The sequence below is a fragment of the Corallococcus sp. AB011P genome, assembly GCF_003611605.1.
Lineage (GTDB): Bacteria > Myxococcota > Myxococcia > Myxococcales > Myxococcaceae > Corallococcus > Corallococcus coralloides.
Genome location: NZ_RAVX01000007.1, coordinates 1 through 56,722, shown reverse-complemented (window position 1 = coordinate 56,722; position 56,722 = coordinate 1). Strand labels below are relative to the sequence as shown.

Here is a 56,722-nt window from a genome sequence, read left to right as displayed (position 1 = left end):
GTGCTCCACGGCCTGGGGAGCCGGGGCGTTGGCCGCTCCCTCTGCCTCACCCTCCACCGCCACGGGGGGAACCAGGGCCAGCAGGGCTGCCTCGGCCTCCTGCCAGGACTGCTTCCTTGGAGCGTTGGACGGCGGCTCGGGGCGGTGTGCGTCCTGCGACATGACGGCGTCCGTCTTCCATCACCGGGCCACCCGGGAGCAAGGGGGTGGTGCCTCCGTCCGGAGGACGAGGGAGCGGCCGCCGATGACAGGCCACCTCCCCCTCGCGTGCGCACCCTTCCCGGGCACACCCCTGATTTCTCTTTCGCGACGAGCGAGGACACCCGATGCCGATGGAACGAGCGCAGCGGTTCGTGGACGCACTGTTGAAACTGGAGGAGCACGGCGACATCGAGCCGATGGTCGCCCTCTTCGCCGACGATGCGCAGGTGAGCAACGTCGCTTCACCCAACGTCTTCTCCGGCCTCGACGGCGCCCGCCGCTTCTGGACCGAATACAAGGGCACCCTTGGCCAGGTGAAGTCCACCTTCCGCAACATGATCGAATCCGGTGACCGCGTGGCCCTCGAATGGGAGACGCAGGGCACCGGGCGCAACGGGGCCGCCATCGCCTACGAGGGCGTCTCCATCATCGAGTGGGACGGAGACCGGGTGCGCCGCTTCTTCGCCTACTTCGACCCGCACGCCCTGGGCCAGGAGCTCGCGCACGGCACCGCGCCCCGCTCGCAGGTGCCCTCGACGACACCGGCCTGACACAGACGCGACTTCTGGCGGTCCCTGGGGTTCTTATGGCTGTGGCCATACAGGGACATGCCGACAGCTCAAGGTTCACCCGGACCCTGTGTGCACTTCCGTGCACCCAAACCGCGAGCCGGAGTAGCCTGGGAAGGCATGGCCCCCCCTTTTTTCGACGGGCCGCGTCGTCCCCCGGGAACCCCATGATGACTCGCGTCATTTCTCCCCTCCTGGCCGTCATGCTCCTGGCGGCCTCCCCCGCAGGCGCGGCCCTCGCGCCGGACGCCCCCGTGATGGTCGCCGCGGCGAAGCGCAAACCCGCGAAGCGCCAGCCCCCGCCGGCACCGCCTCCCCCGCAGCAAGCCGCGCCCGCGGCGCCGGTGACGCCGGACGTCACGCCGCCCGTGTCCGCCACGCCGGAGTCTGGTTCGACGGGCTCCGCCGCGCCGCAGGACTCCGGCACCACGCCGTCCTCCGAGCCCAGCCTGGACTTCGACCTGCTCACCCCGGAGGCGGAGGCGTCCGCGGGCCTCTTGGACCCGGACCTCCAGAAGGACCTGGAGACGCGCCGCACCATGCTCAAGCTGCACCAGGGCCTGGGCCTGGCCATGGCGGGAGGCCTCACCGCGGCCACCGTGCTGGGGCAGCTCCAGTTCAACGAGTCGTTCCGGGGCGGCGGGGATGATCGCACGCTGCTTGCCTGGCACCGGGGCGTCGTCATCGGCACGTCGGTGCTGTTCGCCACCGTGGGCACGCTGGGCCTGCTGGCTCCGGATCCGGTGGAGCGTCCGTTCCAGTGGGACACGGTGACGTTCCACAAGATCTTCATGAGCCTGGCGACCGCCGGGATGATTGCCCAGGCGGTGCTGGGCATCCTGGCCACCCACAGCTACGGCGAGATCACGGAGCCGAAGTACGCCACCGCGCACCAGGTGGTGGGTTATGCCACGTTGGGCTGCGTCGCCGCGGGCATCGTCACGCTCACTTTCTGACCCGACCCCCCTGTCGTGAATGTCTCCGTGCGCCGGCCGTTGTGCGGAGACAAGACGTATCCCCCTCTGGAGGACGCCGTGATTGCTCGACGACTCGTTCTTTCCGCTGCCCTGCTGCTCGCGCTGCCCGCCGCCGCGCAGAACGCGAAGATGTACTCGGTGAAGAAGGACGCCAGCTCTCTCACCTACAAGCTCATCCACAAGATGCACACCGTGTCCGGCAAGGCGCCGCCCAGTGAGGGCAAGGCCGTGCTGAAGCCGGACGGCACCATCCAGGTGGCAGTGCGCGCGCAGGTGAAGGACTTCGACTCGCAGAACTCCAACCGCGACACGCACATGCTGGAGGTGACGGAGGCCGCCAAGTACCCGCTGGTGGAGGTGAAGGCCGTGGGCACCGGCGTGAAGCCGCCCGCCACCTTCCCGGGCAGCGTGCCGGTGACCCTCAAGGGCAAGCTGACCTTCCACGGCGTGACGAAGGACGTCGAAATCCCCATGACGGTGAAGTTCGACTCCGAGAAGCAGGTGACGGCGGACGGGTCCTTCAAGATCAGCCTGGAGGGCTACAACATCGAACGGCCCACGCTGCTGCTCGTGAAGGTGGAAGACGAGCTGGTGCTGGAGCCGCACCTCGTCTTCACGGAGGGCACGTGAGCTCGTCGCGTCGGGACTTCTTCAAGAAGCTGCTGGGAACGGGCGTGGTGGTCGCGGGCATTCCGCCCGCGTGCGCGCCCAACATCGACCCCGCGCCGGTGCTGGACGTGCCCATGCCCGGCGAGGACGGCCTCGTGTCGCTGGTGGTGCAGCGCTACCCGGACCTGTCCCGCGAGGGCGGCGCGGTGACGCTGCGCTTCCCGAAGGAGTCCGGGCAGGAGAACCTGCTGGTGATGCACCCCACGGCGGGCACCTACGCGGTGCTGTCCGCCACGTGCACCCACGTGGGCTGCCCCATGGGCTTCGACGGGAAGGAGGCCGTGTGCCCCTGCCACCTGTCGAAGTTCGCGCTCGACGGCACGGTGACGCAGGCGCCCGCGACGGTGCCGCTCACTCAGTACGTGTGCACGTACAACGCGGGCACGCAGGTGCTGAGCATCAACATCTTGGACGGTGATCCCAACTTCCCCGCAGTGGTGGGCGGCAAGTTGGCGCTGACCTTCGAGGAGTTCCCGGACCTCCAGAACACAGGGGGCATGGTGAGCGGCCGGCCCAGGGGCTACGGCAAGCGCATCTTCGTCTTCAAGCTGGAGGACGGGACCTACTCCGCCGTGGACTCCGTCTGCACGCACCAGGGCTGCACCGTGGACTTCGAGGCGAGCATCGACGAGCTGCTCTGCCCGTGCCACGCGTCCACGTTCAGCAAGACGGGCGTGGTCGACCCCGGGGGCGCGGCGACGGTGAACCTGAAGACGTTCACCGCGACGGCGGACGCGTCCGGCGTGGTCGTCAGCTTCGCCTGAAGCACGTGTCGCGGGACGGGAGGCCATGCTCGCCTCCCGTCCTCACGGGTCAGCCTTCAGCGCAGCCGGCTCCAGAACGAGCGCCGGGACGAGATGCGCTCCAGCGCCTCCTGCAGCTCCTCGTCCTGGTCCGCGCGGCTGGCGATGTCCCCCAGCGCGATGATGCCCACGAGCCGGTCGTCGGGCTCCACCACGGGGATGCGGCGCACCTGGCGGCGGCCCATCAGCTCGATGACGCCGTGCAGGTCCTCCTCCGGCAGCACCGCCTCCAGCTCCTCCGTCATCACGTCCGCGGCGCGCAGGCCGTCCACGGCGCGCTGACCGGTGAAGGCGCGCAGCGCCAGGTCGCGGTCCGTGACCAGCCCCAGGAGCTGCCCCTCCGCGTCCACGATGGGCACCACGCCGCAGTCCTCGTCCCGCATCAACTGCGCCACCTCGCGCAGGGAGCTGTCGCGGCGGGCGGTGCGCACCTGGCGGGTCATGATGTCGCGCGCGGTGAGCGGCTCGCGCCTCCAGCGGCGGCGTGAAGGGTCGGACGCGGTGGACGTGTCGCGGGAGGCGCGGAGCCTCGGATCCAGGGGGAAGGTCTCCTCCCGCCTTGGGGCCAGCCGTTCGCGCAGGTTCGGGTCCTCGCGCGGCGCCGGTGACGCGCGGCGCGGGCGGTCGCGCAACAGGGGCTCCTCCCCGCCGTAGCCGCTGCGGTCCCACTCGCGGTAGTCGGCGCGCTCGGGGGGCATCTCCTGGACGGTGTCCTCGCCCTGGGTGCGCCGGGGGCCCGCGCCGTTGGCGTAGCGCACGTCCCGGTCGTCGCGGCCGTAGGGGCCGGTGGTGCCGCCGTCGCGCTCGCCCTCGCGGTCCTTGCGCCACATCCCGGTGTCGTCCACGTCCGTGCGCACGCGGCCCAGGCGCCACGCGGCGGCGCGGTGGAAGCGCCCCTGGCGGTCGGCGGGCAACTCGTCGCGCCCGGGGCTCCAGCCGCTCACGTCGGACTCCGAGCGCTCGCGCGAGCCCGGCGGCGCCACGTCCGGTGAGCGGTGCGTGGCCATGGCGTCGGTGGGAGGCGTGGAGATGTCCGCGCGCCCCAGGTCATGCCTGCCGTTTCCGTTGCTGTAGTCCTTGGTGCCCATGTGCGTCGCAAGCCTCCTCGACTTGCGAACATGGGAAGCGGGCCCGGACGCGCAAAGCTCCAGCCGGCCAGGTGCGGCGCCGCTCGCCCGTCCGCCCTGGCGCGAAATGCAGCCCGAGCGGGACATCAGACGACGGTGAGCGCGTCTCCCAGGTGCACCAGCCCCCGGAAGTCCTCCAGGTCCGCGCCCGCGTCCGGCGCGGCGATGGCCAGCGCGCCCCGGGGCAGCCCTTCGGCCAGCCTCGCCAGGACCGAGCGGTGGGCCGTCGCGCGCGCGTCCTCCACGCCCGCCAGGTGCTCCAGCGCGCTGACGGCGTCCGTGTCCGCGGCGTTGCTCGCGTGCGGCTTCAGCGCGGCGGCCGGGGCCAGGCCGTCATCCCGCGCCCAGCTGCGGTTGAGCACGTAGCCCGCGAAGGGCAGCCCCTTGGCCTGGAGCGCCTCCTGGAAGAAGGTGGCCTCGCGCAGCGCGGCGGCCTCCGGCGACGTGACGAGCAGGAACGCCGCGTCCTTCGACGACAGGTGCTCACGCAGCCGGTCCGAGTGCATGCGGATGCCGGCGAACAGGCCTCCGAAGGCGGCGACGAAGGTGCGCATCTCCTGCGCGAAGCCGCCGCCGAAGATGCCGTCCAGCACCTTGCCCACCAGCGCCTGCGCGCCCTGCCACAGCCGGCCCGTGCGGCCTGAGTCCGGACCGAAGAGGGAGATGATCCGCTCGTCCAGGAAGCGCGACAGCCGGCCCGGGGCGTCCAGGAAGTCCAGCGCGTGGCGGCTGGGCGGGGTGTCCAGGACGATGAGGTCGTAGTGGCCCTCCGCGATGAAGCCGTCCAGTGCCTCCGCGGCGGCGTACTCCTGCACGCCCGCGACCAGCTCCGACAGGAAGCGGTACAGGCGGTGCTCCAGGATGGTGCGCGCGGCGCTCTCCGTGGCGGACATCCGGCGCACCATGCGCTCGAAGACGATGCGCGGCTCCAGCATCCACACGTCCAGCCGGCCCTCGCCGCGTTTTCCGTCCGCGTACAGGCGCTCCGGAGGCACGGAGGTGGGCTCCGCGCCGTTCTCCTTCAACCCCATGGCCTCCGCCAGCCGCCGTGCCGGGTCGATGGTGAGCACCAGCACCTTGCGCCCCGAGCGCGCCGCGGCCACGCCCAGCGCCGCCGCCGTCGTCGTCTTGCCCACGCCGCCCGCGCCGCACAGCACGAGGATCCGCTTGTCGCGCAGCATGCCGTCCAGGTTCATGGCGTGGCCTCCCGGCCGCCGCGGGACGCGGCTCCTTCGAGTGAGGACTCCAGGAGCTCCGCCAGCCGCTCCACCAGCGCCGCGCCCGTCAACGCCAGCTCCGGCAGGCCCCAGTGGGGCACGCTCACGCCCGCCGCCAGCCGCTGCCGGGCCAGCCGCGCGCGCTCCAGCCGCTCCAGCGCCCGCTGCCCCCGGTGCGGCCCGTGCGTCTCCAGCAGCCGCTCCAGCGCCGCGCGCGACTCCGGCGTGAAGGGGTCCTCCGGCATGCGGTTGAGCACCGCGGCGGACAGGGGCAGGCCCACCTCCTTCAGCTCGCCCACCAGCGCCAGCGTCTCGCTCACCGGCAGGGGCTCCGGCAGCGTGGTGAGCACCACGCCCGTGCGCACGGGGTCCTGGAGCAGGTCCAGCCCTTCACGCACCGCGCGTCCCACGGGCCCGCCCGGCATCAGCGACAGGATGCTCCGCGGCAGCGTGGCCAGCGCCAGCGCGTGGCCCGTGGCGGGCAGGTCCACCACCGTGAGCGGGTGCACCCTGCGGCCGTCCGGGTGCGTGAGACGCAGGAGCGCCAGGAGCTGGAACATCAGCCCCATCTCCTTGAGCGCGGGGCCCGCCTCCAGGAAGCGCCGCAGCGCCCGGGAGCGCAGCGCGGCCTCCGCCAGCCACTTCACGGGCAGCGTCTCCTCCAGGAACAGCCGGTGCCCCTCCTGCGCGGACAGGCGCACGAAGGACAGGTTCGGCCCCACCGGCACCACGCGCGGCCCGGCCTCCTTCGCGCCCACCAGCCCCGCGAGCGTGGACGGGCCGCCCTCGTCCGGGGACAGCTCCGCCAGCAGCACCGGCCGGCCCGCGCGCGCCGCCGCCACCGCCAGCGTCGCGGAGAGCGTCGTCTTGCCCACGCCGCCCTTGCCCGACACGAGCACGGCGCGTCTGCTCCACAAGGACTCCAGCACCACGCTCCCATCCTCCGCGCCAGCGGCGCGACCCTTCACGGTGAGCAAGGAAGCGCGTCCCGACAACCGGCCGGGGATGCGCCCAGGGGCGGCCGTTCGTCTGGCCGTCCGCTCCACGAGCATAGCGGCTTTCCGCCCACGCCCCGCCGGGGCCCTGCTTCGCGCTGACCCGCCCGTGACACAACGGCCACATTCCATCGCCATGACGCGACGTGCGAGGAATGACCCGGCCCGGAAGGACACGTGGCGTACGCGTGCGCGTGACCCGGAGGGTTGGACGGGCGGATTCCCTCGGAAAGAAGGGGTCACGGACTGGTGACGGGCCCTGGGTTTTGGGTACCCTGCTGCCCTCTGCGTGGGAGAGGGCATGGCGGTGCTGCGGGAGTGGGTCTTCGGGACACAGCGTGTCTCGCTGGAGGCCTCCGACATCCTCTGGACCAAGGTCCGGGGAGCGTTTTCAGAGACGGATGTGCGGGAGCTGGTGGACGTGTTCCACGAGCTGGGGGCGGGCCCGGACAAGCCCCTGTACCTCGTCGTGGACCTGAGCAGCTCCGAGGGACTGTCGGTCGCGCCGCGCAAGTACCTGGCCAAACACGTGCGCCCCGCGTGGTTCCGCGCGGTCTGCTTCTTCGGCGCCAAGCGCACGCATCGCGAGGTGCTGCGCGCGCTCGTGGCGGTCGTCAACTTCGTCGGCGACACGAAGGTGGAGGCGGAGTTCGTGGACTCGGAGGCCCAGGCCCGCGCGTGGCTGGAGTCCCACCGGCGCCGTCAGGCACCGGCGCCGCGCTGAAGGCGCGCTCGGGCGTCCTTCAGTGGACGGCCCAGCGCTCGGCGATCTCCTCGCACGCGAGCACCACGTCGCCCAGCCGGCGGATGTGCGCGCGCGGCGCGACGAACAGCGAGCCCGCGAACACGTCCACCACGGTCATCAGCCGGTGGTCCGCCGGGCCCAGCCGGCACAGGTGCTGCTCCGCGAAGCGCTGCAAGAGCGTGCCGATGTACTGGCCGCTGCGCTCGTCCAGCGGGTGCGTCTTGGAGAAGTAGAGCTTCATCAACCCCACGCGCGGGTTGCCGTGTTTGTCCAGCCGCTGCACCACCACCTCCGGGCGCACGCTGATGGTGACGCCGGCCATCTCCAGCACGGGCGGCTCCGCGCCCACCGCGCTGATGATGGCGTCGTCCAAATCCAACCAGGGCACCAGGTCCGCGAAGCGCTCCAGCGCTTCCGAGCACAGTTGCATGCGCTGCGCCTCGAACTCCGTCTGCGGCACCGCGCAGGCGAACCGGCGCTGGGACTCCCGCAGCACGTTCAGGTCCAGGCCCCGGCAGAGGAAGTCCGTGATGGCATGGGACGCCTCCGGATAGCGCAGGTACTGGGCATCCGGCGGGTGCTTCTGGTCGTGGATGATGCGCTTGCGGCGGGCGGGCGTGGCGACCAGGTACTCGCCCAGCTTGTTCACCGAGACTCGCGGCAGTTCACGGGTTTCCGTCATGGTGTTTCCCCCTCTGAATGGCTGTCGGAATGGGTACACAGTACAGAGGGGGTCTGACATCCAATGGACAGCCGGAGCTTGTACGGAAGGGCAGGGGCGCTTCCCTGGACCGGAGGGCTCAGGCGTAGGGTTCTTTCCAGTAGCCGGGGGGAGGACCGCATGGAGCAACAGATTCGCGAGTGGACGTGTGGCGCGCACCGGATCCGCATGACGGCGCCAGACGTGTTGCACACGAAGTACACGGGCGTCGTGGGGCTGCAGGACGCGAAGTGGGCGCTGCGCGTCTACGAGGAGATGGCGGCGCAGGGGCCGTTCTACCTGGTGGCGGAGGTGCCGGGCTCGGAGCTGCCGGCCGAGTCGCGCAAGTACCTGGCCAACAACGTGCGCGCGGAGTGGATGCGCTCGGTGGTGTACGTGGGGTCCGACCTGTCACAGCGCGTGGTGGGCAAGGCCATGTCCGTGGCCATGCTGCTCACCGGCCACGCGGCCAGCTTCGACACGGTCTTCGTGGACACGATGGCGCAGGCGGATGCGTGGGTGGACGCGCACCGGTTGGATCACGCCCCGCGCCGAGTGGGCTGACAGGCCCCAGGGCCGCGGGCATCCGGACGTGACGAAGGGCCAGGACGGGGCGCAAAGCCCGGTTCCTGGCCCTCGGTGTTTCCGGGCGCGCCCTGGGAAACCTGTCCGACTGTCGGACAGGTTTGGACAGGGCCGGGAGCGACGGAGCGCTTCAGCGCTCGCGGTCGGGCATGCGGTCCGGGTGGCCGTAGCGGTACACGTCGGACACCGGGTTGGTGCCCGCGTCGCTGCGAGGACCGTCGCCGTCCGGCATGTCGTCGAGCGATGCCCCCGGGGCGCGCTCGCGAGGGTCATACGGACGCAGGCCGCTGGCGTCGTGGAGGCGCAAGTCGCGGTTGTCGTCGTCGTCGTCCTCGGCGCGCGGGTGGATGCCCTTCTCGTCGGCCTCGGTCAGCTCGCGGCGGGGCTCGCGCTCGTCGTCTTCCTCTTCGGTGTCGGGGCGCTGGGGCCTCTCCTCCTCGCGAGGCGTGGAGGGTGTGGAGCCCTGGCCTTCGCGCTGGGGTTCGCTGTCTTGTCGCGGAGTTGTCGGACGCCCGTAGAAATCCTCGGCGGGCTGCGTGGGTGCGGGACGCTTGTCGTTGCTGGCCATGAAGGATTCCCTCCGTCGGAGGAGGTTCGTCATCGTCCCCTGTGTCCGGCAACCCGCTCCGGAAGCGCCCGCCCGGGCCTGGAGGGCAGGCAGCCAGGCATCAGGGCCCTCCTGTGCGCGGTGTCAGGGCGACACGAGGAGGATGCCCCCGGCGAGCGCGGGTGCCTCGTCATCGCCGATGGCACGCACGTGGCCGTAGCCAAGCTGTCCGGAGGTGTTGAAGCCCCAGCACAGCGCACGGCCAGAGGAGAGCACGGCGCACGTGTGCTGGCCGCCCGCGGTGACGGAAGTGACGGGGGCGCCGCCCACGTCGATGACGGCGGTGCCGGGCGCGGACAGGGAGCGTGTGTTGGCGTACCCCAGCCGGCCCCGGGCGCCGTTGCCCCAGCACTGGAGTTGGCCGGATTCGAGCAGGGCGCAGGTGTGCTGTGCGCCAGCGGCGACCTGGACGGCGCGAAGGCCCGAGCCCAGGGCCACGGGAGTGAGGGGCGTGGCGTAGTCGGGGTTGCCATTGCCCACCTGGCCGTAGGCATTGGCGCCCCAGCAGCGCAGGGCGCCGGTGTCCAGCAGGGCGCAGGTGTGCTGGGTGCCCAGGGCCAGCTGCACGGCGGTGCCGCCCACGTCCACGTCACCCGCTGACGACGGCAACTCGGTGTCACCGACATCGTCGTCACGGTTGTAACCCAGTTGTCCGTAGGCGTTGGCGCCCCAGCAGCGTGGGCGGCCGGAGAAGAGCAGGGCGCACGTGTGGTCGCCGCCCGCGAACAGGTCCTGCACGGGGGCGCCGACAGGGACGTCGGTGGTGGGCGGAGGCTCGTTGTCGCCCAGGGTGTCGGTGTGGCCCAGGCCCAGCTGGCCGTGGGTGTTGTCGCCCCAGCAGCGCACGTGGCCGGAGGTGAGCAGCGCGCAGGTGTGGCGGTCGCCCGCGGTGATGCGCAGCGCGCGGGCACCGCCCAGGTCGACGGTGCCCACGCTGGCGATGGGTTCGTCGTCACCGATGGTGCGTGAGTGGCCCAGGCCGAGCTGGCCGGAGGCATTGGCGCCCCAGCAGCGCACGCGGCCGGTGGAGAGCAGGGCGCAGGTGTGGCCCAGGCCGGTGGCCAGCTGCACGGCCTTCTCACCGGGAGCGAGGGGCACGGGGCCCTTCGACGCGGGCGTCTCGTCGTCACCGATGTTGGCGGTGCCGGTGTAGCCGAGCCGGCCCTGCGCGCCGCTGCCGAAGCAGCGCACGGAGCCGTCGTTGAGCAGGGCGCAGGTGTGGTTGTCCCCAGCGCGGAGCTGGGCGACGTCGGTGCGGCCGCCGGTCTGCACGGGGGCATCGGGGAACTGCTGCGCGCCCAGACGGTAGGTGGCGGTGGTTCGGGCCCCGGCGGCGTCGGTGACCTGGAGGGACAGCCGGCCCTGGAGCGAGGGCGCGTAGTGCTGGAGGACGGTGGGGTTCGCCTGCGTCGTGAAGCCGGGGGCGGGAGTCACGGGCGCGTCCGGGATGAAGCTCCACGCGTAGTCGAGCGTGAGGGCGGGTTGATCATCCGACACGGTGGCGGACCACGCGACGTCGGAGGAGCCCGCGAGGCGGGACGCGGCCAGGCCCTGGACGACGGGCGCGAAGAGGATGCGCACGGTGGTGCCCAGCGAGTCCGTGGATTGATCCGCGGGAAGGACGCGCGTCACGAACGTGGTGCTGACCGAGTGCCCCGCCGGGTTCGTGACGGTGAGCGAGTGCGTGTAGTCGGTGGGGCTGGGAATGCCGAAGGGCGGCAGGTAGCGGGCGACGAAGGCGCCGGAGGTCCCGGTGAGCGTGAACGTCCCGCTGGAGGGAACGAAGGAACCACCGTTGTTCGCGGCGGTGAGGGCGAAGGTGAGGGACTCGCCGGAGGTGGCCTCGACGAAGAAGGTGACGGTGGCGGGCTGGCCGAAGACGAGCTCGCCGGGAAGCTGGATGCGAGGGATGCGCGGCAGGGTGATGGGCGCGCCGTCGTTGGTGGGCGCCAGCGTGATGGCCACCGACTCCCGGTCCGCGATGAGCGTCTGGGTGGTGCTGCCCTGGAAGAGGAGCGCGCTGTTTCCGTTGTAGGCCCGCGCGATGAAGGTGAGGGATTGGTGGCGCGGCAGGGACGGCATGGTGCCGGACCACCCGGAGGGAGAGGGCACCAGGTCGAAGTTGGAGAACAGCGCGCTGTGACTGGCCGCGTCCTCCACGTCGACGCGGATGCGCGCCACGTCCGCGAAGGTGCTGCCCGCCAGGGCACGCCGTGTCTGGGATTCGGAGCCGACGGCATCCGCCGTGATGTTGAACGTCACGGCGGACGTGGACCCCGGAGGTGTGTCACCCGTGGAGGACGGAGCGGTGCACGCGGCGACGGTGCACAGCAGGAGGAGCGCGAGGGCGGCAGGCTTCGTCATGGCTCACACGGAAGGAAAGCGAAGCGGGCGCCCGGAGGATACCGGGCGCCCGCGAGTATCCAGGAACTACGGCGTGGGCGGCAGGAGCTGGATGTCGCCCACGGTGGACGGCAGCTCGTTGTCCCCGATGACCGTGGTGTTGCCCTGGCCCAACTGCCCGGCGTTGTTCTTGCCCCAGCACCGCGCCTTACCCGTGGAGAGCAGCGCGCAGGTGCTGCCGTTGCCCGAGGCGCTGATCTGATAGGCGGTCGCACCCCCGAGGTTCACGGGACCTCCAGGGACCGCCAGGTCCGTCGTGTTGCTGTAACCCAGCTGGCCGTAGGTGTTGCTTCCCCAGCACCGCGTGGCGCCCGTGGAGAGCAGGACGCAGGCGTGCTCGCCACCGGAGGTCACCTGCAAGGCGGTCGTTCCGCCCAGGTTCACCGTCGTCGAGTTGGCGAGGTAGTTGAAGTAGCAGCGGGTCGACGGGTGCTCGGCGCAGTACCAGATGTAGTCACCGTAGAGGTTGTTGCCCGTCTGTCCGTTGAGGTTGTCGCCCCAGCAGATGACGCTGCCCGTCTTCAGCAGGGCACAGGTGTTGCTCCGGCTGGCGGAGATCTGGGCGACAGGCCCCTTGGGCTCGAACGCGGTCTGGCTGCTGGGCAGCTCGTTGTCACCAATGTGGTTGACGTGTGAGTACCCGAGCTGTCCCAGGCCGTTGCGGCCCCAGCAGAGCATCTTGTCGTTGGAGAGCAGCGCGCAGGTGTGGTTGTCGCCCGCGACGACATCCGTGGCGGTGACGTTGCCCAGGTCCACGTCGCCCGCGCTCCAGGGCTGCTCGTCGTCACCGATGCTGTTCGTGTGCCCGTAACCGAGCTGGCCGTACTGGTTGCGGCCCCAGCAGCGCACCTTGCCCGTGGCCATCACCGCGCAGGAGTGCTCCGCGCCCACCGTGATGCGCGTGGCCGGGCCACCCAGGTTGACGTAGCCGAAGCTGGCCACCGGCTCGCCGTCACCCAGGTTGTCCTTGTTGTTGTAACCGAGCTGCCCGTACGTGTTCTGGCCCCAGCACCGCACCAGGCCCGTGTCCAGCACCATGCAGGAGTGGTTGCCACCCGCCGCGAGCTTCGTCCCCTTGCCAAGGATCTTCACCGCGCCGGCCGTGTGCGGCAGTTCGTTGTCACCGATGTTCTGGGTGTTCTCGTAGCCCAGCTGACCGAAGGCACCGTAGCCCCAGCAGCGCACGGAGCCGTCATTCAGCAGCGCGCACGCATGGTCCCAACCCGTGCGGATGCTGTTGATGCCATCCAGCGGCCCTTCGGCGACGGGGTTGTCCGGGAACTGATCCGGGGTGAGCTTGTAGGTGAGCGTGGTGGTGCCGTTGTCGCCATCCGTGACAGCGAGCTTCAGGTCACCCTGCACGGCGGTGGTGTAGTTCTGGAGCGTGGAGGGATTGGTGTCCCCGGTGAACGCGGGCACGGGGTCGAAGGTGGTGCCCGTGGCGGGCGTGAAGCTCCACGCGTAGGTGAGCGCCTCCTTCGCTCCGTCGTCGCTCACGTCCGCGGTGAAGATGACGTTCTGCGTGTCGCGGACCCGCAGGCCGTTGAGGCCGTTGATAACGGGGTTGAAGAGCACTGCGACGGAGGTGTCGATGACGCCGCTGGAGGTCTCCGGAGGCTTCACCTTCGTGGTGAAGGTCGTGCTGATGGAGTGGCCCGCGGGGTTGGTCACCGTGACGGTATGGGTGAAGACCGTCTCCGTGCTCACGGTAGGCGGCGTGTACTGGGAGACGAAGGCGCCCGCCGTGTTCTGCAGCGTGATGGAGCCGTTGAGAGGCGAGAAGGTGCCACTGCCCGCGACGGCGGAGGTGATGGCGTAGCGCAGCGCCTCACCGTTCGTGGCTTCCACCGCGAAGGTGATGTTGCCCGACTGGGAGGAGGCGAACGCACTGGGGATGCTGATCTTCCGGATGCGGGGCAGGGAGATGACCGCGTTGTTGTTGGCCGGGGCCAGCGGGACGGTGACGGTCTCGAAGTCGAGATTCAGCGTGGCATCGAGCGAGCCGGAGAACAGGAGGTTCCCGGAGGCATCGAGCGCCCGAGCGAAGAAGGTGAGGGCCTTGGCCTTCGGAAGGAAGGGGAGCTTCCCGGTCCACGCCCCGGCGGAGGTGAAGAGGTCGAAGTTCTTGAAGATGACCAGGCCGCCCGCGCCCTGCTCGGAGACATCGACGCGGATGCTGGCGACATCGGAGTAGCTGAAGGCCTGGGCGGAGACACGGCCCTTCACGGCCTGGCTGAAGATGTCCTGCGCACCGATCGAGACGGTGACCTGGGACTGGGTCTGCTCGGCGGGCGCGGAAGGCTCGGGCGCGCTCGAACCGGAACTACATGCGGCGATCCACGGCGAGGACAGCGACAGCAGCAGCGCGCCCAACATGCCGCGCGACCGGAACCAACGGGGGGATGACCTCTGCACGGAACACTCCTGAAGGCGGAAGGGATTGCGGCCGGAAAAAGAAGCGGGCGCCCCGGTCCTGCGGGCGCCCGCGAGGACGTCAGCGACTACGGCGCGGGAGGCAGGAGCTTGATGTCGCCCGCTGCGCTCGGCTGCTCGTTGTCACCGATGTTGTTGGTGTTGCCGTAGCCGAGCTGACCGTAGTTGCCCTGGCCCCAGCACCGCGCCTTGCCCGTGGAGAGCAGCGCGCAGGTGTGGGTTCCGGACGAGGCCGTCACCTGGTACGCGGTGGCGCCATCCAGGTCCACGGCCGGGCCCGGCGTGGACCGGAGCGCGGTTTTGCCGTCGCCGAGCTGGCCGGAGGCATTGGCGCCCCAGCACCGCACGCTGCCCGTGGAGAGCAGGGCGCAGGTGTGGGTGGAACCGGCGGAGATCTGCAATGCGCTGGTGCCCAGGTCGATGCTCCCGGAGTCCCTGAACAGGGAGTAGCTGAGGGCCTGTCCCGTGCCCAGCTGCCCTGAGTTGTTGAGGCCCCAGCACCGCACGGTCCCCGTCTTCAGCAGGGCGCAGGTGTGGGTCCCACCGGCGGAGATTTGTGAGACCGGACCGGCCGGCTCGAACGCGGGCTGGCTGTTGGGCAGCTCGTTGTCGCCGATGTCGTTGTAGTGGATCTGCCCAAGCTGACCGTAGTTGTTGAGGCCCCAGCAGAGCATCTTGTCGTTGGAGAGCAGCGCGCAGGTGTGGTTGCCACCCGCGACGACATCCGTGGCGGTGACGCCGCCCAGGTTCACATCGCCCGCGCTCCAGGGCTGCTCGTCATCACCGATGCTGTTGACGTGGCCGTAGCCCAGCTGGCCGTACTGGTTGCGGCCCCAGCAGCGCACCTTGCCCGTGGCCATCACCGCGCAGGAGTGCTCCGCGCCCACCGCGATGCGCGTGGCCGGACCGCCCAGGTTGACGTAGCCGAAGCTGGCCACCGGCTCGCCGTCGCCCAGGTTCTGCGTGCTGTTGTAGCCGAGCTGTCCGAAGTTGTTCTGGCCCCAGCAGCGCACCAGGCCCGTGTCCAGCACCACGCAGGAGTGGTTGCCACCCGCCGCCAGCTTCGTGGCCTTGCCGAGGAGCTTCACCGCGCCGGCCGTGTACGGCAGTTCGTTGTCACCGATGTTCTGGGTGTTCTCGTAGCCCAGCTGACCGTAGGCCCCGTAGCCCCAGCACCGCACCGAGCCGTCATTCAGCAAGGCACACGTGTGGGCGGTGCCGTTGCGGATGCTGTTGATGCCATCCAGCGGCCCTTCGGCGACGGGGTTGTCCGGGAACTGATCCGGGGTGAGCTTGTAGGTGAGCGTGGTGGTGCCGTTGTTGCCGTCCGTCACGGCGAGCTTCAGGTCGCCCTGCACGGTGGTGGTGTAGTTCTGGAGCGTGGAGGGGTTGGTGTCCCCGGTGAACGCGGGCACGGGGTCGAAGGTGGTGCCCGTGGCGGGCGTGAAGCTCCACGCGTAGGTGAGCGCGTCCTGGGCACCGTCGTCACTCACGTCCGCCGTGAAGATGACGTTCTGGGTGTCACGGACCCGCAGGCCGTTGAGGCCGTTGATGACGGGGTTGAAGAGGACGGCGACGGAGGTGTCGATGACGCCGCTGGAGGTCTCCGGAGGCTTCACCTTCGTGGTGAAGGTCGTGCTGATGGAGTGGCCCGCGGGGTTGGTCACCGTGACGGTGTGGGTGAAGACCGTCTCGGAAGACACCGTGGGAGGCGTGTACTGGGAGACGAAGGCGCCCGCGGTGTTCTGCAGCGTGATGGCGCCGTTGAGAGGCGAGAAGCTGCCGCTGCCCGCGACGGCGGAGGTGATGGCGTAGCGCAGCGCTTCGCCATTCGTTGCTTCCACCGCGAAGGTGATGTTGCCCGACTGCGAAGAGGCGAAGGCACTGGGGATGCTGATCTTTCGGATGCGAGGGAGGGAGATGACCGCGTTGTTGTTCGCGGGGGCCAGGGGGATGGTGACGGTCTCGAAGTCGAGGTTCAGCGTGGCGTCAAGCGAGCCGGAGAAGAGGAGGTTCCCGGAGGCGTCGAGCGCGCGAGCGAAGAAGCTGAGGGCCTTGGCCTTCGGAAGGAAGGGGAGCTTCCCGGTCCACGCCCCAGCGGAGGTGAAGAGGTCGAAGTTCTTGAAGATGACCAGGCCGCCAGTGCCCTGCTCGGAGACGTCGACGCGGATGCTGGCGACGTCGGAGTAGGAGAAGGCCTGGGCGGAGACGCGGCCCTTCACGGCCTGGCTGAAGATGTCCTGCGCACCGATGGAGACGGTGACCTGGGACTGCGTCTGCTCGGCGGGCGCGGAGGGCTCCGGCGCACTCGAGCCGGAGCTACACGCGGCCATCCACGGCGAAGACAGGGACAGCAAGAGCGCGCCCAGCATGCCGCGCGACCGGAACCAACGGGGGGACGTTCGCTTCACTCGACACTCCTTGGGAAGACAGACAGGAAAGAAGGCCAATGACTCACAGCGGGCACACGCCGGCCTCACGAGCCCCCGGCGAAGCCCGGAGACACGTTTCCCGTGCCGCGCTCGGAGCGAGCACGGCCGGGGGACGGCATGGAAAACGGAGGGATTGGACAGGCCTACGCCGACCCGGGGGGACCTCCCGGCCCTCGGCGTATGTCTGGGCTACAGCTGGAAACGCAAATCACAGTGCCAGCGGGTGAAAAGACTGTCACGTCTTTTATTGGTTCTCGCGAAAGCGTGTCAATGTCTGGGTTTGCGCTGACTGGCGGGTAGAATGCGTGTCAGTCGCGGCGGACCCGCGCGGTGACAGGATTTGTCATCCCCCTCGGAACCTCACCCGGAAGAGCGGCTCGGCGGGGTGACGCACCGGGTTGATGAGTGAGAGGAATCAAGCAACTCGCGGAAGCTTCGCCAAACACTGCAATGCTTCATGGCTCGCGCGAAATCAGGAAAAGACAGTCACGGACCTCCTGCGGCACCCCGCTGGTCCCGGGGGACTCGGGTGACCCGCGTCCCAGGGACCCGGTGCCGACGCGAACTCACACCGGTTGGTGGCCGTCGTCGTCGTCCTCGAGGTCGTCTCCCGGTGCCTCTTCATCTGGGCCGGCCAGCTCGTCCAGGTCCTCCACGGGCAGGGGCTCGTCATTCAGGTCCGGCGTCACGTCGTCGCCCTGGAGGAACGGCGGCGGACCCTCCGGGACGGTGGCCTCGGACGTCATCGCGGCCTCCTCCGCGGTCAGCTCCTCCGGGTGCAGCCCGCCCTCCAGCAGCTCCGCCTGGTTGCGCCGGCCCGTGGCCTCCCGTGCCGCCTCCGCCACCTCCTCCGCCGCGGCCTGCCGCCCGTACGCGGGCGCATGGTCGCGCAGCCACTCCCTCAGTGCCGCCGCCAGCTCCGCCGCCGTGCCGAAGCGGTCCGCCGGGGACTGGCGCAGCGCTCGCACCACCACCGCGCGCAGGCCCTCCGGCACGTCGCGCGCCATGCGCTCCACCTCCCCGGGCCCCACCAGCGCCATCCGCGCCGCCACCTCCGTCAGGGGCATCCACGTGGGCCCCTGGGCCTGCACCGGCGGCAGGTCCGGCGGGGGCGGAGGCGCCGCGTCCCCCTGCGCCAGCGGGTGCGTCCCCGTCAGCACCTCCAGCAGCACCAGCCCCAGCGAGAACAGGTCGCTGCGCGCATCCACGGGCTCGCGCCGCAGCGCCTCCGGCGAGGCGTACGCCACGTCCCCCTTCACCAGCGGGCGGCTGGTGATCTCCCGCCCCGGCAGCGTGGAGAACGCGGCGGTGAAGTTCGTGAGCTTCACCTCGCCATGCACGCCCAGGCGCAGGTTCCGGGGGCTCACGTCCCGGTGCACGATGCCCAGCGGCCGGTTCCACTCATCCCGCAGCGTGTGCGCGTGGTGCAGCGCCTCCGCCACCTCGGAGACCACCCACGCACCGAAGGCCGGGGACATGGGCTTGCGCCGCATGGCCACCAGGTTGAGCACCGTGTCCAGCGACCGGCCCTCCACGTACTCCATCACCACGTGCGGAACGCCCCGGTACGCCTTCAGGTGGTAGACCTTCGCGATGCCCGGGTGGTTGAGCCGGAACGTCAGCTCCACCTCCTCCACCAGCCGCCGCCGCTCCACGAAGCCAGACGGGTTGCGCAGCCGCTTGATGACCACCGGGCCGCCCATCCCGCCCCGGTAGCGCCGCCGCGCCAGCATCAGCAGCTCACCAGTGGAGCGCACCTCCAGCTTGCGCACGAACTCGAAGGCCGTGCCTCCCACCGTGAACAGCACGCGCGGCCGGCGGGGCACGCCGGGGTTCTCCTCCGTCGTCGTATCGGGCGTCTTCATGTCCTGCCTTCCAACCTCTGAGGTGGAGCGGAAATCGCTCAACCCCGCAGGTAGCACAAACCCTGTGGTGGGGAAAACCTCCAGGGTCGTGTGGAAGTCAGTAGACCCGGAAGGTTCACCTGTCCCGGCGCAATCCCAGACGCCGGAGCCACCGCTCCCACCGCCGCCGCCACGCCAGCCGCCGGGCCACCCACCAGGGCATGGGCGGGGGCAGCGGCGCGGCCAGCCCCAGTGACGGTCCGGGCGGAGGCGGCACGGGCGGCGTGGACGCGCTGGAGTGGGGCGCGGCGCCGGGGATGCGCCGCTCCTGCTCGCGGGTCCAGCGGCGCAGCTCGCGGGCCTCCTCGTTGCCGTCGAAGTACGCGTCGGACTCCTCCGTGACGGCGTCGTGGGGCGGCGGTGTGTTGAACAGCGGCGTGTCCCAGCTGTCCGGGGCGCGCTCCAGCGCCGCGCTCAGGTCGGCGTAGAGATCCGCGCCCATCTGGTAGCGCTCGCTGGCCTCCTGGCGCAGCAGCCGCTCGCAGATGTCATTGAGGGCGCGGGGCACGCGCGCGTTGAGCGCGCGCGCGGACCGCCCCTTGATGTTCTGGATGCCACCCAGCAGCGCCGCGGCCGGCAGGCCCGGGGGATAGGGGAAGTCCCCGGTGAGCACCTGGAAGAGCGTGAGCCCCAGCGAATAGAGGTCGTCCGTGGGCTGGTAGACGTAGCGGGACATGCCCATGGGGTTGTCCAGCCAGTAGCGCAAGAGCTCCGGGCTGCGGTAGCTGGGCGTGCCCGGCGGCGGCCGCCCGTCGGTGATGGCCGGGGCGCAGGCGTGGTCGCTGGAGCCGAAGTCCACCAGCACCGGCCGCTCGTCCGACGCGCGCACGATGATGTTGCTGCCCTTGATGTCGCGGTGGCGCACGCCCGCGCGGTGGATGAAGTCCAGCGTCAGCGCCAGCTCCGCGAACAGCCGCGCCACCTGCCGCGCCGTGGGCTCCGCCTCCATCGCCCAGTCCGACAGCGTGGGACCCTCCACGTAGTCCATGACCAGGAACAGGTAGCCCGTGCGCGGGTGCGGCCAGCGGTGGTAGCCGCGCAACGCCACCACGTTGGGATGGGTCATGCGGTGCAGCACGCTCACCTCCTTGAGCGTGCGCGCGTCCACCTGCGAGCCTTCCTCGGAGTCCTGCGGCCCCTGGAGCGCGAACTTCAGCGCCACGTGGAAGCCCCCGGTCTCCGCCAGGAACACGGTGCCGTAGCCCCCCGTGGCCAGGCGCTTCAGCAGCCGGAAGCTGCCCACCACCTCCTGGGGTTGGAGCAACAGCGGATGTCCTCCCTCCAGGCTCATGGAGTGGCGCCTCCTACGCGGAAGGAAAGCCCGAGTGCTTCGGGATGTGGAGGGTTGAATCTCAGAGGGAGGACGTGGCTGAGAGGATGCATTCGCGAAAGGATGGATGGGACCTGCAAGGTCCATAGCATGGCGGACGCCCCTTGGGGTAGTGTTGGTGCCGTGTCAGGTAGGATGCCGGACACCTGACTTCATGGGAGACACGGTCCGGCCAGGGGTGGTGAGCGGCAATGAACGAGGAGCTGGCCATCACGGTGGGCACCGCGGCGCGACAGGCCCGGGAGCGGCAGGGCCTGACCCAGGGCGACGTCGCCAGCCAGGTGGGCATCGCCATGGAGGTCTACAGCCGCATGGAGCGCGGGCGGGTGCTGCCCAGCTCCACCACCTTGCGCCGCATGTGCATGGTGTTGCGCATCCGCGCGGACACGCTGCTGGGGTTGGATGGGCCCTCGCCCCCGGACGAGGCGCTCACGCTGGCCCTGGCCGACCGCGAGGAGGATCCCCCCTCCCTGCGCCGGCTGGTGCGCGCGCTGAGGCCCCTGGATGAAGAGGGGTTGAAGGCCATGGGGCTCATCATCCAGGGCGCGCTCGCGCTGCGTGAACGCTGACCGAGGCCTCGAAAACTTGCGCCCCGGAGGAGAGATGCAAGGTTTTGCCGCGTGCCCGCCCCGGTGAATGAAAAGCTGAACACGGTGTTTGGAGCCGCCGCCCGAGACGCGCGGCTGCGCTTGGGACTCACGCAGGCGGACGTGGCGGAGCGCGTGGGCATCGCCATGGAGGTCTACAGCCGCATGGAGCGCGGCCGCATGCTGCCCCGCGCCCAGACCCTGCGTCGGCTGTGCGACGTGCTGTCCGTGTCCGCGGACGTGCTCTTGGGCGTGGGCGCCGGTTCCGCTCCGGCTCCGTCCCGGTCCCCGCCGCGCGAGGAGGACTCGCTGGAGCTGCGCCGCCTGGTGCGCACGCTGCGCGACCTGGAGCCCCGCCAGCTCAAGGCCGTGGCGCGCGTGGTGCGCACCGTGGTGTCCGTCATGCCCCCGAAGCCGGCGCCCGGGTCCTCGCCCACTCCCACGCCCCGGAAGAAGCCGCGGGCCGCCCGCAAGCGCCGCGCCGGCTGAGGCGGCATCAACAGCAGACAAATCCTCCCGGGCTGCAACCGGATGTCCGCTCGCCTGCACTCCCGACCCGGGGGCCGGGCCTTCGGGCGGGTCCCTCTCCTCAATGGCAGACAAGTGGGGTAGCACGGGAGCTACGCCATGCTTCCTCCCCCGACGCCCGCGGATGAGCCGCGGCGCCTCCAGGCGCTGCGCTCGCTGTGTCTGCTGGACACGCCCGCGCACGAACGCTTCGACCGCATCGTGCGCGCCGCGTCGCACCTGTTCCGAGTGCCCATCGCGCTCGTTTCGCTGGTGGACGAGAACCGCCAGTGGTTCAAGGCCCGCATCGGCCTGGACGGCACGGAGACGCCGCGCGAGCTGTCCTTCTGCGCCCACGCCATCCTCACCCCCACCACCTTCATCGTGCCGGACGCGCTGAAGGACCCGCGCTTCCACGACAACCCGTTCGTGCTGGGTGCACCCTTCGTCCGCTTCTACGCGGGCCACCCCCTGCGCGCCGCGGACGGCAGCCGCGTGGGCACGCTGTGCCTCATCGACTCGCGGCCCCGGGACTTCTCGGACGCGGACCGCGCCGCGCTCGCGGACATGGCCGCCTGGGCGGAAGGGGAGCTCAACGCCCTGAACGAGCGCGAGGCCCGCACGGCGCTGGAGCAGCAGGAGCGCTTCTTCGAAGTCTCCGTGGACATGCTCTGCATCGCCGCCATGGACGGCACCTTCCTGCGCCTGTCCCGAGCCTGGAGCCGCACCCTGGGCTTCTCCGACGCGGAGCTCTACAGCACGTCCCTGGTGGACCTGGCCCTGGAGGAGGACCGCGCCGACACCTCGCGGCACCTGGCCCGCGCCCGGGAGGGCATCCCCGTCCTCCAGTTCGAGCACCGCGCCCGCTGCCGCGACGGCACCTGGCGCTGGCTCCAGTGGAACGCCGTGCCGGACCCGGAGGAGGGGCTGCTCTACGCCGTCGCCCGCGACGTCACCCAGGCCCGCCTCCTGGAGGAGGAGCGCCAGCGCGTGGAGCGGATGAAGAACGAGTTCATCGCCACCGTGAGCCATGAGCTGCGCACGCCGCTCACCTCCATCCGCGGCTCGCTGGGGCTGCTCAGCGGCGGCATCCTCGGCCCGCTGGACTCGCAGGTGGCGCGGATGGTGGGCATTGCCCACAAGAACAGCGAACGGCTGCTGCGCCTCATCAACGACATCCTGGACCTGGAGAAGATGGAGTCCGGCCGGCTGGACCTGAACCTGGCGCCCACGGAGGTCGCGCCGCTGCTCGCCCAGGCGCTCCAGGCCCACCAGGGCTACGCGGACGAATACGGCGTGCGCCTGGAGGCCGTGGTGGACCTCCCCCACGCCCGCGCCCGCGTGGACGAGGACCGCTTCATCCAGGTGCTGGCGAACCTCCTCTCCAACGCCATCAAGTTCTCCCCCCAGGGCGAGCGCGTCATCCTGTTCCTCACCCGCGAGGGCGGCGCCCTGCGCGTGGGCGTGCAGGACCACGGCCCCGGCATCCCGGAGGCCTTCCAGGACCGCGTCTTCCAGAAGTTCGCCCAGGCGGACGCGTCCGACACCCGCAAGCGCCCGGGCACCGGGCTGGGGCTGAGCATCGCCCACGGGCTGGTGGCCCGCATGGGCGGCACCCTGCGCTTCACCACCTCCCCCAGCGAAGGCACCCGCTTCTCCTTCGACCTGCCGGAGTGCGAACCCGGGCCCGACGTCGCCTGACGGACATCCGTTTCCCCCTGCCTTCCGTACGGCGATCCAAACCCCTCTCCCTGGAGCACTCCCTCCCATGGCGAAAATCGAGAAGGTCCTGCTCGTGGACGACGAGGACGACATCCGCACCATCGGGCAGCTGAGCCTGAGCCGTGTGGGGGGGTGGAAGACGGTGCTCGCGTCCTCCGGCGCGGAGGCCCTGGAGAAGGCGGGCCAGGAAGGCCCCGACCTCATCCTCCTGGACGTGATGATGCCCGGCATGGACGGGCCCACCACGTTCGGCCGGCTGCGCGCCCAGCCCGCCACCGCGAACACGCCCATCATCTTCATGACCGCCAAGGTCCAGAAGCAGGAGGTGGCGCGCTACCTGGAGCTGGGCGCGGTGGGCGTCATCGGCAAGCCGTTCGACCCCATGACCCTGCCGCAGGAAATCCGCCGCCTGGTGCCCTGATGGAACCCCGCCTGTCCAAACGCTCCGCCGCGCTGGCCGCCGGCGCCCTGGTGCTGCTGTGTGCCCTGTTCGTCCTGGGCCGCCCGGGCTCCACCGCCGACCATGACCACTACCGCACCCAGCTGCGGCAGCTGCGCGTGGCCACGTCGGAGCTGGAGCAGGACGTGCTGCGCCAGCGCGTGGGCATGGCGCAGCTGCATGGCGCGTCCGACCGGGACTTCGACGCGCTGGCCGCCCGCGCCCGTCAGCTGCGCACGGCGCCCGGCTTCCTCCCGGCGGAGGGCATGCGCTCGCTCAACGCATCCCTGGACACGTACCTGCGCGTGCTGGAGGGCTCGCGAGCACTCCTGGCGGCGGCCCGTGAGAAGGACCAGCAGCTCGCCGCCCTGCGGGAGTCCTATCCCGGCGTCGTCGCCGCCACCGCCGCCGCGCTGCCCCAGGGCGCGCCGCGCGCGCACGTGGAGGCGATGGACGTGGACGTGCTGCTCGCCTCGAGCGCTCCGGGAGAGGCGTCGGGCGCCCGCGTGGAGGCCTCGCTGGCGCGACTGGCCCGGGCGCGTGAGAAGCAGCCGCTGTCCGCCCCCGCCATTGCCGCGCTGGATGCCCTGGAGGCCCGCACGCGGGAGCTGATGGCGCTCCAGCGCGCCACGGACGCGTCCTTCCAGGCGCTCATGGACCACGGCGCCACTGGCGAGGCCGAGCGCCTCATCACCACGTACCTCCAGCTCCAGGAGCAGTCCCAGTCCCGCGCGGAGCGCACGCGCATCGTCCTGTTCGGCGTGTGCCTGCTGCTGGTGGTCTACGTGCTCGTCGTGCTGGTGCGGCTGGCGCGTGCGTCCGCGGCGCTGGGCGAGCTCAACCGGGGGCTGGAGGCGCGCGTGGCGGAGCGCACCCAGGCCCTGTCCGCCGCGAGCGCGGAGGCGCGGGCCAGCGACGCGCGCAAGGCGGCCATCCTGGAGGCGTCGCCGGACGGCATCGTGGTGCTGGACGAGTCCGGCCGCGTCGCGGAGTTCAACCCCGCGGCGGCGTCCCACTTCCGCCTGCCGTCCGCGCGGGCGGTGGGCGCGGACTTCCTGTCGCTGGCGCTGCCCGCGTCGCTGCCGGTCTCGCAACGGGAAGCCGTCCACGCCGCGCTCCTCCAGGAGGACGGCGCGGCGCGTCTGGAATCGCCGTGCCTGCGCGCGGACGGCGACGTGTTCCCCGCGGAGCTCACCTTCGCGCGTGTGCACGCGGACGGCCCGCCGCGCACCACCGTCTTCGTGCGCGACCTCACGGAGCGCAAGGCCGTGGAGCGGATGAAGAACGAGTTCATCTCCACCGTGAGCCACGAGCTGCGCACCCCGCTCACCTCCATCCGCGGCTCGCTGGGCCTCTTGGAGAACGGCATCGTGGGGGAGCTGCCCTCGCAGGCGCTGGACATGGTGCGCATCGCGCGCACCAACACCGAACGGCTCATCCGCCTCATCAACGACATCCTGGACCTGGAGAAGATGGAGTCCGGGATGCTGGAGCTGAAGCTCCAGCCGCAGACGGCGCAGGACCTGGTGGAGGCCACGCTCGCGGGCGTGCAGGGCATGGCGGAGACGGCGCACGTCAGCCTGCGCTCGGACGTGGAGGGCGCGCCGCAGGTGAAGGGCGACCGCGACCGGCTCATCCAGGTGCTCACCAACCTGGTCTCCAACGCCATCAAGTTCTCCCCCCAGGGCGCCTCCGTGGTGGTGGCGGCCGGCTTCTCGGTGGACGGCCGGGTGCGCTTCAGCGTCACGGACCAGGGCTCCGGCATCCCGGAGGAGAAGCTCCCCCGCCTCTTCGGCCGCTTCCAGCAGCTGGACGCGTCCGACACCCGCTCCAAGGGCGGCACCGGCCTGGGGCTGGCCATCTCGCAGGCCATCGTGGAGCAGCACGGCGGCCGCATCGAGGTGTCGAGTCCCCCGGGCCAGGGCGCCACCTTCCAGTTCACCCTGGAGGCCCTGCGTGTCGCCGCGCCGGGCGCCACCGCGGCGCTGCCCACGGACGAGTCGCGCCACAACGTGCTCATCGTCACCGCGGACGCGGACCTGTCCACCCTCCTGCGCGGCCTGCTGTCGCACGAGGGCTACCGGGTGGTGCGCGCCGCCACGCTCACGGAGGCCGTGCAGGCGGTGGAGCACGCGCTGCCGGACGCGCTGGTGGTGGACACGCAAATGCCGGACGGTCCCGTGCTGGACTGGGTGCGCCGCCTGCGGGAACAGCCGCGCACGCGCGAACTGCCCGTGCTTGCGCTGTCCGGGCGCTCGCAGCCAGGGGCGAAGGACGCGGGCACGGCGCTGCTGGTGGACTGGCTGCCCACGCCCGTGGATGAAACCCGGTTGCTGAAGACACTGCGCTACGCCATGCGCCAGCCGGGCCAGGCGCGCGTGCTGGTGGTGGATGACGACGCCACCACGCGCCGGGTGCTGTGCGCGCAGTTCGAACGGCTGGGCGCGCTGTGCATCGAAGCGGCGGACGGGGAGAGCGCGGTGGCGCTCGCGCGCGACACGCCCCCGGACCTCATCGTGCTGGACGTGGGGCTGCCGCGGCTGGACGGCTTCGAGGTGGTGGACATCCTGCGCCAGGGCAAGGGCCGCGCCACGCCGCTCATCGTCTTCACCGGCCGCGAGCTGTCGCGCACCGACCAGCGCCAGCTCACCCTGGGCATCACCCGGCACCTGACGAAGGCCCGCGCTTCTGAAGAAGAGCTGGTGGCCTCCGTGCGGGAGCTGCTCAACGGACTGCTGGCCCGCCGCGACGCCGCGGCCGAGCCTCGAAAGGCGATGCCATGAGCACCGCGCGTAGCGCCAAGACGCTCCTCTTCCTGGAGGACGACCGAGACCTCCAGACGCTGGTCTGCACCTTCCTGCGTGAAAAGGGCTACCAGGTGACGCCCGCTCGCTCCGCCGCGGAGGCGCGCGAGGTGCTCCAATCCAAGCCGGTGGACGCCGCCATCGTGGACGGCCTGCTGCCGGGCATGACGGGCGCGGACTTCATCCGTGAGTTGCGCAAGACGAAGCCGGGCCTGCCGGTGCTCTTCGCGTCCGCCTTCTGGAAGGACCTGAAGAGCCACGAGCTGCTCACGCGCCAGCTGGGCGTGGCGCGCGTGGTGCACAAGCCCTACCGGCCGGAGGAGCTGGCGGTGTGGCTGGAGCAGCTCTTCGCGGTGGCCCCGCCCCCGCCCCCGCCCCCGGAGGCCCAGGACGAGGAGGACGCGGAGCCGGTGGACGACTTCGCGGCCAGCCTGGCACTCCTGAGCGCGGACTACGGCGCGAAGCTGCCGGAGCGGCTGGCCACGCTCCAGGCGCTGCTCGGCAAGGGGCGCCACGGCGACGCGGCGGCCCTGGATGAGGCCTACGGCGTCGTGCACAAGCTGCACGGCACCGCGGGCAGCTACGGCTTCCGCGAAGTGAGCATCACGGCGGGCGCGCTGGAGGACGTGCTCCGTCCGGTGAAGACCGGGGGCACGCTGGACTGGGCCCGGGTGGACGCGGGCTTCCGCGCGCTGGAGGACCGGGTGTCGCTGCCGGTCCTCACCCCGGAGCTGGAGCCCGAGGAGGCCGTCGTTGCCGCCATGGGCACGCTGCTCGTGGTGGACGAGGACGCGGCCGTGCTCGCGGACGCGAAGCGGATGGGCGAGCGCGAGGGGGTGCGCGTGGTGACGGCCGCCACGCCCCAGGAGGCCTGCGCCACGGTGGAGCGGCAGTGGGTGGACGGGGCGCTCCTGCACATGGGCGAGGCAGGGCTCGCCACCGCGAGCGCGCTCCGCGCGATGGAGGGCCACCAGTCCCTGCCCCTGGCCTTCTCCAGCACGGGCGGGGGCCTGCAGGAGCGCGTGCGCGCGGCGCACGCGGGCGCGTCGCTGTTCCTGCCCCGGCCCTTCACCCAGCAGGACTTCGCCACCGCGGCGGAGCGGCTGGTGGCCACGCGCCGGCTGGAGCGCGCGAAGGTGATGGTGGTGGATGACGACCCGGAGGCGGTGCGCGCCCTCTCCCAGGCGCTGGTGAGCGACGCGGTGGAGGTGGTGGGGCTGGAGAACGCCTACGGCCTGCTGGACGCGCTCGCGCAGCACCGCCCGGACCTGCTGCTGTTGGACGTGCAGATGCCCGGGCCCAGCGGGTTCGACCTGTGCCGCATCCTGCGCCTGACGCCGGAGTGGCAGGAGCTGCCCGTCCTGCTCATCACCGCGCAGGTGGGTCTGGAGTTCCGGCTGGCCGCGTTCCAGGCCGGCGCGGACGACTACCTGGCCAAGCCCGTGCTGAAGGAGGAGCTGCGGGCCCGCGTGCACGCGCGGCTGGAGCGGGCGCGGCTGTCGCGCGAGCGCACGGAGCGCGACGCGCTCACCGGCCTGATGCTGCGCCGCCCCTTCGTGGAGGCGGTGGCCACGCGGCTGTCGGAGGCGCGCCGGAGCGACAAGCCGCTGGCGCTGTGCTTCCTGGACGTGGACCACTTCAAGAAGGTGAACGACCAGCACGGCCACCTCGCGGGGGACCGCGTGCTGATGCGGCTGGGCCGGCTCCTGGGGGCGCGCTTCCGCCGCGAGGACCTGCGCGCCCGCTGGGGCGGCGAGGAGTTCGTCGTCGCGCTGCTGGGCGAGACGCCGGAGAGCGCGAAGGAGATCCTCTCCCGCACGGCGGAGGAGCTGTCGGCGATGACCTTCGAAGGCGACGCGGGCGGGACCTTCCACGTCACCTTCAGCGCGGGGCTCGCGGTGGCGCCGGGTGACGGCACCACCCTGGACGAGCTGCTGCGCGTCGCCGACGCCCGGCTCTACCGGGCGAAGGAGAACGGCCGCAACCGCATCGAAGCGGAGTGACGCCCGCGCGTCACGGCTCCGCCAGCACCAGCAACCCGCGCGACAGGTCCACGACGTACACGTGCCCGTCGCCGGGCACGCGGATGCCGATGGCCCCCTGGTAGAGGCTGTCGGTGCTGCGCGGGTGCGCTTCCTGGAAGGAGTCGAAGGCGGCGATCTCCTTCGGGTGCGCGGGGTCGGCCACGTCGAAGACGCGCACGCCTTCGTGGTACCATGCCACGTAGAGCCGCGTGCCCACCAGCACCATGTTGTGGATGGACGTCTGCGGGCGCTTCTTCACCTCGCCGATGAGGCGGATCTTCGCCGGGTCGGTGACGTCCAGCACGCGCAGGTGCGCGCCGAAGCGCTCGCCGCCCTCGAAGGCGATGGTGCGCCCGTTGATGGTGCCCACCGCGTTCGCGTGGCTGTACTGGCCGGTGAAGGCATACGTGCCCAGCACGGGCGTCACGTCCGGGCGGGCGACGTCCATGACGACGTAGCCGGTGCGCGTGTGGTTGACGTAGAGCCGGTCCTGGTAGGCGAACGCGTCGTGCGGGTAGCTGCTGCCCGCCTCGCGCGGCACGGAGATGCGGCTGAGCAGTTGGGGCTCCAGCGGCGAGGCCACGTCGAACAGCAGCGTCTCCCCGTTGGGAGACGGGGACATGGCGTACAGCCGGTCGCCGTCCACGAACACGGTGTGCACGTCGATAGGGCCGCCGGGCAGCGAGCGCACGTACTGGGGGCTGGCCGGGTTGGTGATGTCGAAGACGACGACGCCGGAGTTGGCGCTGGCGACGTAGAGCGCGTCGCCCTTGGCCCAGACGCCGTTCCAGTAGTTGTCGTTGGGCAGGCTCACGCGGGTGACGAGCGTGGGGTGGGCCGGGTCCGCCACGTTGAAGACGTTCAGGCCTCCGTCCTCCTTCGTGCCCCGCGGCAGGGACACCACGTAGGCGTGGCCCTTGGTGACGTAGACGTCCACGGGGTCTCCCTCCGGGATGGCGGACTCGGAGACGAGGCGCATGTCCCTGGCGCCGGTGTCCTCTTCCTGGTTCAGGTTCATCCGCCGGGCGTGGAAGGTGCCGGAGTAGTCCGGCACGCCGTCGGTGCAGCGCACGAAGCAGCCGGTGATGTGGCCGGGCGCCGGCACGCGGCAGCCCGCGAGCGCGTACCGCTGCAACCGGAGCAGGGAGTTCATGATCTCCCCGGTGATGAAGAACCCCTGGGGGCCCACCTCGTTGCGCACCAGGGGGTCGCCCAGGAAGCTGGGGGTGGTATCCAGGCGGAAGCCCGTGCCGAACATGCTCGTGGCGTTGTAGCGGAAGATGGCCTGGTAGACGCCGGAGGGCTCCAGGGCGCCCACCGCCTTCAGGTCACAGCCGGTCAGCTTGAAGCTGGCCGGGTCGGTGCAGTTCGCGCTCGGCTCCGCGTAGCTCGCGTCCATGCAGGGCTCGTTGGGGACCACGTCGATGTAGTCGGTGAGCTCGACGGGGGGCTTTGTCTCCGGCGGTCCCGGTTCGGGAGGGTTGGAGTCGCTACAGCCGGACAGGGACAGGGCGCAGGCGAACAGGCCCGTGCCCAGAATGCGAAGGGAAGACGTCATGGGATGAAGGCTCCTGCGCGGAAGCTTCGCGGTCCACGGCCGACGCGAAGCGCGCGGGAAGTCTAGCCCACGGCCCGGAGCGGATGCGCGAGCCTCCCCTGTGGCGCTAGAAGCCCACCATGCACCCACGCCGTCCGGACATCGAAGCCGCGCTCGCCGACCTGCGCACCCGCGTTCCCGGGGGGAAGGTGGTGGACCACTGGAGCAGTGAGCCCCCCTGGCCCACGCCGGAGCAGCAACGCCTGCGGGACGCATGGCGCGACAGCATGGCGGAGGCGCTGGAGGTGGCTCTGACGCGGCAGGCCTTCGAGCCCATCTCCATCCCCGAAGCGCGGAGCCCCCCGGACTGGGAGTTCATCGTCGCTCACGCGCTGTCGTGTCACGGCGGACAGGTGGCGTCCTTCCCCCAATTCTCGGAGACCCGGCAGCGCGACGGGGAGACGTTCATCACGCTCGGCGCGGACTACGACCAACTGGTCATCTACCGGGGGCCCCTGGAGCTCCACGGCCACGTGCACCTGTCGGGGACCGTGGTCGTGCTGGGAGACCTCATCGTCCATGGTGCCCTGATGGATGGGGACCCGGCGGACTCGGGGCTCGTGGTCATGGGCAACGAACGGGTGCGCGCGCTGTCCGCGGGCGCGGATCATGTCGTGACCGGGGACCTGGAGGTGGAGCTGCTGGTGCCGTCCGGCTCGGATGGCTCGCGGGCCGTTGGCGGAGAGGTCCGTGCGCGCCTGCGGCTGGAGAGCTCCACGGTCGATGAGGAGGCGCGGCGCTGGCTGGAGCCACTGCCGTCCGACAAGGTCCTCAATGACGGCTGGGCGCTGTGCCGGGAGGTGGGCAGCGGCCGGACGAAGGTGCGGCCCCCTCCGTAGGCTTCGGCTCAGGGCTGCTCGGAGAGGATGAGCAGCCCGCGCGTCGTGTCCACGACGTAGATGAAGCCGTCCCCCGGCACGCGAATGCCGATGGCGCCCGAATAGAGGCCATACGTCAACCGCCCCGGCTCCTGCTCCCGGTACGTGTGGAAGTACGCCACCTCGCGGGGGCTGGGCGGCACGGACACATCCAGCACGCGCACGCCCTCGTGGTACCAGGCGATGTAGAGCCGCGTGCCCACCAGCACCATGTTGTGGATGGAGAACTCGGGGCGCAGCGCGTATCCGCCAATGAGCCGCATGTTCGCGGGGTCGGTGACGTCCAGCACCCGCAGGTGCGCGCCCACCAGCTCGCCACCCTCGAAGGCGATGGTGCGTCCCCCGAAGGTGCCCACCGCGTTCGCGTGGCTGTAGGACTCGGCATAGGTATACCGTCCCAGCTCCCGCACGCGCGCCGGGTCGCTTACGTCGAAGGCGATGTAGCCGTCGAAGGTGTGGTTGACGTAGAGCCGGTCGCCGTAGGCGAAGGCGTCATGGACGCCGCCGGGTGCATCTGACGGAGTGATGCGCTCGAGCAGCGCGGGCGCCAGCGGCGAGGACACGTCGAACAGCAGCGTCTGGCTGGTGGGGGCCGGAGCCATGGCGTAGAGCCGGTTCCCCTGCACGTGCACGGTGTGCACGTTGATGGCGCCACCGGGCAGCGCGCGCACGTACTGGGGATTCGCCGGGTCGGTGATGTCGTAGACGATGACGCCGGAGTTGGCGCTCGCGATGTAGAGCGCGTCGTCCTTCGCCCAGACGCCGTTCCAGTAGGTGTCCCCTGCAAGCTGCACGGTCTTCTTGAGCACGGGGTGGGCCCGGTGCTTCACGTCGAAGACCGCCAGTCCGCCGGCCCCGAAGATTCCGCCCGTGGCCACCACGTACGCGTGCTCCTTCGCGATGTAGACGTCCGCGGGGTAGGCCAGCGGGACGGCGGACTCGGAGACGAGGGACAACCCGGAGGCCGCGGACTCACCGGGCCCCCAGGCCTGGGCAGGGCGTATCGCGGTGAAGCTGCCGTTGGTGAGCACCTTGCCCTGCGAGCACTGGACGTAGCAGCCATGGATGCGTCCCGGCTGCGGCCGCTCGCAGCCGGCGAACACGCGCCAGCGCGTGCCCGTCCCGAATGGAACCTCCGCCGAGAAGAAGAACGCACCGGGTCCCACGTCCTGCTGGACCAGCGGCTGACCGTTGATCCTCCCCACGCCTCCGTCCGAGGGAAGCACCACGGTGTAGGGCGTGAGGTTGGGCCCGTTGGCGGACCGGACGCGGACCTCGTACACGCTCGCGGTGTCCAGGTCCGCGAACGCACCCGCTGGGCACATGGACCGGTCGAAGAGGGCAGGGTCGTCACAGGCGGCGACGGTTTCACCTACCTTCGGATGGAAGACGCAAGCCGAATAGGGCCCGGGATCCACCATGTCGCCCGGGTCGCTCAGCGTCACCGCGCCGCCATCCCAGGCATCCCCGCCCGCATCGGGAACGCCCGCGTCAGGACTGCCCGCATCGGGGCTGCCCGCGTCGGGAACCCCTGCATCCGCGATACCCGCGTCGGGAACACCCGCGTCGGACGTGCCGCTGTCCGGAGGCGGAAGAGGAAGCGGTGACACGCCATCGCCGTCGGAGAAGCAACCGCTCAGCGCCAGGGGAAGGGCCAGCAACAGCCAACGGGGCAGGAGGACCATGTCCTCCAGGCATACCCAATCATGGCTTCGACGTTCCAGTCGGCCACCACGGCAGGGGTGCCGGGGAAGCAGGCAGGTACGCCATCCCACCGGAGGCGCTCCGGGCCGGATAGGCTCGCGCGCACGTCATGGCCCTCACGCGTCTGGACATCGCAGGCTACCGCTCCGTGCGTCAGCTCCACCTGGAGCTGGGGCCGGTGACCGTGGTGGTGGGGCCCAACGGCAGCGGCAAGACGAACCTGTATCGCGCGCTGTATCTGCTCGCGGCGGCGGCGGAGGGCAGGCTCGCGCGAACGCTGGCGGACGAGGGCGGCACCTCGAGCGTGATGTGGGCCGGCCCCCGTGACCCCAAGAAGCCGGCGCGCATGCGCGTGACGGTGGACCTGGACGACCTCACCTACGAATTGCAGTGCGGCGTGGTGCCCACGTCGCCACCCCAGACGATGTTCACCCTGGATCCGGAGGTGAAGGAGGAGCACCTCTGGGCGCACTCCGGAGGCCGGCGTCTGGTGTTGATGGAGCGCAAGGACCGCACGGCCTTCATCCGCGACGCGGACGGCAAGCGCATCACGTTCCCCACGGAGCTGTGGGGTTCGGAGTCGGTGATGGATCAGCTCGCCGAACCGCACCGCTTCCCAAGGCTGGGCGAGGTCCAACGCACGTTGAGCGCGTGGCGCTTCTACCACCACTTCCGCACGGACCCGGACGCGCTGCCCCGGCACCCGCAGGTGGGCGTACGCACGCCGGTGCTCGCGTCGGACGGGCGCGACCTCGCGGCGGCGCTCCAGACCATCTGGGAGATTGGCGATGACCGCGCCCTGGAGCAGGGCATCGACGACGCCTTCCCCGGAGCCAGGCTGGAGATTCGAGCGGAGAACGGCCGCTTCAGCCTCTTCCTGCACATGCCTGGCCTGTCGAGGCCCATGGCCGCGCCGGAGCTGTCGGACGGGACGCTGCGCTACCTGTGCCTGCTGGCGGCGCTGCTCAGTCCCAGGCCGCCGCCATTCCTCGCGCTGAACGAACCGGAGACCAGCCTGCACCCGGACCTGCTGGAGCCCCTGGGCCGGCTCATCGTGCGCGCCTCCGAGGACAGCCAGATCTGGGTGACGACGCACGCGGAATCCCTGGCGCGAGTCATCACGGACAAGACTGGCACCTCGCCCGTGCACCTGGAGAAGCAGCAGGGCGCGACGATGGTGAAGCGGAACGGAAACGACGAATGACCCCCGGCCTCTACCTCACGCACAAGCCCGTGGGCGCCACCAGCTTCACCACCGTCCGAGCCTTCCAGGAGGAGGCCCAGGCAACGAGGCCCGGCCGCCGCACGGCGCTGGTCCACGGCGGCACGTTGGATCCGTTCGCGGAAGGGCTGCTGCTGATGCTGGTGGGCCCGGCCACGCACCTCTTCGAACACCTGCACGCGGCACCCAAGGTCTACGAGGCCCGCGTGGAGTGGGGCACGGAGATGGACACCGGCGACCTGCACGGCCGCCCCGTGCACCAGGGGGACGCGACCTCGCTCACACCCGAGCGCCTCGATGAAGCACTGCGCCCGTTCCTCGGCTGGACGGATCAAATCCCGCCCGCGACCAGCGCGAAGAAGCTCGGCGGTGAGCCCGCCTACCGCAAGGCCCACCGGGGCGAAGCCGTGGACCTGCCTCCCTCGCGCGTGTACCTGCACACCGCGCGCTGGCTGTCGCACGACCTGCCCAAAGCCAGCACGTTGGAGCTCACCTGCCGTGGCGGCTACTACGTCCGCTCGCTGGCCCGAGACCTGGGACGCGCGCTCGGCTGCGGCGCGCACCTCTCTGCGCTGAAGCGCACGGCCATCGGCCCGTGGAAGGACCCCGGCCCTGGCGCTCGCATCGAACGGCACGGCCGCGACCTGCTCCCCTGGACGTCCTCGCGAGCGCTCACGGACCAGGACGTGGGAGCCCTGCGCCAGGGGCAGTCCATCGCCGCCACGCCGCTCCAGCCCCCGGACTGGCGCCTGCCACCGGGCTACCCGGAGCCCACGGGCCCGGTGCGCGGCTTCCACCAGGGGAAGCTGACCTTCCTGCTCACCCCCAGGGACGGAGCCCTCTGGCCCGAGACAGAGCTGCGCGGCGGCGTCTAGAACGGACGCCCCATGGCGCCACCCGACCTGAAGACCGTGGAGCTCACCCCGGAGCTCTGGCCCGACCTGGAGAAGCTCTTCGGCTCCAACGGCGCCTGTGGCGGCTGCTGGTGCATGTACTGGCGCATCCCGGAGGGTGAGCGCTACGACGACGTGCGAGGCCCTGAAGCAAAGCGCCGCTTCAAGGCCCTGGTCGCGAGCGGAGAGGCGAAGGGCGTCCTCGCCTACGCGGACGGCGTACCGGTGGGCTGGGCCACCTTCGGCCCGCGCCGTCACTTCTCGCGCCTGGACCGGGCCCCCAGCTTCACGTGCGACGACGCGGACGCCGTCACCTCCGTGCCCTGCTTCTTCATCCACCGGAGCTGGCGCAACCAGGGCGTGGCCACCGCGCTGCTCGCCGCTGTGGAGGCCGCGGTGCGTCGCGAAGGCGCCGCCACCCTCGAAGGCTATCCGGTGAAACCGCCCAGGGGCTCGGCGCGTATCAGCAACGGAATGGCCTACACGGGCACGCTCCCGTTCTTCCTCAAGCGGGGCTACGTCCACGTCGCGGACCGGCCCGCCGGCAAGCAGCGCGTGCGCAAGGCGTTCAAGCCCGCGCGCCGGAAGTGATGCCTTGGGTCACCACCCCGAGGGCGGGGGGATGATGACTGTCATCACCGCTGGTGACTGTTGTCACCACCCCGGCGTTCGCGTCATCGCCGCGTAACCCCATGGAATCCTTCAGGGTGTGCCGACCCAAGGGGCTGGCACGACGCGCGCAATAGGTCCCGGCATGACCGCTTCCGCAACGGAAGCCGCTCCACCCGGAGATCAAAAATGACCACCATCAAGTCCACCGTCACCGCCACCCTCAACAAGGCGACCGTCAACGACAAGCAGCTCGCGGTCCTGCGCGGGACCTCGTCCCCGGCGAAGCAGGCGGCGGAGATGAAGGCCACCCTCAACAACATGAAGTCGCAGATGGAGGGCATGAAGTCGCAGCTGCAGGACCTGCAGTCCCGCCACTCTCACCTGGGTGACCGCTTCTCCATGCAGGGCCACGGCTGCGTGGGCCCGCGTGACAACTGGCAGCCCAAGGACCTGGGCGCCCTGGTGGAGATGAACAAGCTGAACCAGACCTCGGGCCCCATCGGCGCGGAGCAGTTCGCGAACAGCATCGAGGCCGCGGTCGGGGACCTGGACGGCCAGGCCGCCTCCGGTGAGTACCGCGCCGTCGCGGACTGGGCCGCCAACAACCGCGAGCGCCTGACCCCGGAAGCCCGCCAGGTGATGGACATCTACAGCAAGTACGCGGCGCTCTCCCAGTCGCGCGGCGAGTCCGGCATCCCCCAGGGCGACTTCAAGAAGATGCTCGCGGAGATGCGCGACGTGGGTGACGCCGGCGCGAAGAAGGCGCTCGCCAACCTGGACAGCAAGACCCAGGGCGGCACGGTGTCCGGCCAGGACATGGCCCGCGCCATCAAGACCGGCACCGCGGACCACGACGGCCAGGCCGCCGGCGCGGAGCTGAAGGAGTTCGAGAAGTGGGCCTCCAAGAACGAGAGCCGCCTGTCCCCGGAGGCCAAGGAGGTCCTGGACGTCTACCGCAAGCACGCCAAGGCCGCGCAGGCCGAAGGCCGCACCGGCCTCACGGCCAAGGAGACCGCCGCCCTCAACAAGGAGCTGAGCAAGGTGGGCGCCGGTGACGTGAGCGCCCGCAAGGCCACGGAGGCGCTCGACAAGCAGAGCGGCCCCATCTCCGGCGAGGACCTCACCCAGGCCATCAAGGACGGCATCTCCGACACGGACGGCCACTCCTCCACCTCCGAGCTGAAGGAGTTCGAGAAGTGGGCCGCCAAGAACGAGAGCCGCCTCACGCCCGAGGCCAAGGAGGTCCTGAAGACCTACCAGCAGGCCGCGAAGAAGGCCGGCCCGGAGGGCATGACCCAGAAGGAGGCGGACGCCATGTTCAAGAAGATGGAGGGCTTCAAGACCTTCCACGACAGATCCATGCGCGACGCGCTGGAGGGCCTGGACGCCAAGAAGGGGAAGATCTCCGGCAACGACCTGACCGCCGCCATCGAGAAGGGCGCGGGCGACCTGGACGGCCAGGCGGCCGGCACCGAGTTCACCGACACGATGAAGTGGGCGCGCCAGAACTACGACCGCCTCACGCCGGAGGCGAAGAAGGTGGTCGACACCTACGAGAAGTACGCCACCCGCTCGCAGGCCCAGGGCTCCACGGGCATCGACCAGAAGGACTTCAAGAAGATGATCAACGAGATGAAGTTCGTCAGCAACCCGCGCCCCACGCGCCCCGTGTTCTACGCGGCCTGAGGTGAAGTCGGGGGGGAGTTGGGGAAGGACGAAGTAGGGGGGATTGGAAGTCAGAGGGGTCCCGGACCTTCGGGGGAGGGTCCGGGGCCCTTCTTTTTCTACAAGCGCGTCAGTGCTTCTTCGCCTTGGCGATGGTGGCGTGCGCTTCCTTCACCACGTTCTCCACGGTGAAGCCGAACTTCTGCTGCAGCGCCTTGATGGGGGCGGAAGCGCCGAAGCTGCGCATGCCGATGATGCTGCCCGTGTGTCCCGTCCAGCGCTCCCAGCCGAACGCCGCGCCCTTCTCCACGGAGACGCGAGCCTTCACGCCCGGGGGCAGCACGCTGTCCTGGTACTCCTGGGGCTGCTGCTCGAACAGCTCCCACGACGGCATGCTCACCACGCGAGCCTTCACGCCCTCGGCCTTGAGCTTCTCCGCGGCCTCCACCACCAGCGCCACCTCCGTGCCCGTGCCGATGAGGATGACGTCCGGCGAGCCGCCTTCCGCCTCCAGCAGCGTGTACGCGCCCTTGGCCACGCCGGACGCGGGAGCGAACTTCGTGCGGTCCAGCGTGGGCACCGGCTGGCGCGACAGCACGAGCACCACCGGGTGGTGCTGCTGCTGCGCGATGTAGCGCCACGCCTCGGTCACCTCGTTGGCGTCACCGGGGCGCAGCACGATGTTGCCCGGCACCGCGCGCAGGGACATCAGCTGCTCCACGGGCTGGTGCGTGGGGCCGTCCTCGCCCAGGCCAATGGAGTCGTGCGTGAAGATGTGGATGGACGGAATCTCCATCAGGGCCGACAGGCGCATGGAGGGGCGCTCGTAGTCACTGAAGATGAGGAACGTGGCGCCGTAGCCGCGCACGTGGCTCAGGTTGAGGCCGTTGACGACGGAGCCCATCGCGTGCTCGCGCACACCGAAGTGGATGTTGCGGCCCGAGTACTCGCCCGGCTTGATGGACGTGGACGCGGAGATGTACGTCTTCGTGGACGGGTTCAGGTCCGCGGAGCCGCCGACGAGCCACGGGTAGTTCTTCGCCAGCGCGTTGAGCACCTTGCCGCCGGACTCACGGGTGGCCATGCCCTTCGCGTCCGCGGGGAACACGGGCAGCTCCTTGTCCCAGCCCTCGGGCAGCTCGCGCTTGAGCAGCGCCTCCAGCTCGCGAGCCAGCTCCGGGTGCTGCTTGCGGTAGTCCGTAAGGGACTTCTGCCACGCGTCGTGCAGCGCCTTGCCACGAGCGCCCATGCGCTCCTGGAAGCGCTCGCGCACGCCGTCGGGCACCAGGAACTGCGCGTCCTCGGGCCAGCCGTAGGCCTTCTTGGTGGCCTTGATTTCCTCGGCGCCCAGGGGCTCGCCGTGGGCACTGGCGGAGCCCTGCTTCTTGGGCGAGCCGAAGCCGATGAACGAGTTGACGATGATGAGCGTGGGCTTGCCGCGCTCGTCCTTGAAGGACTTGTAGGCCTTGGACAGCGCGTCCAGGTCGTTGGCGTCGGTGACCTTGAGCACGCGCCAGCCGTAGCCCTCGAAGCGGCGGCCCACGTCCTCGGTGAAGGCCAGATCGGTGCTGCCGTCGATGGAGATGTGGTTGCTGTCGTAGATCCAGCACAGGTTGGGCAGCTGGAGGTGGCCCGCGAGCGAGGCGGCCTCGGACGCCACGCCCTCCATCATGTCGCCGTCGCCGCAGAGGGCGTAGACGTCATGGGTGAACAGGTCGAAGCCGGGCTTGTTGAAGTGGGCGCCCAGCCACTTGCTGGCGATGGCCATGCCCACGCTGTTGGAGACGCCCGCGCCCAGGGGGCCGGTGGTGGTCTCCACGCCGGTGGTCCAGTGGTACTCCGGGTGGCCCGGGGTGGCGGAGTCCAGCTGGCGGAAGTTGCGGATGTCGTCCAGGGACACGGCGGGGACGTCGGTGACCTTGGCGTCCTTCACGCGCTTCACGCCAGCCAGGTGCAGCAGGCTGTAGAGCAGCATGGACGCGTGGCCATTGGACAGGATGAAGCGGTCGCGGTCCGGCCAGTTCGGCGTGGCCGGGTCGTAGCGCAGCTCCTGCTGCCACAGCTGGTAGGCCACGGGAGCCAGCGCCATGGGCGCGCCCGGGTGGCCGGAGTGGGCCTTCTCCACCGCGTCCATGGACAGCGTGCGGATGGTGTTGATTGCCTGGGTATCGATTTTCTCGGTCGTCATGCGGCCTCCCGCGCAGGACTGCGTCGCGGGCGCACCATGCCGTAACTGGAGCCGCCGCGCCGCACGAAACACGCCCGTCCGTCGGCAGGTACACCGACGGTCGGGCGGGGGACTATTACCCTGCCTTTATTACTCGCCCTTCTTCAGCAGCGGGAGCAGGTCCGGGATGGAGATGCCCAGCAGGATGTACCGGCCGCCATCGGAAGGAGCCCAGGCGTAACCGAAGTGGAAGGCCCGGGCCAGGTTGACGCCGACGCCCAGGGCCAGCCGGACGTTGGCATCCTCTTCGGCGGAGCTCGTCGAGGCGTTGCCCGCGATCAGGGAGACGGAGGGAGCCACGGCGAAGTATTCCGCCAGGTTGGGGAAGGTGCGCGTGTTGAAGCTGAGGGTGAAGGGGAACGTGACCGCCACGGACGCGGAGCGATTGGGGCTGATGGGCAGGGCGAAGGAGACGGGAATGCTGGACGTGGCTTCGACGTCGCGGGGCGAGGCTTTCTGCGCGGCGGAGACGATCTCCGTGATGACGGGCGCGGTGGTGATGAGCCCCAGGTTGTAGACGTTGAAGGAGTCGTTGAAGACGACGATGTCGGCGCGCTCGGGGACCCGGTAGATGACGCGGAAGGTGACGCGCTGGTTGAGGTAGTCCTTCCAGGGCACCAGCAGCTTCCGGGTGCAGCCATCCTGGAAGCCCAGGTCCACCTTCGCCTTGCGCGTCTTGCCGTCCTTGCCGTCGGGGACCTCCAGCTCGAAGACCCAGGGGCTCTTCATGATGGAGCCATAGGGAAACTGATAGCAGTGGGGGTAGCTCAGCCGCAGGGCGACCTCCGCGTCCTGGTCGATGAGGTCCGCCAGGGGCTGCACCGCTCCGCCCGCTTCTTCGACGAGGAGCAGCGAGCCCACGCTCTTGACGATGGAGAGGGAGAGGGCGTCCTTCACCTCGACACGGACGTTGTCGTAGTCGGGCTCGGAGGTTTCGGACACCAGGGAGCGCCCGAAGCTGGAGAAGCGGTCGTTGAGCCTTCGGACGATGCGGTCGGACAGCGCCCGCTTGTGGGCCTGGCGGAAGGCCCGGAGGGACTTGTCCTTCTCATCTTCCTCGAAGAGGAAGCGATGGTCCTTCTGTGCTTCGCTCCACGCGATTCCCCCGCGCGCCTTGTCCGCCGAGTTGTAGCAGAACGTGTAGATGAGGGATGGCCCTGACTCTCCATCACGGAGAACACGTCGCGGAAAGGGTCTGGGGGCTGCGGGAAGAGTGGTTTTCGTGGGGTCCTGATTGGGTGGCGGCGGGCTGTGATGTGGCACGTCTTGAAGCGTCGCGTCTTGCTCGCTTTGGAGCAGTGCCCCCTCTTGGAGGCAGAGGAACTCCGCGGTGTAGACGGCCTCCACGGTGATCTTGAGGTTGGAGATGGGCTCAGGCCGGTCGTCGCCCCGCCAGCGCACGAGGACGAACTCCCGGTCGGGGAGTTTCTCGATGTTCTCCTTGAGGAGCTCGGTCTCCGCCTGGACCGCGCTGGATTCCACCTTGAAGCGCAGCCGGCTGAAGAGGGACAGGGCGCTCAGGGACACGCCGTCGGTCTTGAAGTGCACCACGAGCCGGTCGAGCCGGTGTTGCTCCCCACCATCGGGCAGCAGTCCGTTCTGGGTGACTTCCAATCGAAGCGGCTTCGCCGTCTCCGACATGGGTTCATAGACAGCCAGGTACTCATAGGGCTGCGCGGAGGCGCTCAAGGAGCAGAGCAGACACAGCAAAGCCAGGAGTCGGGGCAGCACGGCCCCGCCAGTTCGTTCGTGCATGGCGATCCTCAAGGGCGGGTCCGGCCGGACGCGGTGCTACGAAATCGGGCGTCGGCCTGACAGGAATCGCTGTTGAGCAAGTCACATGCCGCCCGTGCGCCAGGGCAAGGCCGCGAGACATTGGACGAACCCGGCCATCTCCCCGGCCAGGGTGGACGGATTCGTCCACTTCAGGCAGGCGTTACGACCCGGGGGCAGTCATCTGCCCATGACTGGACGCCAAGGCACGCCTGTTGCTTGGATGGTCAACGCAAAAAACAGCCTGAGGAGGCGTGCCATGTCAGGAATCGGGAAGCCGAAGGATGAGGAAGTGTCTGCTGAATCCCCCCAGGCCTTCTCACGGGACGTCTTGAGAGGGGTCTACAGCCAGCTCTTCAAGAGGCCCGTGCCGGCGGAGAAAACACATTCGACGGAGCAGGATGTGGGGCTCCAGACCCGTGAGGAGATCTGCGGGATCATGAGGTCCGCACGGGGCAGTGCCACGAACGACACGACGGCCCGTGTGAAGGCAGACGCAAAGCTCAATGACCTCTATGTTGCTTCCAGGTCTGAAACTACGTCGAATCCCAGGCCTGAAACTACGTCGAATTCGACCCTGAGTCAGAATCAATGGGATGGCCTCAAAGAGGCGTTCTCACCCAGATATGCGCTGCTGCAAGACATCCAGATTCCGAACGCGATGAAGCCCAATGAGCCGAACGAGTATGGTGTCCTCAAGTTCGGTTCTTACGAGCTGGCGCTTCTCTATCACTGGTTGTTCCGGCATGAGGACAGCCACCAGGCGCATAACTATCTCCATGCGTTGAAGAGAGCCGCCCTTGCTGAATGGCCAAGGGCCATTGAGGTTGTGCTGGGAGTGCTCTTCAATGACGAAGCCTTCACGGGCTTCGTGTGGCCACGAGTGAACAAGCAGGGACAAACTGTGCCCAAGCTTGTCACGCTTGATATCGACGAGGCGGTTGTTGCTCAGATGGTTTCGCTGCTAGCGAACAGGAAACTGTCGGAGCTGGAGCCCTATGAGGAAGGAGGCGTGTGTATCATTGGCGCTCCCTTCGACAAAGGCAACATCTGCTACTGACCCCATGGGCCCCAGCGACCTCGAATACTCCATCACGCTCGAAGCGCTGCCCAGGGACCTCCAGCCCTTCGCGGAGGAGCTCCCCTTCCACCTGGGCCTGACCGCCCACCCCGACGGAGGCTGGGACGACTACAGCGCCTTGGCCCCCTTCCAGCGCCTGCCGTTCTACGCGTCAGAGCGCCCGGGCCAGGGCCTCGCCCCAGAGCTCCAGTCCCGCTACCTCCGCGCCCACCACCGCGGAGGCTTCTTCGGGCTCCTCATCGACCGGCTCGACGACGGTCAGGTCGCACCGCGCCCGGAGTGGCCCCGCCTCCGTCAGGCCCTGTTCGACCAGTGGCTGCAATCCCTGACGGAGGCGACCGGAAACGAAGTCCTCGCGACCGAGGCCATCAAGGTGGCCCTGGAGGACTGGGCCGAGGCCGTGTCCAACGAGAAGGCCCTGCTGTCCCGCCGCAGGCTGTCCATGGCCCAGTACGCCTGCCTCGTGAGCCAGAAGGTGTCCTGGCTGGGAACCAGCGCCTTCTGCCTCCTGCTCGCCCACGGCGACCCCTCGCGGCTGCCCTCGTTCCGCCGAGCCTTCGACCTGCTCCTGCTCAGCTCCCAATGTCTCGACGATGCCCTCGACGCGGACGAGGATGCCCGGCTCCACGGCATCGGTTTCCCAGAGGCCCTGGGCCATCCACCCCGAGGCTTGCTGCGCACCGCGCCCGGCGTGGCCCGGCTCGGGGCGGCCGTGGCGCGCGAAGGCGGCTTCCACGAATTGGGCGCCTGGCTTGCGGACCGCGCACGTTCCCTGGATGAATCCCATTCCGGGAAGTCGTCACTCCAGGCGGAGATGAGCGCTCTCGCCTTGATGGCGGCCGTGACACAGCTCTATGGGGGGCCCACCGTCACGAGCCCATGAACCCGCTGGGGCAAGGAGCCCGGGGCCATGACGTCTGGCGTGACGCGCAGCCGGTGGTGGACCGTCCTCCTCCTCGCCATCCTGGGCGTAGGGCTGAGCGCGGGGGTTGCATGGCAGGTGTCGACCACGCTCGGCACCCCCTTCGCCTCGCTGCTGGTGGACCCCTACGGAGCCTTCTCCTCCGTCTACCTGCCCACGTGGAGCGAGGGCCGCCGGATGCCCTTGCGCCACCCGGACCTCCTCGTGGCCTGCGAGGGAATCCCCCTGGACGGAGACGTCGCGAAGTCAGGGCTGCCCGGAACGCAGCTGAGCGCCTGTGTCCAGGAGGCGGAGCGGCAGGGCCACTCCCACGTGGCGCTGACCTTCCTGCGGCGAGGAGGAGAACGCCTCACCCTGAGCCAACCCCTGCGCCACTTCGGAGCGGAAGAAGGCCTGTTCCTCTTCGGGGTCTACGCCCTGGTGGGAGGCTTCCTGCTGTGGTCCGGCCTGCTGGTGTTGCTGCTCGCGGGCCGGAGGGACGGAGCGTTGGCCTACGGCGTGCTGTGCATCTCCAGCCATGTCTTCCTGCTCACGCTGTTCGACTACCACACGCGAGCCACCTTCATGCCGCTCTTCATCGTGTCGCGTCTGGGGACAGCGGTGGGCAGCGTGTGGTTGGGCTACGCTTTCCCGGAGCGGCCCGTGCGCTTGCGTCGCTTCTGGCTGACCGCGCTATGGCTGCTGGCGGTGGCGGCCGTGCTCGCGGCGGCGTGGCTGCTCATGGCTCCAGGTCTGGGCCTCGACACAGCCCGGGTTCGGCACTGGGTGGACGTCGCGTCCCAGGGCTCGCTGCTGGTCTGCGGAGTGGCCATTCTCGTCCGGCTCCGAGGCAGCACCGGACGCGCGCGGGCGGAGCTGCTCGCGGCGGCCTGGGGACTCGCCGCGCTCCCGGTCGTGCTCGCGGTGATTGTGTTCTCGGGCCGGGGCTTCTACCTGGTGGTGCCCTGCTTCATCGCGTTGCTGCCATTGTCCATTGGCTACGGCCTCATCCGGCACAACGTGCTGGCGGTGACCGCGGTGCTCACGCGGCGGTTGCTGGCCATTCCCCTCGTGCTGGCGGGACTGCTCGCGGCCTCCTTCGCCTGGCTCGCGACGCGGCGGTTCCTGGATGTCTCCACGGTGTCGCAGGCGCTGCCGCTCCTGGTCGCGCTCGCCACCTTCCTGGCCCTGGTCTTGCTCGGCAGACCGCTCGTGGTCCGACTCTTCTTCCCTGCCACCCTCCAGTTCCGTCCCACCGTGGAACAGCTCAGCGACGAGCTGTCCGCCCCACGTGAGCCCGGTGCCCTCCGGGACACGCTGGAGCGAGTCGTCCGGCGCTGGTTGCCCACGGGGCAGGTTCAGGTCCTCGACCTGGGAGAATGGTCGACGGTGGAGCACCTGCCCGAGGACGCGCTGACCAACCTTCAAGCAGGCACGCACCTGTGGACGCAGGAGGGCCCCTGGCACCGGAGGCTCCTCGTCCCCATGCGCTCATCAGGAGAGCTGCGGGGCGTCTTGCTGCTGGCCCCCAAGCATCAGGCCGCGCTCTACACGAACGCGGACCTGGAGCTGCTCCACACCATCGCCAGCCTGGGCGGAGTGGCGCTGCACAACGCCCAGGTCCTCCAGGAGCTCGACGTGCTCCGGCAGGCGCAGGTAGGCGCGGCGCACGAGGAGAAGCGGCTCGCCCTCGCGGTGCTGAGCGCGGAGATCTCCCACGAGATTGCCTATCCGCTGAACTTCTTCCGCCACCTGCTCCGTCAGGGAGGCCAGTCCCAGCCGCTGGAGCCCGAGGACGTCGACATCGGCCGGGAGGAGATTGAGCGGCTGGAGCGCATGCTCGGGTCCCTGCGCCGGCTGTCACTGCCGCCGCCGCGCGTGGAGCCAGTGGCGGTGCTGCCCCGAGCCCGCCGCGCCCTGGACCTCATACGAGATCAGGTCCAGGCAAGGCGCATCGCCGTCACCGTGGACATCCCCGAGTCGCTTCAACTGCTCGCGGAGCCGGATGCCATGGTGCAGCTCTTCGCCAACCTCCTGCGCAACGCCATCCAGGCGGCGGGGGAGGGTGGGCAGATGGGAGTGCGAGCCTGGGAGGAGGGCCCGGAGCAGCTCCTGGAGGTCTGGGACTCGGGCCCGGGCATCCCGGAGGCCGCGAAGGAGACGCTGTTCGACCCCTGGGTGACGACGCGCAAGGAAGGGCTGGGACTGGGCCTGTCCGTCACGCAGCGAATCGTGCGGCGCTTCGGCTGGAACATCGCCGTCCACCGCGAGCAGGGACGCACCTGCTTCCGCATCCACGCCCGTCGCCTCGCGGACCCCCGTTCGCTGGAGAGTGCATGAAGATCCTCATCATCGATGACCAGCGCAGCGCACGGCGGGTCCTCACGACGGTGCTGTCATCCATGGCGGGCCTGGAGTTCCGGGAGGCCGCCAGCCTCGACGAGGCGCGAAGGTGTCTCTCCGCGGAGTCCATCGACGTGGCGCTGGTGGACATCCGCTTGAGCGCGGACTCACGCAACCGCGACGGACTCCTCCTCATCGAGGAGATTCGCAAGCGCACGAGCGCGGTCCCCATCGTCGTCACCGTCTCCAACGAGATGGCGGAGATCCGCACCGCGATGCGCCTGGGCGCCTACGACTATGTCCTCAAGGACGATCTCTGCGCGGAGCTCATCGTCCCCATCCTCGAAGGGCTGCGAGACCGGCGAAGGTTGGAGCAGGAGGTGCAGGTCCTCCGCGCGCGCGAAGGCGCCCAACGGATGCCGGGGATGGTGGGAGGCTCCGCCGCGCACCAGCGCATGCTGTCCCTGGTGCGTCGGGTGGCGCTGTCGGACCGCCCCGTCCTCGTCCTGGGCCCCACGGGCGCCGGAAAAGAAGGCGCGGTCCGAGCGCTCCACGCCTTGGGGCCCAGGCCGGACGCGCCGCTCCTGGAGATCAACTGTGGCGCCATCCCCGAACAGCTCATGGAGTCACAGCTCTTCGGCCACGAGCGAGGAGCCTTTACCGGAGCGGAGCGGCGGCAGGACGGCCTGATGAAGGCAGTAGGGCAGGGGACGCTCTTCCTGGACGAAATCGCGGAGCTGCCGCTGAGCCTCCAGGCCAAGCTCCTGCGAGTGCTGGAGGCCGGGCACTTCCGCCCCATCGGTGCGACGGCGGAGCAGCCCTTCCAGGGCCGGGTGGTGGCCGCGACGCACGCGGACCTGGATGAACTGGTGCGCCAGCGGCGGTTTCGCGAGGACCTCTACTTCCGGCTCAACGTGCTGGAGGTCCGGGTGCCCTCGCTGGAGGAGCGGCGCGAGGACATCCCGGCGCTGCTCGCCCACTTCGTCCAGCAGCAGCGGCGGCCCCTGCGCTTCTCCTCGGAGGCCGTGGACCTGCTCACCCGGATGGCCTGGCCGGGCAACGTGCGTCAGCTGCGCAACCTCGTGGACCGGTTGGCGGTGTTCGCCGAGACGGACGAAATCACCCCCGACGTGCTCTCGGAACTGCCGGGCCGTCCCAGCCAGGGCACCTCGCGCGAGGACCCTCTGAAGGAGCTCGTGCGGACAATGCTGCGGATGCCCGACGCGGGAGACAAGCTGGCGCGTCTGGAGCAGGCGATGATCACCGAAGCCATGACACTGGCGGAGGGCAACAAGAGCGCGGCCGCGCGACTCTTGGGTGTGCACCGCAAGGCCATCGAGCGGCGCCTGGGCCGGAAGGAAGACGAACCCCTCTCCGGCCCGGAGCCCTGACGGACGCGCCGCCTACCGCCGCGCCATCGCACCCCGGGGCGTCTTCCCGCGGGTGAGGTGGGTCACCGCCTCACCCAACCCCTCCACGGTGAGGGAGAACATGGGGAACACATTGGCGATGACCGCGATGCTGCCCGAGCGCCACGACCCGCGAGGCTCCGGGTTGAGCCACACGTTGCGCTCGAAGTGCTGCGCCAGTTGCATCAGCCACGTGAGCCCTTCCAGGCCCTCCTGGCGGTACTGGCCATTGGCATCCGTGCGGATGCCCAGCTCATACGGGGCCATGGACGCGTCGCCCACCATCACCAGCTTGTGATGTCTTCCCACCTGCGCGGTGAGCTCCGGCACGGTGATGCCGCCCGTCAGCTGCGGCGTGGCGTACAGCTTCCCGTAGACGCAGTTGTGGAAGTAGTAGGTGCGCAGCTCCTTGAAGTGCGTGGCCTGGCTGGCGACGCTGAACAGCCGGCTCACCAGGTGCGCGTACGGATCCATGGATCCGCCCACGTCCATGCACAGCACCACGCGCGTGTTGGGCCGGCGCGGCGGACGTGTCACCACCTCCAGCTCACCCGCGTTCTTCGCGGTGGCGGCGATGCTCTCGTCCACGTCCAGCTCCTCCGCCACGCCCTCGCGCGCGAAGGCCCGCAGCTTGCGCAGCGCCACCGCCAGCTGCCGGGTGTCCAGCACCAGGTCGTCGCGATAGCCCGCGTACTTGCGAGCCCCGGCTTGCCACAGCGCCTGGCCCTGACGGCCGCCCGTGCCGCCAATGCGCACGCCCTGCCGGGCCGCGCCGTTGTTGCCAAAGGCAGACGCGCCGCCCGTGCCCACCCAGCGCGTGCCGCCGTCGTGGCGCTCGGTCTGCTCCTTCAGGCGCTGCTCCAGTTGGCGGCGCAGCTCCTCCGGGTCCCACTGCTCCAGGAGCGCCAGCTCCTCCGGGCTCAGGTCGGTGCGCTCCTTCGCCTCCTCCAACCAGGACAGCAGCTCCTCGGTGAGCTTCAACGCGTCGGAAGCGACGCCCTGGAAGTGCGCGAGGAACGCCTGGTCAAAGGCATCCAGCTGCGTCTCCGAGTGCACCAGGAGCGCGCGAGCCACGTGGTAGAACCCATCCAGGCTGCTGTCATGCAGCCCGGCCTTCAGCGCCCCGGCCAGGGCGAGCGCCTCCTGCGCGCCCACCTTCACCCCGCGCTTTCGCAGCTCGTAGAAGAACGGCAGGAACATGGCGTGGCCCCCGTGCCCTTTACGCGCGCGTCCGCCGGCCGCGTCCGAAGGCTTCCGCCACCGCCACCAGGTCCTGCTCCTTCTTGAGCAGCGCGCCCAGGAACGGCAGCTGCTCCTCCAGCTTCAACTCCACGATGCCGTTGGCCTTGAGCACCGAAATCCAGTCGATGAGTTCGCTGGTGGACGGCCGCTTGCGCAGGCGCGTCATCGCGCGCAGCTCGTAGAAGACCTTGAGCGCCTGGTCCGCCAGCGCGGAGTCCAGCCCCGGGTGGTGCACGTCCACGATGCGCTGCATGAGCTCGCGCTCCGGGAAGTCGATGAAGTGGAACACGCACCGGCGCAGGAACGCGTCAGGCAATTCCTTCTCGTTGTTGCTGGTGATGAGCACCACGGGCCGGTTCTTCGCCACGACCTCATCGTTGGTCTCGGAGATGCGGAAGCGCATCCGGTCCAGCTCGTGGAGCAGGTCGTTGGGGAACTCCAGGTCCGCCTTGTCCACTTCGTCGATGAGCAGCACCACGCGCTCCGGAGAAGCGAACGCCTCGCCCAGCGGCCCCATGCGGATGTATCGCCGGATGTCTCGCACGTCCCCGTCCCCGAAGCGCGAGTCATACAGCCGCTGCACGGTGTCGTAGACATACAAGCCGTCCTGCGCGCGCGTGGTGCTCTTCACGTGCCAGGTGAGCAGCTTCAATCCCAGTCCCTGGGCAATCGCTTCCGCCAGCAGCGTCTTGCCCGTGCCGGGCTCGCCCTTGACCAGCAGGGGGCGCTGGAGCGTGAGGGCGCAATTGACGGCCGCCTGCAGGCCCTCGCTCGTGAGGTAGGAGTCGGTGCCGCGGAAGCGAACGGGAGTGGGAACCGGAGTCATGGATGGTTCCTTTAACATCCTGGGGAATGTTTCCATCCCTAGACGGGCGGATGGGTGTATATCCTGCCCCACATGGCCCCACTTTCCCTTGAAACCGAACTTCGCGACATGGTCCGCCGCGAGTTGCAACTGCAACTGGCTCCCGTTCAGAAGGCCGTGGCCCGTATGGCCAAGGGGCTGGATGCGTTGGATGCACTGCGCGCGGTGACCGACCGCCTGGCGCCGCTGTCCAGCCGCCTGGGTGCCGTGGCGGGCGTGCGCACGCCCACGCTGGCGCCGGAGCCGGTTGCCCGCCGCCGTCCGGGCCGTCCGCCGAAGGCCGCCGCGAAGGCCGCGCCCGCCGCGAAGGCCGCGCCCGTGAAGGCCGCGCCCGCCGCGAAGATGCCGGCCGCGAAGATGCCGGCCGCGAAGGCCGCGCCCGTGAAGGCGCCCGCCGCGAAGTCTCCGGGTCGTCCGCCCAAGGCCGCCGCCGCGGAAGACAACCAGGCCTGCGCCGTCATCGGTTGCAAGCGCCAGAGCCGCTCCAAGGGCTACTGCTCGGCGCACTACCAGAAGCTGCGCCTGCTCATCCGCACCGGCCGCCGTCCGGACGCGTGGGTGGATGGCGCGAAGCCGCAGTCGGTCCCGGACGTCACGCTGCCGCGAGGTCGCGCGGGCAGCCAGGCGCTGAAGGAATCGGCGAAGCCGGCCGCGCCCGCGGTGCCGCCCAAGCCCAAGGCGTGGGTGCGCAAGAAGGGCTCCAGCGGCGGCATGGTGTCGCTGACCTGACGGAGGACGTCGTCCGTGGCCCTCCCCGCGTGACGGGTCGCCCCGAGCGGCCCGCCGTGCGTGCGTCAACCCCGACACGGGTTGCTTCCTTCGATTGACATGCGGGCCGTGGCGGTGTGAATCCCGGCCCCATGAGCGAGCAATATCCAGTCACCGTCGCGGTCCGCCGTCCCGACGGTTCGGTGGAGCAGGTTCGGGTGGGCACGGCGTACAGGAACGGCGAAGGCTTCACGCTGCAACTGGGCGAGCTGTCCATGAGCGCCACGCCCGTCGCGGCGTCGGCCCCGGCGTATCGCCGTCCCGCGGCCTCGGGCGCCCCGTCCGGCGGCGGCGGTGGTGGTGGTGGCGGCGACGGCACGCTCCTGCCCAACTACGGCCGCAGCAAGGGCGCCCCCGTCTACGGCGCCAGCCTCCAGGACCTGGAGTTCTACGCCAACGGCGCGCGCCGCTCCCTGTCGGACCCCAGCAAGTCGCGCTGGCACGACAAGGAGCGCCAGCTCCTGGCCTCCATCGAGGCGGAGATTGCCCGGCAGCGCGGTGAGGGCGGCGGCGGTGGCGAGCCCCCCGCGCGCGGTGGCGGTGGAGGCCGGGGCGGTGGCTACGGCTTCGGCAACCCGCCGGACGACGGCGACATCCCGCCCCCCGGCGACGACGACAACATCCCCTTCTGAAGAAGCCACGGACCCCGCGACCCAGAATAAGGGGTCGCGGGGAGATCCAATCGGTCCGGGCCCGCGCAATAAGAAGAGGAGCCCGGCGCGGCTTGCTGGCGATGTGGCCCCTTGCCGACTCGCGGGTCATTGATATTGCCGGCCCAATGGTAGATACGGTCTGTGTATTGGATGTCACCGGAAGTGAATTGACACATCGCGTGTGATTCATTCCACGTCGATAGCTTCACTTCTGAAGTATTCCGCATCCTGCGGATTTCACAGGCCTCCTGGGCAGTTCTGTCCTGGCCTGTACTTCACGAATGACGCGTCCAGAAACAGGAACTCCGTCTTTCCAAGGGCTTAGGAAGTGGCCTGGAACGTGCTCTATGCACGCGTGCCAGGGAATCCATCCCGTCCGGCAAGGCTGTGAAATCGCGAGGCCATGGAAATGACCGAACGGGTGTGTGTGGTGGGCGCGGGTTCGTTCGTCCCAGCACGGACCATCTCCAACGAGCGGATCGCGAAGGCAATCCCCGGTTGGTCGGCCGCCCGCATCGAAGAAAAGATTGGCATCAAGGAGCGCCGCTTCCTCTGGGACTTCGACGATGAGACGGGCCGCGCCATCCCGCCGCCGGACGACGTGCTGGGGCGCTTCTATCCGGCGACGAACACGGACATGTGCGAGGTGTCGCTGCGCCAGGCCCTCTCCCGCGGCGGCGTGGATCCGAAGGAGCTGGACGCGCTCTTCGTGGTGACGTGCACCCCGGACGCGCCGCATTTCAACCACGACGCCATGGTGCTGCACGAGCGGCTGGGCCTGCGCGAGGACGCCTTCGCGCTGGTGGTGGACGACGGCTGCGGCGGCACGCCCTACGTGCTGGACCTGGTGCGCAAGATGATGGAGGGCGGCCGCTTCCGCACGGTGGCGGTGGTGGCCTCGGCGTTCACCTCGCCGCTGCTCAACCGGGAGGTCTACACGGACGAGCTGCCGCCCACGCCGGGCCGCCCCAAGGCGCTCAACGCCTACCTGTCCATGTATGTCTTCGGAGACGGCGCGGGTGCGGTGGTGCTGCGCAATCAGGAGGGTGACGAGGACGGTCCGGGCATCCTCTCCTCGTTCTCCGGCAACGCGTACGCGGAACTCGTGACGCGCCGGGGCGGCGGCATGCTGAAGCTGCCCTATCAGCCGGGTCGCACGCGCCCGTCCGACATGGCCTTCGTGGTGGACGGCTTCAAGGTCGCGCGCAGCTACCCGGAGTACATGCAGAAGTGTCTGGACGCGGTGCTCACACCCACGCTGCGTGAACAGGTGAAGCGCTACTACTTCCACCAGCCCAACAAGCGGGTGATGGATTCGTTCGTGACCCGGGCGGGTCTGCCGAAGGAGTCCGTGGCCTGCAACGTGGATCGCATTGGCAATACGTCCGCGGCCGGGATGTTGATTCTCCTGGCGGACGACCTGGAGCAGGGTCGTGTTGCACTCGGCAGTGGGGACCTGGTGGTGGTGGCGGCTGTCGGTGCCAACGTCCATTATGGAGCCCAGCTCGTGCGGCTGTAGCGCGCACGGGTGTTCATCTCCTCCCCCCCGGAGATTCCCCCCTCTATGAGTGAGCAGCGCAAGGAAGTCGCGGTACTGGAGCCGGCCATTGCCCAGGACCTGGAGAAACGCCTGTCCCTGGCGACCCCCGACGACACGGCCCGAGGCATGTTCTTCAACGGCGCGTTGAACGCGGTGCGCATCCTGGGCGGCGATGCCGCGGTGGAGAAGTGCCTGGCGGTGGTGCAGGAGAAGAAGTTCGTCGACTTCTTCAACTACCCGGTGGCGGGCTTCCTGAAGCTGTCCTTCACGGGAGCGCAGCTGATGGGCCCGCAGCTGGGCGGCTTCGACGCGATGTTGCGCAAGATGGGCACGCAGGCCACCACGGACTTCCTGTCGTCGGCGGCGGGCAAGACACTGTTGCTGCTCGCGGGTGACAGCCCCAAGCGGCTGGTGACGAACCTGCCCACGGGCTACCGCGCGGCGGTGAGCTACGGCGAGCGCAGCGTGGAGTGGTCCAGCGACCGCGCGGGCCGGCTGGTGATGAAGCGGGACTTCATGCCGCCCGCGTACCACGAAGGCGTGCTCCAGGCGGTCATCGAGGCGCTCGGAGCAAGAGGTGTCCAGGTGAAGGGCCGGCAGACGGGCCCGGTGGACACGGAGTACGCGCTGTCCTGGCAGTGACCGGAGCATGAACCCCGCGGTCCTTGCTGTCCTCGACGAAGGATGGGTTTGAACATGGCTCAAGGACACGCGGGGGCCCCGGTGCGGCTGCAATCCGGCGACGAGTGGGTGTATGCCTTTCGCTCGCAGGAGGACGCCGCGACGCCGCCGGATGAAGCGGTGTGCGCGGCGGCGCCCTTCACGCCCACCGTGAAGCTGGGCGCGGGCCTGTATGTGCCCGCGGGCGATGGCGGCTACGAAAGGGTGGGCTCGGCCACGGCCTGCTTCCGGCTGACGGACCGGGCCTTCACCCCGGGCACGCAGGTGCCGTTCTACGCGCGCTTCCTCCTGCCGGTGGGAGCCTTCACCGCGCAGGGCGAATGCGTGCTCGTGAGCAACGACCAGCCCCAGGCGGGCGTGGTGCTCGCCGGCGGCGCGCTCAAGCTGGTGGAGGTGCCGCCGGGTTTCGTGGGCGGCGTGATGACGAACCTGAGTGCGTTCAACCCGCTCAAGCTGCCCGGCTTCGCCACGGGCTCGTACTACACGCTCTACACCTTCCGGAAGGAAGGCACGGGCACCTCTGCGCCCTGAGCGTGGCCCCCGTTTTCGGCACCCCAGGGTGAGCAGGAATGTCGGGGATGCCTGGGAGAATACGTCCCTGGGCATCCGACGCCATCACCAGGGGGACGCATGGAAAGCAGGTGGAATCCGCTCTACGAATCGCTCGGCTATCGGCCGCCCGCGAGCGGAAGGGCCGTGCCGGCGGAAGCACCGCCGCCGGAGGACACGGACCTGCCCCTCCTCGGCCCGGAGGAGCTGGAGGCGCTCAAGTCCGCCTTCCTGAGGGAGCCAGAGGACGTGCTGCGCTGGACGGAGAGTGGCCTGGGCGCGAGGGTCACGGTGGGCGCGTTCGTGGAGGCGATGCGAGAGCTCGAGCTGCTCTTCACGGACCCCGGCCAGCTCCAGGAGCAATTGGACGCGACGGAGCGCCACGCCCGTCAGGGGACGGGAGGTCTGCCCGCGGACTTCACCTTCCCGCTGAGGACGGAGGAGATCCCCATCGACCCCACGCGCACGCGCTTCGAGCCGCAATCGGACCTGCGAGGCTGGCTGTTGTTCAGCGGTCCGGTCTGGTTGGAGCAGGGCGCGGCGGTGCGGCAGGCCCCATTCCGCTGGCACTTCGGCGCGAAGAGCCGCTTCGTCTACCCGTTGCGAGAGCCGGAGCTGGGCCAGCCGGTGGAGGTGGCGCTCTTCGGGGACTTCGGCACGGGCGAATACGCCTCCCGGTACATCGCCCGGCAGTTGGTGATGCGCGGCGAGCGTTTGGACTGCGCGGTGCACCTGGGCGGCGTCTTCTACTCGGGCCGCCAGGGCGAATTCGACGCGCACGTGGCGGAGCCGCTGGAGCCGCTGCTCGGGACGACGGCGCTGCTGACGCTGAACGCGCCGCCGGAGATGCGCTCGGGCGCGGGCGCCTACTTCCGCTACCTGGACGAGCGGCGGGGAGCGAGCCCCCGTCACCCGCAGGAAGGCAGCTACTTCTGCCTCGCCGCGGAGCGCTTCCAGCTCATCGGTCTGGACACCGCGTGGTTCGAAGCAGGCCGCCACCGCGAGCCCGCGCTGCTGCAATGGCTGGAGCAACGCCTGTCGGAGGGACGCCGGCGGGGAGCGATGAACATCCTGCTGACCCACGCCGCGCCCTACGGTCCGGACGCGGAGCGGCTCGCCCCGCTGGTGACGGAGGACCTGCGCACCCTTATCGTGGAGCGCGAGTGGGTGGACCTCTGGTGTTGGGGAGGCGCCCAGGCCGGAGCGCTGTACGACCGCGCACCGGGGCTGCCCTTCCTCGGCGCCAGCCTGGGCCACGGAGGCTTCCCCTCCGAGCGCAGGGATGCCCCGGAGTACCCGGTGGCACCGGTCCGCTTCTTCGAATCCCGGCCGCGCTTCCCGGAATGGACGGGCGTGCGCCAGGACCGGGGCAACCACGGTCACGCGACGCTGTGGCTGCACGCGGACGGCAACGCGTCGCTGCGCTACACGGACTGGATGGGCCAGGTGCGCTGCGAGGCGACCCTGTCACGCCGGGGCCCCAGGGAGTCCGTGACGCTGAAGACGCTCGACGTGAGGGAGTAACTCAAGGCCCCTGGATGCCGCGCTCCTTCATGTACTTGCGCAGGCCCGCGGCGCCCTGGGCGCGCACCTTGTTGTGCAAGAGCGGCGTCCACCCGAGCGCCCATCCCACCGGTCCCAGCGCCTGCCGCGACCAGGTCCAGAAGGGGAACCGGTCGGTGTGGCGGACAATCTTCCCGTCGGCGAACTCGAAGGTCGCGTCGATGCGGTTGAGCACCTTCCGGCCCGACTGGCTGAAGGTGTAACGCGCATCCCAGTGCGCGCTGCCCGTGCGGTCATCGGCCTGGACCTGACTGAAGACGACCTCCAGGTCCTTGCCGCGCTCCAGCAGCATGCGCCACATGGAGGTGACGCTCGCATGGCGCAGGCCCTGGAACACGGCGTCGTTGAACTCCACGTCCGGGTGGTAGCAGGCGGCCATGCCGTCCGCGTCGCGCCGCTGGAAGGCCGAATAGAAGTCGGTGATGAGCTGGGCGTTCGGGTGCATGCCGCCGGTCTAGCGGAACTGCCGAGCAATGGAAGGGGCCGCATGGCAGAGTCCGACGCATGGCTCGCGACATCGTCATCTGGCCCCACAAGGTTCTCACCACGTCTACCCAGCCCGTGACCGACTTCGGCCCGGCGCTCGAAACGCTCCTCCAGGAGATGGCGGAGGCCATGGCGGAAGCCAAGGGCATCGGCATCGCGGCCAACCAGGTGGGAGTCCCCCTTCGAGTGGCCATCGTCGGCCGCGAGGACGGCACCCAGTTCGAAATCGTGAACCCCCAGATGCTCTCGAAGGAGGGGAGCGTGAAGCTGGAGGAGGGCTGCCTCTCCGTGCCGGACGTCTGGGAGAAGTGTCCCCGCGTCGAGCGTGTGAAGGTCCGCTACCAGGACAAGACGGCCCAGTGGCACGAGTTGGAGGCGGAAGGCCGGCTCGCGCACGTGCTCCAGCACGAAATCGACCACCTGGACGGCCACGTCTTCGTGGACCACCTCTCCAGCCTGAAGCGGACCCTCATCCTGGACCGCATGAAGAAGCTGCAGAAGTCGCTCGCGCGCCGGAAGGAAGAGCCCTCGGAAGGCAAGGCGACGAAGCGCTCCTGACGCATGGAACCGCCCTCTGTCCCCCGCAAGGTCCAGGCCTTCCGTGAGGAGTACCGGGCCCAGGCCATCGGGCCCGGCTACCGGGGGCAGGTCCACTTCGCCTTCACCAGCCTCGTCTGCCTGGGGGGAATCGCCCTGGCGCTGAGCCAGGTGGAGGCCCCCCGCCTCTGGGAGCTGCTCGGAGTCCCCGCGGTCATCGCGCTCGCGAACACGGTCGAGTTCCTCGGCCACCGGGGCCCCATGCACCACCGCACCCGGGGCCTGGGCTTGGTGTTCGAGCGGCACACCGTCCAGCACCACCGCTTCTTCACCCACGAGGCGATGGCGTACGAGTCCAGCCGGGACTTCAAGATGGTGCTCTTCCCGCCGGTGCTGCTCCTCTTCTTCTTGGGAGCCATCGCCGCCCCGCTCGGAGCGCTCTGCTTCCTGCTGATTTCCCCCAATGCGGGCTGGCTCTTCGCCGCCACGGCGCTCGGCTACTACCTGTCGTACGAGTGGGTGCACTTCGCCACGCACCTGCCGAGCAACCACTGGAGCGCCCGGCTGCCCGGCATCTCCTTCCTCCGGCGTCACCATCAGGTGCACCACGATCCCGTTCAGATGGGGCGGCACAACTTCAACATCACCTTCCCTCTGGCGGACGGGCTCTTTGGGACACGATGGCGCGCCCCACTGGATGAGGAGCAGGCGACACGCCGAGGGAAGTGACGGGGAAAGAAGAAAGCCGGAGCCGGGGGTTCACACCTTGGAACGGCGTGCCCATATCCCCGGCGGCTGGGACGAATGATCAGGCCCGGATCAATCAGGGTTTGACGTCTCCGAACCGAAGCGTTAGAGACTGGACCTCCGCGCAACGGACCGCTGGCCCTCGGGCCTCGGGCCTCGGGAAGTAACGCGGGGAAGAAAAGGATCGACGAAGGTTGTTGATCCCGAACGCGGCAAAGAGGTAGAAGCCGCGCCCCGCTCGACCCGAACCGAAGGCAGCAAGTCGGAACGCAGAGAGCGGACAGCAGCAAACGGTCGCCACTAAAATGGTTGATCGCGGATGCGGTGGTGGTACAAGCCGCGCCACTCGCTTCGAAGCCCGCGCACTGGCGCGGAAGGCACTTCGTAAGAGAGAGCAGCACCGACAAGGAAATAGGGCAGTCAACCAAGCGAGTTGACAGCGAACGCGGCGAAGAGATAGAAGCCGCGCCCCACCGAAGAAGCAGCGGTCCGGAAGGCAACACAACGGACGCAAAGCGGTGAAGGAAGCTGACAGCAAGCGGTTGACAGGGAACGCGGCGCTGAAGTAGAAGCCGCTCCCCTTCGAAAAGAAGCGGCGGAAGTCACTGGACGGCGCCGACGAGATTCGAAGCAGCCCGCAGGACGCAAAAGCGAAGTTGACGCTGACTGCGAACTGAAATAGAAGCTGCAACCCCGCCGGTTGAAACGAAGCCGGCAGCGAAGTAGACGGTAGCAAAAGTCGCGAAGCAAAACAAGCGGCTCGGTCTTTGAAAACCAAATAGCAAGCCCAAGTAGCAATGGATTGCGGAAACCCGCAGTCAATTTTTTGAGGGCGCTTCACCTCAAGAGCAGCGCTGAAAAGCGCAGCGAGAGGGAAGCGCCGACGAATCAGCGAGCCGAGACTCCTTAGCCGGGTCTCGGGGAACGCCGGTTCAAGCAAACCAAGAATACAATTGGAGAGTTTGATCCTGGCTCAGAACGAACGCTGGCGGCGTGCCTAACACAT

47 protein-coding genes (1 of these 47 cut by a window edge) are annotated in these 56,722 nt (G+C 69.7%); 29 read left to right on the top strand and 18 right to left on the bottom strand.

Annotation, left to right across the window (positions count from 1 at the left end):
• A protein-coding gene (locus D7X30_RS20050; protein ID WP_120564551.1) for a GNAT family N-acetyltransferase crosses the window boundary here: on the bottom strand, window positions 1-162 show its 5' end (the start). 858 nt of this gene lie to the left of the window's left edge; 162 of the gene's 1,020 nt are visible here — the first part of the coding sequence; its start codon is at window positions 160-162; the stop codon falls past the left edge of the window.
• 164 nt (window positions 163-326) lie between these two features.
• Between D7X30_RS20050 and D7X30_RS20045 the strand changes: the two genes are divergently transcribed.
• The 4 genes from D7X30_RS20045 (at window position 327) to D7X30_RS20030 (ending at window position 3,180) form a co-directional block, all read left to right on the top strand.
• A complete protein-coding gene (locus tag D7X30_RS20045; RefSeq protein ID WP_120564550.1) occupies window positions 327-752 on the top strand; it encodes a nuclear transport factor 2 family protein in 426 nt (141 codons plus the stop codon).
• A 185-nt stretch (window positions 753-937) separates the two neighbouring features.
• Complete coding sequence (locus tag D7X30_RS20040) at window positions 938-1,726, top strand: hypothetical protein (protein WP_120564549.1); 789 nt, start codon at window positions 938-940, stop codon at window positions 1,724-1,726.
• Between the two features lie 78 nt (window positions 1,727-1,804).
• Window positions 1,805-2,377, top strand: a complete 573-nt coding sequence (locus tag D7X30_RS20035; RefSeq protein ID WP_120564548.1) for a YceI family protein — start codon at window positions 1,805-1,807, stop codon at window positions 2,375-2,377.
• Window positions 2,374-3,180: a ubiquinol-cytochrome c reductase iron-sulfur subunit gene (locus D7X30_RS20030; protein ID WP_120564547.1), complete on the top strand. Its 807-nt coding sequence runs from the start codon at window positions 2,374-2,376 to the stop codon at window positions 3,178-3,180. Before D7X30_RS20035 ends, D7X30_RS20030 begins: the two co-directional genes overlap by 4 nt.
• 56 nt (window positions 3,181-3,236) lie before the next feature.
• On the opposite strand, the gene D7X30_RS20025 is transcribed toward D7X30_RS20030, so the two are convergent.
• From D7X30_RS20025 to D7X30_RS20015, 3 genes are all read right to left on the bottom strand, one after another.
• Entirely contained in the window at window positions 3,237-4,307 is a 1,071-nt protein-coding gene (locus D7X30_RS20025) for a CBS domain-containing protein (RefSeq protein WP_120564546.1), read from the bottom strand.
• 125 nt (window positions 4,308-4,432) lie between these two features.
• Entirely contained in the window at window positions 4,433-5,542 is a 1,110-nt protein-coding gene (locus D7X30_RS20020; protein WP_120564545.1) for an ArsA-related P-loop ATPase, read from the bottom strand.
• The gene (locus D7X30_RS20015; RefSeq protein ID WP_120564769.1) at window positions 5,539-6,492 is read right to left on the bottom strand and encodes an ArsA-related P-loop ATPase; all 954 of its coding nucleotides are present in this window, start codon (window positions 6,490-6,492) and stop codon (window positions 5,539-5,541) included. The genes D7X30_RS20020 and D7X30_RS20015 overlap by 4 nt, the downstream gene beginning before the upstream one ends.
• 367 nt (window positions 6,493-6,859) lie before the next feature.
• Between D7X30_RS20015 and D7X30_RS20010 the strand changes: the two genes are divergently transcribed.
• Window positions 6,860-7,282 (top strand): STAS/SEC14 domain-containing protein, encoded by a 423-nt coding sequence (locus tag D7X30_RS20010; protein WP_120564544.1) that lies wholly within the window; start codon window positions 6,860-6,862, stop codon window positions 7,280-7,282.
• Between the two features lie 19 nt (window positions 7,283-7,301).
• Here the strand turns inward: D7X30_RS20010 and D7X30_RS20005 are convergent, their stop codons facing one another.
• Window positions 7,302-7,985: a hypothetical protein gene (locus D7X30_RS20005; protein ID WP_120564543.1), complete on the bottom strand. Its 684-nt coding sequence runs from the start codon at window positions 7,983-7,985 to the stop codon at window positions 7,302-7,304.
• A 159-nt stretch (window positions 7,986-8,144) separates the two neighbouring features.
• Here D7X30_RS20005 and D7X30_RS20000 point away from each other — a divergent pair, with 159 nt between their 5' ends.
• Window positions 8,145-8,567, top strand: coding sequence for an STAS/SEC14 domain-containing protein (locus D7X30_RS20000; protein ID WP_120564542.1), 423 nt, complete (start codon window positions 8,145-8,147; stop codon window positions 8,565-8,567).
• Between the two features lie 151 nt (window positions 8,568-8,718).
• On the opposite strand, the gene D7X30_RS19995 is transcribed toward D7X30_RS20000, so the two are convergent.
• The 6 genes from D7X30_RS19995 to D7X30_RS19970 all read right to left on the bottom strand — a co-directional run bounded on the left by D7X30_RS19995 (window position 8,719) and on the right by D7X30_RS19970 (window position 19,658).
• Window positions 8,719-9,156, bottom strand: coding sequence for a hypothetical protein (locus D7X30_RS19995; RefSeq protein ID WP_120564541.1), 438 nt, complete (start codon window positions 9,154-9,156; stop codon window positions 8,719-8,721).
• 123 nt (window positions 9,157-9,279) lie between these two features.
• On the bottom strand, window positions 9,280-11,559 hold the full coding sequence (locus D7X30_RS19990) for an RTX toxin (protein WP_120564540.1): 2,280 nt from the start codon (window positions 11,557-11,559) through the stop codon (window positions 9,280-9,282).
• 66 nt (window positions 11,560-11,625) lie between these two features.
• Entirely contained in the window at window positions 11,626-13,974 is a 2,349-nt protein-coding gene (locus tag D7X30_RS19985) for an RTX toxin (RefSeq protein WP_120564539.1), read from the bottom strand.
• 125 nt (window positions 13,975-14,099) lie between these two features.
• On the bottom strand, window positions 14,100-16,403 hold the full coding sequence (locus D7X30_RS19980; RefSeq protein WP_120564538.1) for an RTX toxin: 2,304 nt from the start codon (window positions 16,401-16,403) through the stop codon (window positions 14,100-14,102).
• A gap of 626 nt (window positions 16,404-17,029) precedes the next feature.
• Entirely contained in the window at window positions 17,030-18,328 is a 1,299-nt protein-coding gene (locus D7X30_RS19975; protein ID WP_120564537.1) for a serine/threonine-protein kinase, read from the bottom strand.
• Window positions 18,329-18,443: 115 nt separating this feature from the next.
• Window positions 18,444-19,658: a serine/threonine-protein kinase gene (locus D7X30_RS19970; protein ID WP_120564536.1), complete on the bottom strand. Its 1,215-nt coding sequence runs from the start codon at window positions 19,656-19,658 to the stop codon at window positions 18,444-18,446.
• 230 nt (window positions 19,659-19,888) lie between these two features.
• On the opposite strand from D7X30_RS19970, the gene D7X30_RS19965 reads away from it, so the two are divergent.
• From D7X30_RS19965 to D7X30_RS19940, 6 genes are all read left to right on the top strand, one after another.
• Window positions 19,889-20,266 carry a helix-turn-helix domain-containing protein gene (locus D7X30_RS19965; protein ID WP_120564535.1) on the top strand — a complete coding sequence of 126 codons (378 nt, stop codon included), beginning with the start codon at window positions 19,889-19,891 and terminating at the stop codon, window positions 20,264-20,266.
• Window positions 20,267-20,317: 51 nt separating this feature from the next.
• Window positions 20,318-20,773 carry a helix-turn-helix domain-containing protein gene (locus D7X30_RS19960; protein WP_120564534.1) on the top strand — a complete coding sequence of 152 codons (456 nt, stop codon included), beginning with the start codon at window positions 20,318-20,320 and terminating at the stop codon, window positions 20,771-20,773.
• Window positions 20,774-20,911: 138 nt separating this feature from the next.
• On the top strand, window positions 20,912-22,492 hold the full coding sequence (locus tag D7X30_RS19955; RefSeq protein WP_120564533.1) for an ATP-binding protein: 1,581 nt from the start codon (window positions 20,912-20,914) through the stop codon (window positions 22,490-22,492).
• Between the two features lie 67 nt (window positions 22,493-22,559).
• The gene (locus D7X30_RS19950; protein WP_014400722.1) at window positions 22,560-22,934 is read left to right on the top strand and encodes a response regulator; all 375 of its coding nucleotides are present in this window, start codon (window positions 22,560-22,562) and stop codon (window positions 22,932-22,934) included.
• The gene (locus D7X30_RS19945; RefSeq protein WP_120564532.1) at window positions 22,934-25,735 is read left to right on the top strand and encodes an ATP-binding protein; all 2,802 of its coding nucleotides are present in this window, start codon (window positions 22,934-22,936) and stop codon (window positions 25,733-25,735) included. Before D7X30_RS19950 ends, D7X30_RS19945 begins: the two co-directional genes overlap by 1 nt.
• Window positions 25,732-27,759 (top strand): response regulator, encoded by a 2,028-nt coding sequence (locus D7X30_RS19940; RefSeq protein WP_120564531.1) that lies wholly within the window; start codon window positions 25,732-25,734, stop codon window positions 27,757-27,759. The genes D7X30_RS19945 and D7X30_RS19940 overlap by 4 nt, the downstream gene beginning before the upstream one ends.
• 10 nt (window positions 27,760-27,769) lie before the next feature.
• Here the strand turns inward: D7X30_RS19940 and D7X30_RS19935 are convergent, their stop codons facing one another.
• A complete protein-coding gene (locus D7X30_RS19935; RefSeq protein WP_120564530.1) occupies window positions 27,770-29,338 on the bottom strand; it encodes an LVIVD repeat-containing protein in 1,569 nt (522 codons plus the stop codon).
• A 119-nt stretch (window positions 29,339-29,457) separates the two neighbouring features.
• Between D7X30_RS19935 and D7X30_RS19930 the strand changes: the two genes are divergently transcribed.
• Window positions 29,458-30,216, top strand: coding sequence for a hypothetical protein (locus D7X30_RS19930; RefSeq protein WP_120564529.1), 759 nt, complete (start codon window positions 29,458-29,460; stop codon window positions 30,214-30,216).
• Window positions 30,217-30,224: 8 nt separating this feature from the next.
• On the opposite strand, the gene D7X30_RS19925 is transcribed toward D7X30_RS19930, so the two are convergent.
• Entirely contained in the window at window positions 30,225-31,940 is a 1,716-nt protein-coding gene (locus D7X30_RS19925; RefSeq protein ID WP_233591675.1) for an LVIVD repeat-containing protein, read from the bottom strand.
• A gap of 128 nt (window positions 31,941-32,068) precedes the next feature.
• Between D7X30_RS19925 and D7X30_RS19920 the strand changes: the two genes are divergently transcribed.
• The 4 genes from D7X30_RS19920 (at window position 32,069) to D7X30_RS19905 (ending at window position 36,372) form a co-directional block, all read left to right on the top strand.
• On the top strand, window positions 32,069-33,163 hold the full coding sequence (locus D7X30_RS19920) for an AAA family ATPase (RefSeq protein WP_120564528.1): 1,095 nt from the start codon (window positions 32,069-32,071) through the stop codon (window positions 33,161-33,163).
• On the top strand, window positions 33,160-34,056 hold the full coding sequence (gene truB, locus D7X30_RS19915; protein WP_120564527.1) for a tRNA pseudouridine(55) synthase TruB: 897 nt from the start codon (window positions 33,160-33,162) through the stop codon (window positions 34,054-34,056). The genes D7X30_RS19920 and truB overlap by 4 nt, the downstream gene beginning before the upstream one ends.
• A gap of 12 nt (window positions 34,057-34,068) precedes the next feature.
• Window positions 34,069-34,665 (top strand): GNAT family N-acetyltransferase, encoded by a 597-nt coding sequence (locus tag D7X30_RS19910; RefSeq protein WP_120564526.1) that lies wholly within the window; start codon window positions 34,069-34,071, stop codon window positions 34,663-34,665.
• A gap of 207 nt (window positions 34,666-34,872) precedes the next feature.
• On the top strand, window positions 34,873-36,372 hold the full coding sequence (locus tag D7X30_RS19905; protein ID WP_120564525.1) for a hypothetical protein: 1,500 nt from the start codon (window positions 34,873-34,875) through the stop codon (window positions 36,370-36,372).
• 109 nt (window positions 36,373-36,481) lie between these two features.
• Here the strand turns inward: D7X30_RS19905 and tkt are convergent, their stop codons facing one another.
• Window positions 36,482-38,539, bottom strand: coding sequence for a transketolase (gene tkt / locus D7X30_RS19900; protein ID WP_199724446.1), 2,058 nt, complete (start codon window positions 38,537-38,539; stop codon window positions 36,482-36,484).
• A gap of 129 nt (window positions 38,540-38,668) precedes the next feature.
• Window positions 38,669-40,333, bottom strand: coding sequence for a hypothetical protein (locus tag D7X30_RS19895; RefSeq protein WP_147443249.1), 1,665 nt, complete (start codon window positions 40,331-40,333; stop codon window positions 38,669-38,671).
• A 277-nt stretch (window positions 40,334-40,610) separates the two neighbouring features.
• Between D7X30_RS19895 and D7X30_RS19890 the strand changes: the two genes are divergently transcribed.
• The 4 genes from D7X30_RS19890 to D7X30_RS19875 are packed head-to-tail and all read left to right on the top strand — an operon-like array spanning window position 40,611 to window position 46,067.
• Window positions 40,611-41,411: a hypothetical protein gene (locus tag D7X30_RS19890; protein ID WP_120564522.1), complete on the top strand. Its 801-nt coding sequence runs from the start codon at window positions 40,611-40,613 to the stop codon at window positions 41,409-41,411.
• 4 nt (window positions 41,412-41,415) lie between these two features.
• Entirely contained in the window at window positions 41,416-42,315 is a 900-nt protein-coding gene (locus tag D7X30_RS19885) for a hypothetical protein (RefSeq protein ID WP_120564521.1), read from the top strand.
• A 27-nt stretch (window positions 42,316-42,342) separates the two neighbouring features.
• Entirely contained in the window at window positions 42,343-44,673 is a 2,331-nt protein-coding gene (locus D7X30_RS19880; protein WP_120564520.1) for a GAF domain-containing sensor histidine kinase, read from the top strand.
• Window positions 44,670-46,067: a sigma-54 dependent transcriptional regulator gene (locus D7X30_RS19875; RefSeq protein WP_120564519.1), complete on the top strand. Its 1,398-nt coding sequence runs from the start codon at window positions 44,670-44,672 to the stop codon at window positions 46,065-46,067. Before D7X30_RS19880 ends, D7X30_RS19875 begins: the two co-directional genes overlap by 4 nt.
• Window positions 46,068-46,079: 12 nt before the next feature.
• On the opposite strand, the gene D7X30_RS19870 is transcribed toward D7X30_RS19875, so the two are convergent.
• Both D7X30_RS19870 and D7X30_RS19865 read right to left on the bottom strand, forming a co-directional pair.
• The gene (locus tag D7X30_RS19870) at window positions 46,080-47,285 is read right to left on the bottom strand and encodes a VWA domain-containing protein (protein ID WP_120564518.1); all 1,206 of its coding nucleotides are present in this window, start codon (window positions 47,283-47,285) and stop codon (window positions 46,080-46,082) included.
• Window positions 47,286-47,304: 19 nt separating this feature from the next.
• Window positions 47,305-48,153, bottom strand: a complete 849-nt coding sequence (locus D7X30_RS19865; protein ID WP_120564517.1) for a MoxR family ATPase — start codon at window positions 48,151-48,153, stop codon at window positions 47,305-47,307.
• Window positions 48,154-48,225: 72 nt separating this feature from the next.
• Here D7X30_RS19865 and D7X30_RS19860 point away from each other — a divergent pair, with 72 nt between their 5' ends.
• From D7X30_RS19860 to D7X30_RS19835, 6 genes are all read left to right on the top strand, one after another.
• Window positions 48,226-48,921, top strand: a complete 696-nt coding sequence (locus D7X30_RS19860) for a vegetative protein (RefSeq protein WP_199724444.1) — start codon at window positions 48,226-48,228, stop codon at window positions 48,919-48,921.
• 131 nt (window positions 48,922-49,052) lie between these two features.
• A complete protein-coding gene (locus tag D7X30_RS19855; protein ID WP_120564515.1) occupies window positions 49,053-49,592 on the top strand; it encodes a hypothetical protein in 540 nt (179 codons plus the stop codon).
• A gap of 430 nt (window positions 49,593-50,022) precedes the next feature.
• Complete coding sequence (locus D7X30_RS19850) at window positions 50,023-51,132, top strand: 3-oxoacyl-ACP synthase III family protein (protein WP_120564767.1); 1,110 nt, start codon at window positions 50,023-50,025, stop codon at window positions 51,130-51,132.
• Between the two features lie 45 nt (window positions 51,133-51,177).
• Window positions 51,178-51,795, top strand: a complete 618-nt coding sequence (locus tag D7X30_RS19845) for a DUF2378 family protein (protein ID WP_120564514.1) — start codon at window positions 51,178-51,180, stop codon at window positions 51,793-51,795.
• A 54-nt stretch (window positions 51,796-51,849) separates the two neighbouring features.
• Window positions 51,850-52,365, top strand: a complete 516-nt coding sequence (locus D7X30_RS19840; protein WP_120564766.1) for a hypothetical protein — start codon at window positions 51,850-51,852, stop codon at window positions 52,363-52,365.
• Between the two features lie 99 nt (window positions 52,366-52,464).
• A complete protein-coding gene (locus tag D7X30_RS19835) occupies window positions 52,465-53,907 on the top strand; it encodes a hypothetical protein (protein WP_120564513.1) in 1,443 nt (480 codons plus the stop codon).
• Window position 53,908: 1 nt separating this feature from the next.
• Here D7X30_RS19835 and D7X30_RS19830 read toward each other — a convergent pair whose 3' ends face one another.
• Window positions 53,909-54,391, bottom strand: coding sequence for a nuclear transport factor 2 family protein (locus D7X30_RS19830; RefSeq protein ID WP_120564512.1), 483 nt, complete (start codon window positions 54,389-54,391; stop codon window positions 53,909-53,911).
• A 59-nt stretch (window positions 54,392-54,450) separates the two neighbouring features.
• On the opposite strand from D7X30_RS19830, the gene def reads away from it, so the two are divergent.
• Window positions 54,451-54,990, top strand: coding sequence for a peptide deformylase (gene def, locus D7X30_RS19825; protein WP_120564511.1), 540 nt, complete (start codon window positions 54,451-54,453; stop codon window positions 54,988-54,990).
• 3 nt (window positions 54,991-54,993) lie between these two features.
• The gene (locus D7X30_RS19820; RefSeq protein ID WP_120564510.1) at window positions 54,994-55,698 is read left to right on the top strand and encodes a sterol desaturase family protein; all 705 of its coding nucleotides are present in this window, start codon (window positions 54,994-54,996) and stop codon (window positions 55,696-55,698) included.
• Window positions 55,699-56,722: the final 1,024 nt, after the last annotated feature.

Coding starts and splice junctions, on each gene's coding strand:
- D7X30_RS20045 (WP_120564550.1), top strand. CDS start 327: ATGCCGATGGAACGAGCGCAGCGGTTCGTGGACGCACTGTTGAAACTG.
- D7X30_RS20040 (WP_120564549.1), top strand. CDS start 938: ATGATGACTCGCGTCATTTCTCCCCTCCTGGCCGTCATGCTCCTGGCG.
- D7X30_RS20025 (WP_120564546.1), bottom strand. CDS start 4,307: ATGGGCACCAAGGACTACAGCAACGGAAACGGCAGGCATGACCTGGGG.
- D7X30_RS20020 (WP_120564545.1), bottom strand. CDS start 5,542: ATGAACCTGGACGGCATGCTGCGCGACAAGCGGATCCTCGTGCTGTGC.
- D7X30_RS20010 (WP_120564544.1), top strand. CDS start 6,860: ATGGCGGTGCTGCGGGAGTGGGTCTTCGGGACACAGCGTGTCTCGCTG.
- D7X30_RS20005 (WP_120564543.1), bottom strand. CDS start 7,985: ATGACGGAAACCCGTGAACTGCCGCGAGTCTCGGTGAACAAGCTGGGC.
- D7X30_RS20000 (WP_120564542.1), top strand. CDS start 8,145: ATGGAGCAACAGATTCGCGAGTGGACGTGTGGCGCGCACCGGATCCGC.
- D7X30_RS19995 (WP_120564541.1), bottom strand. CDS start 9,156: ATGGCCAGCAACGACAAGCGTCCCGCACCCACGCAGCCCGCCGAGGAT.
- D7X30_RS19990 (WP_120564540.1), bottom strand. CDS start 11,559: ATGACGAAGCCTGCCGCCCTCGCGCTCCTCCTGCTGTGCACCGTCGCC.
- D7X30_RS19985 (WP_120564539.1), bottom strand. CDS start 13,974: ATGTTGGGCGCGCTGCTGCTGTCGCTGTCCTCGCCGTGGATCGCCGCA.
- D7X30_RS19980 (WP_120564538.1), bottom strand. CDS start 16,403: ATGCTGGGCGCGCTCTTGCTGTCCCTGTCTTCGCCGTGGATGGCCGCG.
- D7X30_RS19975 (WP_120564537.1), bottom strand. CDS start 18,328: ATGAAGACGCCCGATACGACGACGGAGGAGAACCCCGGCGTGCCCCGC.
- D7X30_RS19970 (WP_120564536.1), bottom strand. CDS start 19,658: ATGAGCCTGGAGGGAGGACATCCGCTGTTGCTCCAACCCCAGGAGGTG.
- D7X30_RS19965 (WP_120564535.1), top strand. CDS start 19,889: ATGAACGAGGAGCTGGCCATCACGGTGGGCACCGCGGCGCGACAGGCC.
- D7X30_RS19955 (WP_120564533.1), top strand. CDS start 20,912: ATGCTTCCTCCCCCGACGCCCGCGGATGAGCCGCGGCGCCTCCAGGCG.
- D7X30_RS19950 (WP_014400722.1), top strand. CDS start 22,560: ATGGCGAAAATCGAGAAGGTCCTGCTCGTGGACGACGAGGACGACATC.
- D7X30_RS19945 (WP_120564532.1), top strand. CDS start 22,934: ATGGAACCCCGCCTGTCCAAACGCTCCGCCGCGCTGGCCGCCGGCGCC.
- D7X30_RS19940 (WP_120564531.1), top strand. CDS start 25,732: ATGAGCACCGCGCGTAGCGCCAAGACGCTCCTCTTCCTGGAGGACGAC.
- D7X30_RS19935 (WP_120564530.1), bottom strand. CDS start 29,338: ATGACGTCTTCCCTTCGCATTCTGGGCACGGGCCTGTTCGCCTGCGCC.
- D7X30_RS19930 (WP_120564529.1), top strand. CDS start 29,458: ATGCACCCACGCCGTCCGGACATCGAAGCCGCGCTCGCCGACCTGCGC.
- D7X30_RS19925 (WP_233591675.1), bottom strand. CDS start 31,940: ATGGTCCTCCTGCCCCGTTGGCTGTTGCTGGCCCTTCCCCTGGCGCTG.
- D7X30_RS19920 (WP_120564528.1), top strand. CDS start 32,069: ATGGCCCTCACGCGTCTGGACATCGCAGGCTACCGCTCCGTGCGTCAG.
- truB (WP_120564527.1), top strand. CDS start 33,160: ATGACCCCCGGCCTCTACCTCACGCACAAGCCCGTGGGCGCCACCAGC.
- D7X30_RS19910 (WP_120564526.1), top strand. CDS start 34,069: ATGGCGCCACCCGACCTGAAGACCGTGGAGCTCACCCCGGAGCTCTGG.
- D7X30_RS19905 (WP_120564525.1), top strand. CDS start 34,873: ATGACCACCATCAAGTCCACCGTCACCGCCACCCTCAACAAGGCGACC.
- tkt (WP_199724446.1), bottom strand. CDS start 38,539: ATGACGACCGAGAAAATCGATACCCAGGCAATCAACACCATCCGCACG.
- D7X30_RS19895 (WP_147443249.1), bottom strand. CDS start 40,333: ATGCACGAACGAACTGGCGGGGCCGTGCTGCCCCGACTCCTGGCTTTG.
- D7X30_RS19890 (WP_120564522.1), top strand. CDS start 40,611: ATGTCAGGAATCGGGAAGCCGAAGGATGAGGAAGTGTCTGCTGAATCC.
- D7X30_RS19885 (WP_120564521.1), top strand. CDS start 41,416: ATGGGCCCCAGCGACCTCGAATACTCCATCACGCTCGAAGCGCTGCCC.
- D7X30_RS19880 (WP_120564520.1), top strand. CDS start 42,343: ATGACGTCTGGCGTGACGCGCAGCCGGTGGTGGACCGTCCTCCTCCTC.
- D7X30_RS19875 (WP_120564519.1), top strand. CDS start 44,670: ATGAAGATCCTCATCATCGATGACCAGCGCAGCGCACGGCGGGTCCTC.
- D7X30_RS19870 (WP_120564518.1), bottom strand. CDS start 47,285: ATGTTCCTGCCGTTCTTCTACGAGCTGCGAAAGCGCGGGGTGAAGGTG.
- D7X30_RS19865 (WP_120564517.1), bottom strand. CDS start 48,153: ATGACTCCGGTTCCCACTCCCGTTCGCTTCCGCGGCACCGACTCCTAC.
- D7X30_RS19860 (WP_199724444.1), top strand. CDS start 48,226: ATGGCCCCACTTTCCCTTGAAACCGAACTTCGCGACATGGTCCGCCGC.
- D7X30_RS19855 (WP_120564515.1), top strand. CDS start 49,053: ATGAGCGAGCAATATCCAGTCACCGTCGCGGTCCGCCGTCCCGACGGT.
- D7X30_RS19850 (WP_120564767.1), top strand. CDS start 50,023: ATGACCGAACGGGTGTGTGTGGTGGGCGCGGGTTCGTTCGTCCCAGCA.
- D7X30_RS19845 (WP_120564514.1), top strand. CDS start 51,178: ATGAGTGAGCAGCGCAAGGAAGTCGCGGTACTGGAGCCGGCCATTGCC.
- D7X30_RS19840 (WP_120564766.1), top strand. CDS start 51,850: ATGGCTCAAGGACACGCGGGGGCCCCGGTGCGGCTGCAATCCGGCGAC.
- D7X30_RS19835 (WP_120564513.1), top strand. CDS start 52,465: ATGGAAAGCAGGTGGAATCCGCTCTACGAATCGCTCGGCTATCGGCCG.
- D7X30_RS19830 (WP_120564512.1), bottom strand. CDS start 54,391: ATGCACCCGAACGCCCAGCTCATCACCGACTTCTATTCGGCCTTCCAG.
- def (WP_120564511.1), top strand. CDS start 54,451: ATGGCTCGCGACATCGTCATCTGGCCCCACAAGGTTCTCACCACGTCT.
- D7X30_RS19820 (WP_120564510.1), top strand. CDS start 54,994: ATGGAACCGCCCTCTGTCCCCCGCAAGGTCCAGGCCTTCCGTGAGGAG.